Genomic DNA, 55,845 nt, shown 5'->3' with positions numbered 1-55,845 from the left:
CGGCGTCGACAACGCCGAGCGGCTGGCGGCCGTGCTCGGCCGGCCGGTGATTCCGGCGGCGGTCTACGTGGCGGTGGCGATGCCGGCGGTCGGCCATGTGCGCCACCACGGCCGGGGCGATCTGATGATCGGCCCGTCGCCGGCCAGCGACGCGATTGCCGCCGTGCTGGCCGCCGCCGGCGTGCCGACCACGGTGTCGGCCGACGTGCTGTCGGCGCAGTGGGGCAAGCTGATCGTCAACTGCGCGTTCAATGCGCTGTCGGCGATTTCCCAGCGCACCTATCGCGATCTGGCCGACCGGCCGCCGGTGCTGGCGATGATGCAGGCGGTGGCGGCCGAGTGCGTGGCGGTGGCCGACGCGGCCGGCGTGAAGATCCTGCGCGACCCCGATCTGGCGATCCGCGACATTGCCGACACCATGGCCGGGCAGCGCTCGTCGACGGCGCAGGACCTGGCGGCCGGCCGCGCCACCGAGATCGATCACCTGAACGGCTACATCGTCCGCACCGGTGAACGGCTGAACGTGCCAACGCCGTACAACCGCAGCCTGCACACGATCGTCAAGCTGATGGAGCGCGACGCCGTCAGCTGATCGACGCCGTCAACGCCACCGACAGCGGCGCGGCGATTCAGGCGGACGCGGCGCGCAGCCGGCTGGCGGCCGCCGGCAGCGTCGCCAGCCGGCGCATCTCGGCGCCATCGAGCAGCGCAGGATCGGCGAGGCAGGCCATCGCGAAGTCGAGGCCGTCGACGCCCCAGAACAGTCGGCCGTCGATCACCAAGGTCGGCACGCCGAACACGCCGGCGGCGATGGCCGCCTCGCCGTTGTCGCGCAGCTGCTGCTTGACCGCCGGGGCTTCGAGCGCCGCCAGCGGCACGTCGAGGCGGGCCGCCAGGGCTTCGACCTGCGCCGGGTCGGCCGGATCGGCGCCGGTGGTCCACAGCGCATCGAAGATCGTCCGCGTCGCCACTGGCGTCGCCCCGGCGGCCAGGCACAGCCGCAGGTAGGGAATCGGGTTGAACGGATGCGCAGCCGGGAAACGGAACGGAATGCCGGCCTGCGCGGCACTCCAGGTGCAGGACTGGTAGGTCCAGATCCGCTTGGCCGGAATCTCCGCCGGCCCCTTGTGGCCGTGATGGTTCAGCAGCCCGGCGAACAGCAGCGGCCGCAGCCGCAGCTCGACTCCTGTCGGCAGTGCGCGATCGAGCTTCAGCAGCGCGAAGTACGCGTACGGCGAGATGAAGTCGAAGTACCAGTCGAGGACTTTCGGCGCGGTCGGCATGTCGGCGAGGGCAGGGCAGGAAAGCCGCAGTGTCGCCGACCGGCCGCCGCTTCCGGCACCCATCGGTGCGTCTGCGGGCTCGCCCCCGATAGCCGCCCCGATCGCCGCGCGTGTGGCGGCTACCGGGCCGGCGCTACTCCGCCGTCCAGCGCTTCAGCCAGGCCAGCACGGTCTCGTGCCATTGCACCGAGTTCTGGGGCTTCAGCACCCAGTGGTTCTCGTCCGGGAAGTGCAGCAGCTGGCTGGGGATGCCGCGCCGCTGCAGCGCCGTGAAGGTGGCGATGCCCTGCTCGACCGGAATGCGGAAATCCATGCCGCCCTGGACGACCAGCATCGGCACCTTCCACTTGGCAACGTGGTTGACCGGGTTGAACTGCTCGTAGGCGGCCGGGCGCTCGAACGGGGTGCCGCCGTGCTCCCATTCGTCGAACCACAGTTCCTCGGTGGAATAAGCCATCGAGCGGTTGTCGAACACGCCGTCGTGGTTGACCAGCGCCTTCCACGGCTCGGCCCAGTTGCCGGCGATCCAGTTGACCATGTAGCCGCCGTAGCTGGCGCCGAGCGCCACGGCGCGCTTGTCGTCGAGGAAGCTGTACTTGGCCAGCGCGGCCGCGTAGCCCTTCTGCAGGTCCTCCAGCGGCCGGTCGCCCCAGTGGCCGGAGATCGCGTCGGTGAATGCCTGGCCGTAGCCGGTGGAGCCGTGGAAGTCGATGCAGATCACCGCGAAGCCGGCGCCGGCATAGGTCTGCGGATTCCAGCGATAGTGGAAATCGTTGGCCATGCTGCCCTGTGGCCCGCCGTGGATGATGAAGGCGATCGGGTACTTCCTGCCGGCCACGTAGCCGACCGGCTTCACCACATAGCCGTAGACCTTCTCGTCGTTCCAGCCCTTGAAGCTGAACTGCTCGTAGTCGCCGAAGCCGGTCGCCGCCAGCGTGGCGGCGTTGTGCTGGGTCAGCTGCAGCGGCGCACTGCCGCCGAGGCGGATGCGGAACAGCTGGCTCGGGCTGGCCAGCGTGTTGTGGGCGACGATCAGCGCGTCGCGGGCCAGCGCAAAGCCTTCGACGTGGCCGTCGCCGGTCAGGGCCTTGGTCTTGCCGGTGGCGACGTCGATCGCGAACACGCGGTGCTGGCCGAGGTCGTCGGCGGTGGCATAGAGCTTGCGGCCGTCCGGCGAGAACTGCAGTGCATCCGGCGAGCGATCCCATTTCGGCGCCACTTCGCGGGCCGGGCCGAGGCTGCCGTCGCGGTTCAGCTCGCGCACCATGATGCGGTTGCGGTCGGCTTCGAAGCCCGGCCGCGACATCGCCCGCCAGGCCAGCCAGCGACCATCGGCGGACACCACCGGGCCGCTGTCGCCGGCCGGGTTGTCAGCGGTCAGGTTCTCCGGCTTCGCCGAGCCATCGGCCGGCACCCGCCAGAGATCGAAGTTGGTGCTCCAGGATTCGCTGCTGCCGGCGATCCGGGCGGTGAAGATCACGAAGCGGCCATCGGCGGTGTAGGTGATTTCCTCGTCGCCGCCGAATGGCTTGGACGGCACGTCGCCATCGATGCCGTTCGACAGCCACTGGGCGTTGCCGGTGATCGCGCCCTGGTCGTCGAGCGCGAAGCCGAACAGCTGGGCGCGGGTGCCGTCCTTCCAGGTATCCCAGTGGCGGATGAACAGCCGCTCGTAGACGACGCCGGTGTTCTTCTGCGCGGCGCGCGCCTCGAGACGCTGCTTCGATGCGGCGAGGTCGGCGCCCAGGTCCGGGAAGCTGTCGACCGACACGGCGATCCGGTCGCCGGTCGGTGACAGCACGAAGCTGCCGACGTCCAGCGGCAGGTCGGTGACCGGCTGCGCTTCGCCGCCGTCATCGAGACTCAGGCGCCAGACCTGCTGCGAGCCGCTGCGCGTCGACAGGAAGTACAGGCTGCCGTCGGAAGCCCAGCGCGGGCTGTGCGAAGCGCCGCTGCCGGCGGTCAGCCGGCGCGTGGTGCCGGCTTCCAGATCGTGCAGCCAGATCGACTGCACGCCCTTGTTGGCCTCGTAGTCGGTGGTCCGCAGCGTGTAAGCCACGGTGCGGCCGTTCGGCGACACGCGGGGATCGGACACCCGTTCCAGGCGCACCAGGGTGTGGACATCGAAAGGCTTGACGGCGCTGGACAAGGAAGCGGCTCCGGCGGCATGGCTTAGGGGGGCGGCGGCAACGGCAGCGGTCGCGATGGCGAACGCGGCGGCGAGGCGGGCGAGGGTCATGGGATCTTCGGCAGCAAGACGGATCAGCGTCGAATGGTACTGGAGCCGCCCGCGCTGCGGCCTTGACAAGTTGTCCGGGCCAACGCCGCTGCCTATGCTCGCAGCCCTGCGTCCGCGCGTTTTCGAGATCGCCCGCCATGCCTCAGCTGACTGCTGCCGGTTCCTTCGATGTCAGCCTGACGCCGCTGACGCTCGATCAGCCCGGCGACGACAGCGCCCGTGGCCGCATGCGGCTGGACAAGCGCTTCCACGGCGGCCTCGATGCCATCGGCGCCGGCGAGATGCTGACCGGCATGGGCGCGGTCGCCGGCTCGGCGGCCTATGTCGCGATCGAGCGGATCAGCGGCACGCTCGACGGCCGCAGCGGCAGTTTCCTGGTCGTGCATCGCGGCGTGATGAACCGCGGCGCGCCGGAGCTTCGGGTCAGCATCGTGCCGGACTCCGGCACCGGCGAGCTGAGCGGCATCGCCGGCGAGATGACGCTGATCGTCGGCGGCGGCCGGCACGACTACCGCATCGACGCGACCGTGCCGGACGCGGCCTGACCGTGACCGAAGCGCTGCCGTATCTCGCCGGCTACCCGGCGGCCACGCTCGACCAGGTGCGCCGGCTGATCGCCGAGCAGCGCCTGCAGGCCTACATCGCCAAGAAGTACCCGGCGCGGCACCAGGTGCAGTCGGATTCCGCGCTGCTCAACTACGTTGCCGAGCTGAAGCGCGACTACCTGCGCAACGCGCCGCCGCTGCACCGGGTGCGCTACGAGAACGGCATGGACGCGGTGCGCAACGCGCTCGGCCTGCATATGCGCAGCTCGCGCGTGCAGGGCGCGAAGCTGAAATCGAAGCAGGAGATCCGCATCGCCTCGGTGTTCCGCGAAGGCGCGCCGGAGTTCCTGGAGATGATCGTCGTCCATGAACTGGCCCATATCCGCGAGGCCGATCACGACAAGCGCTTCTACGATCTGTGCGAGCACATGCTGCCGGACTATCACCAGCGCGAGTTCGACGCCCGCCTGTGGCTGCTGGCGCGCAAGCTCAACAGCGCGGCCGGCTAGCAGGGCGCGTCGGGCGAATCGCGGGACGCGGCCAGCAGCCGGTCGATCAGCGCGAAGTCCATGCGCTCGGGAGCCGGAAAACGCACGCAGGCCTTGCCGACGCTCAGTCCCTTCAGCGCCGCCTTGTGGTCGCGGATCACCGCCGGCTTCATCAGGTACAGCGCGATGTACTGCTTCTGGCTGGCGAAGGCGACTTCGACCCGGCCTTCGCGCTGGTAGCTCGGCATGCCGAAGGCGAGGCTTTCGACGGCGTCCGGATACGCGGCCCGACAGCGTGCGCGCAGCTGCTCCAGCGCCGCGCGGCGTTCGGCAGGCACCTGGTCGAGGTAGTCGCTGACGGTCTTGGCCTCGCGTTGCATTCGCCATCCTCCGGCTCGGGTTGCACGAAATTCTAGGCAGCCGGGCTGACCGGCGGTGCCGGCTGCGGGCCGCAGCGCAGGCCGCGCGGCAATGGGCAGGGCCGCAAGCGGGTAAAATCGCGCGGTCTTTCGAGTGCCGCGATGTTTCGGGCGTTCGTAACGCCCATCCATCCCGGTCGCTCGCATCGACGAGTGTCCTACCCAGGTATCGACATGTCCGAATCCGTCGCCGACGGCACCGTTACTTTCCGTGATCTCGCCTTGTCGGAGGCCGTGCTGGCCGCCCTCGATGCCGTCGGTTACGAATCTCCGTCGCCGATCCAGGCGGCCACCATTCCGCAGCTGCTCGATGGCCGCGACGTGCTGGGCCAGGCGCAGACCGGCACCGGCAAGACGGCAGCGTTCGCGCTGCCGATCCTGTCCAGGCTCGATCCCGAGCAGCGGCCGCCGCAGGCGCTGGTGCTGGCGCCGACGCGCGAGCTGGCGATCCAGGTCGCCGAAGCGTTCCAGAAGTACGCGGCGAAGATTCCCGGCTTCCACGTGCTGCCGATCTACGGCGGCCAGAGCTATGGCCCGCAGCTGTCGGCGCTGCGGCGCGGCGTGCACGTGGTGGTCGGCACGCCGGGTCGCGTGCTCGATCACATGAAGCGCGGCACGCTGGACCTGTCGCAGATCAAGTGCCTGGTGCTCGACGAAGCCGACGAGATGCTGCGCATGGGCTTCATCGAAGACGTCGAGTACGTGCTCAAGGAAACCCCGCCGCAGCGGCAGGTGGCGCTGTTCTCGGCGACCATGCCGGCGGTGATCCGGCGCATCGCCCAGACCTATCTGAAGGACCCGGCGGAAGTCACGATCAAGTCGAAGACCTCCACCGCCACCAACATCCGCCAGCGCTACTGGCTGGTGTCGGGCTACAACAAGCTCGATGCGCTGACCCGCATCCTCGAAGCCGAAAGCTTCGACGGCATGATCATCTTCGCGCGCACCAAGGCCGCGACCCAGGAGCTGGCCGACAAGCTCGAAGCGCGCGGCTACAACGTCGCGGCGCTGAACGGCGACATGGAGCAGCGCGCCCGCGAGCACACCGTGAACCGGCTGAAGGACGGTCGCCTCGACATCGTCGTTGCCACCGATGTCGCCGCACGCGGGCTGGACGTGGAGCGCATCAGCCACGTCTTCAACTACGACATCCCGACCGACACCGAGAGCTACGTGCACCGCATCGGCCGTACCGGCCGCGCCGGCCGCTCGGGCGAGGCGATCCTGTTCGTCGCACCGCGCGAGCGGCACATGCTGAAGCTGATCGAGCGCGCCACGCGCCAGCCGATCACGCCGATGGAGCTGCCGTCGATCGAAGCGGTCAACACCCAGCGCATCGCCCGCTTCACGCAGAAGATCGCCGAATCGCTGGAAAGCGGCGGGCTCGATGCGTTCAAGGCCATCCTCACCGACTTCTCGACCGAGCGCGGCGTGGAGATGCTCGACATCGCCGCTGCGCTCGCCAAGCTGGTGCAGGGCGATGCCGACCTGCTGCTCGACCCGGTGCCGGAACCGGTGGCAGCGCCGGCACGCGGCTACAGCGTTGAATCGGCCGGCTCGCCGTCGCGTCCGTCGCCGGCCCCACGCCGGGACTTCGAGCGCGTCGCGCCGCCGCCGTCGACCTATGCCGAACGCCGCGCTGCTGCGGCTGCGGCCGGCAATCCGTCGGCGCGCCCGCCGCGCGCCGCCCGGCCGACCCGCTCCGAGCCGCCGGTACGCGCCGAGCGGCCGCTGCGTCCCGACGATGCCAGCCCGGCGCCGCGCAGCTTCGACGAAGCACCGCGCCCGAGCCCGAAGCGCGCGCCGCGCGAGGAATCGGTGCCGATGGAAACCTTCCGCGTCGAGGTCGGCTACGCCCATGGCGTGAAGCCCGGCAACATCGTCGGCGCGATCGCCAACGAAGCTGGCGTCGAATCGAGCTTCATCGGCCGCATCGAGATCGAGAACGACTACAGCCTGGTCGATCTGCCGGCCGGTATGCCGAAGGAGATCTTCCGCGACCTGCAGAAGGTCTGGGTGGTCGGCCGCCAGCTGAAGCTGAGCCGGCTCAATGCGCCGCCGGCGAAGACGCCGTACGAAGCGCCGGCCGGCGGCAAGCCGAAGCCGAAGAAGCCCCGCCCGGGCTGATGCCGGCGGCCTGCCAATGGCAGGCCGCAGCGGTTCAGGCGCAATTCAGCGCCGCGCCTGCAAGCTCGGTCTCACGATGCAAACGGCATCGACACCTTTCTCGGGAGACCGTCATGTTCAAGTCCATTCTCGCGGTCGCGCTGCTGGCGACTGCGATCACCTCACCGGCGATGGCCGGCAGCCGGAGTGACCAGATCCTCGGGGCCGCCATCGGCGCGGCCGCCGGCGCTGCCGTCGGCAACTCGGTGGGCGGCCGCGATGGCGCGGTGGTCGGCGGCGCACTCGGTGGCCTGGTCGGCGCGTCGGTCGCCAGCCAGAACCGGGATCGTTACGACAATCGTCGCTACGACGATCGCGATCGCGGCTATGACCGCCGCTATGTCGACGACCGCCGCTACGATCGCCGTTACCCGCCCCGCTACGACGACCGTCGCTACTACGGCGGCTACAGCCGCACCAACGTCTATGTCTACGAGGACGACCGGCGCGGTCACGGCCATCACCACGGCCACCATGGCCATCGCCATGACCGCTACTGCCGCGATTGATCCGCACGCCGAATTCCACCTTTCTTCGTCGAGAATCCGCCCATGAACATCCGCAGGCTGACCACGGCCCTGTGCCTGACCACCGCCCTCTCCATGCCGGCCTTCGCCGGTGACACCACCGGCGCCGTGATCGGCGGTGCCATCGGCGGTGGCGCGGGCGCCGCCGTCGGCGATTCGGTCGGCGGCCGCGAGGGCGCGATCCTGGGCGGTGCCATCGGCGGCGCCACCGGGGCCGCGATCGGCGCCAATGCCGGCCGCGACGGCAGCCGCAGCGCGCCCCGCCGCGACGATCGCCACCGCCCGCGTCACCGTGACCACCGCCATGACCACGGCCGGCACAAGGGTCACGGCAAGCAGCACCGCCACCACGATCACTGATCGCGCCGATCGCGATGCCGCTGAACGCGCCGAAGACCGTGCTGGAAGCCGCGCTCGGCAACGGCATGGTGCGGAAGTTCCGCGACTTCGCGCTGGTGGTGCTCGACGGCGAGGGTGCGCTCTGCGTGCCGGCCGACATCTGGCTGCCGGCCGCGTCCTGGGCGCATGGCCGGGCGCCGTCCGGCAACCGCGTGCGCGATCGCCAGCAGCTGCTCGGTCGGCTTGAAGTGCTGGTCACCCGGCGTGGAACGGCGGTGGTGTCGACCAGCGGCGCGCCGCTGCGGCTGGCGCGGCTGCGCGAGCAGATGAAGCGCGAGGGGCTGGACATCGGCGAATGGAATTTCCCGGCCGCAGCGGTGCTCGACGCGGCGCTGCCGCCGCTACCGTCTTCGTCGGCCCGCCCGGCTGCAACTGCGGCTGCCGACGCGGCCGGGCCGGTCGATCCCGATCCGCCGCTCGCCTGAGCTGGCCGGCGACGCTCGGCGATCGCAGTAAAAAGCCCCGCTCGGCGCACTGGCCGGGCGGGGCTTTTCAAACCTTCCTGCGGCAGGCGTCGTGAGCGCCTGCCGGCTGATCTCTAGTTCTGCGGGTTGATCGCGAACAGCCGCGTCGTGCCGCTGACCTCGTTGCCGATCACCAGCAGCGGCTGGCCGGTCGGGCTGTTCGCCGCCGGGATGAAGGCCAGGCCCTCCGGACCGTTGTCGGTCGGTGCCGGGCCGGTCGGCGACAGCGAGAAGTCACGCGTGTTGACGTAGTCGACATAGCGCGACTGCGCCGGCACCGTCACGTCGTAGATCATCACGCCGCCGATCCGCTCCAGGCCGATGAAGGCGTAGGTGCGGCCGTCGATGGCGCCCAGCACCACGCCTTCCGGCTCCGGGCCCTTGTTGTCGCTGCGGTCGTCGAAGTTGTTGTTGTCATTGGAGGCGTTGAAGTTCATCGGGTAGCGGGCGGCGGTGATCCGCTCGAAATCCGAACCGGAGTCGAACACCTGCCGGCCCTGCGACGACCAGATCGAGAACGAGCGGCCGCCGAGCGCCTGCAACTCGGTGAACTGGCCGGCGGCATTGCGCGGCGCGGTGGCCGGCGAAACGGTCAGACGGCCGAGCCGGGTGTTGTCGCGCAGGCTTTCGATGTCGCCGAACACGGCCGGGTCGAGCGCCTCGGCGCCGAGCGCGCGGACGCGGACCGTTTCCTCGCCGGGGATGAAATCGTTGCGGTCGTCGCCCTCGTTGGCGGTGACGTAGAAGGTTTCGCCGCCGGCCTGGTAGCTGGCGATGGCATCCGGCAGGTACAGGCCCTTGACCGGCCAGTTGCGGATGTTGATGGCGTTGTCGCGGTCGCTGGCGTCCAGCTCGTTGCCGGCCACCGCGTGGTCCTTGCTGCCGAACGGAATCAGCGTCTTCAGGCGCGGCCGGCCGAGATCGCTGATGTCGATCACCGCCGCGGCGTTGGCTTCCTGCAGCGTCACCCAGGCGGTCTTGCCATCTGGCGACACGGCGACGTACTCGGGTTCCAGATCCTGGGCGACGGTCGCGCCTGGGCCGTAGATGCGGATGCCGGCCGCCCGCAGTTCGTCGACGCGGCCGTTCAGCGCCCGGAAGCCGACCGTGTTGCGCAGCGTGCGCGGTTCGACACCGGTATCGGCCACGCAGCGCAGCGCGGTGACGAAGCTGCGCGGGCTCGGCTGGGCGTTGTAGCAGTCGCGGACGGCGCGCAGGTCGACCACGGTGACCGAGCCTTCCGGATCGACCGAATCCGGCCGGCCGTAGCCGTTCGACTCGCCCTCGTTGGCGATCAGCAGGCCGCGGCCATCCGGCGTGAAGGTGACCATGTCGGGCAGCGCGCCGACCGGGAACTCGACGATCTTCTCCAGCGTCGCGGCGTCGTAGAACACCACCTTGCCGGGGTTGGTCTTGATGTCGGCCGCGAACACCGCTGCCACCAGGCCATCGCGCACGGCGATCGAATTGGCGTTGCCGCCGGCTTCTTGCAAGGTGCGCCGCAGCGCCGGCCGGGTCGGATCGCGGATGTCGAGCACGTCGATGCTCGCCGCCGCCGCGTTGACCACGAACAGGCTCTGCGTGCCCGGATCGTGGGCGACGATCTCGGCGGCGCTGGCGCCGCGAACGCCGGAGTCGTACTGACCCAGCGGCGTCAGCGTCACGCCGGCGGCGCTGGCATCCAGCACCGGCATCGCAGCGGCAAAGGCCAGCGCGGCGGCGGCCTTCCAGTTGAACTTCGTCATCGTGGCTCCCCGTTGGAATTGAAGAGCCGTGGAGCCTAGTCAGCGCATGTTGACGGCATGTGACAGCAGCCGGCTGCCCGCAGTACGGCGGGCCGCGCCTATCATCGCGGCGAACCTGCTCCTGCCCGGCCTGACCATGACCGCTCCGACCGCTTCCTCCTGCATCCTCGACCGCATCGCCGGCCGCAGCCGCGACCTCGGCGGCTTCGCCGTGCGGCGGGTGCTGCCGATTGCCCACCGCAAGCTGGTTGGCCCGTTCGTGTTCTTCGACGAGATGGGCCCGGCGGTCTTCACGCCCGGCGGCGGTATCGATGTGCGGCCGCATCCGCATATCGGGCTGGCCACGGTCACCTATCTGTTCGAGGGCCGCATCCGCCATCGCGACAGCCTCGGCAGCCTGCAGGACATCACCCCCGGCGACGTCAACTGGATGACCGCCGGGCGCGGCATCGTCCACTCCGAACGCACCCATCCGGATGACCTCGCCAACGGCTACGCGATCCACGGCATCCAGAGCTGGGTGGCGCTGCCGGCGGCCGACGAGGAGATCGAGCCGGCCTTCGTCCACCACCCGGCGGCCAGCCTGCCGCGCGTGCAGCGCGACGGCGCGCGGCTCAGCGTGATCGCCGGGCGGGCCTACGGCGTGCAGTCGCCGGTCGCGGTGCGCTCGCCGACGCTCTACGTGGCGGCCGAGCTCGATGCCGGCGCGGTGCTGCCGGTCTGCGGCGAGCACGAGGAGCGCGCCGTCTACGTGGTCAGCGGGGCGGTGGAGATCGGCGGCGAAGCGGTGCCGCCCGGCGAACTGGCGGTGCTGGTGCCCGGTGCCGAGGTGACGGTCACCGCCCGCAGCGCCAGCCGGCTGATGCTGCTTGGCGGCGCCCGGCTGCCGGAGGCGCGCACGGTCTGGTGGAACCTGGTGTCGACGCGCCCGGAGCGCATCGAACAGGCGAAGGCCGACTGGCTGCGTTACGGCGAGGCCGGCAGCCCGTTCCCGGCGGTGCCCGGCGAGCACGAGTTCATCCCGCTGCCCAGCGCCTGAGCCGGATGCGCGCGCCCGTCGACACCGACTTCGACCGCTACGTCGGCATCGACTGGTCCGGCGCCGCCCAGCCGGGCTATGCCGGCGTGGCGGTGGCCAGCTGCGCGGCCGGCCGTGCGGCACCGGCGCTGGTGCCGCCGCCCGGCAAGACCTGGACGCGCGCCGCCGTGCTCGACTGGCTGCAGCGCGAACTGGCGCGGCCGCAGCGGCTGCTGGTCGGCTTCGATTTCGCCTTCGCGCTGCCCGGCGACGGCCGGCCGGCGCCGGCGCTGTGGGCCGACATCGACGCTCGCTGCGCGGCCGATGGCGACCTGCTCGGCAGCCGCTACGCAGCGGGCGATCCGCGTTTCTGGACCGCCGGCCCGCAGCCGCCCGGCTGGAACGCGGCGCCGAGGGCCACCGAAAGCGCCTGCCGCGATGCCGGTCTCGGCAACCCGCAGACGCCGTTCCAGCTGATCGGCGCTAAGCAGGTTGGCAAGGGCGCGCTGGCCGGCATGCGGCTGCTGCACCGGCTGCAGGTCGACGACCCCGCCCGGGTCGCGATCTGGCCATTCGACGCAGCCGCCGGCCACGACCGGCGCTCGGTGGTCTGCGAGATCTATCCGCGGCTGTTCATCCGGCAGGCCGGCTTCGGCAACGCCAAGCTGCGCAGCCGCGAGGATCTCAACCACGCGCTCAACGCGCTGGCCTCGATCGGGCTGGCGCGCGGCAGCTTCGACGATCACCAGTGCGATGCGCTGGTCACCGCCGCCGGCCTGCGCCACGGCGCCGCCGATCCCGGCCTGTGGTCAGCCGGGGCAGGGCAACCGGAAGGCTGGATCTTCGGCGTGCCGCGCCGGGCCTGAGCCTCGCGGCCGCGTCGGCGCGCCATCCATCGGCCAACTGCTGCCTTTCGCGGCGACCGGGCCGGGCGCCGGGGCCGAAGCAGTGTCTCGTACCGGTTGAGCCGGGCCGGAACCCGATGCCGCAGACCCCGGGATCGCCCCGTGGCCGTCGCAGCGTTGCCGGCCGGCCCCGGAGACCCCGATGCTCGTCACGCAGCACGCGCGCCATACCGCCCTGTACCGGGTCATGCGGGGGCAAGGTGTGCGCGGCGTCTGCGATCGGATCGCGTTCCAGCAGCTGGAACGCGTCTGGGAATGCGAATGCGGCCTGCGCCGTGCCGATCTGACCACGTCGATCCGCGAACTGGTCGACAGCGGCGCGCTGCTGCAGCACCCCGGTCCGGACGGCCCGGTGCTGGAAGTCGGCGATCGCGGCTGCCTGCCGCTGCAGCCGCGCCTGCTGCTGCTGCGCGATTTCCGCTGGACCGCGCCGCTGGCCAGCCTGGCGCTGGCGCTGCAATCGGCGGTGACGCTGTTCCGCGCGCGGCTGCGCACCCGCCATCTGCTGCGCCGCTCGACGACCCTGGTGATCGACCGCCGCAGCCGCGACGAGGGCTGAGCGGGCAGCGTCAGTCGGCGATGCTGATCGCCGCTGCCGCCTGCCGCGCCTTGGCCCGCGCCGCGTCGACGTCATCGGCCAGCGCCAGGGTCACGCCCATGCGCCGGCGGCCGGACAGCGACGGCTTGCCGAACAGGCGCAGCTGGGTGTCCGGCGCCGCCAGCGCTTCGGCGATTCCGGTGTAGCGCGGCGCGACGTGCTCGCCTTCCATCAGCAGCGCGCAACTGGCGGCGGCGCCGCGTTGCCGGATGTTCGGCACCGGCAGGCCGAGGATGGCGCGGGCGTGCAGCGCGAACTGCGGCAGGTCCTGCGAGATCAGCGTGACCAGGCCGGTGTCGTGCGGGCGCGGCGACACCTCGCTGAAGATCACCTCGTCGCCCTTGACGAACAGCTCGACGCCGAACAGGCCGCGGCCGCCGAGGTTGGCGGTGATCTTTTCGGCAATCGCCTGCGCCCGCTGCAGTGCCAGCGCCGACATCGGATGCGGCTGCCAGGATTCGCGGTAGTCGCCGTCGATCTGCAGGTGGCCGATCGGCGCGCAGAACGACGTGCCGCCCGAATGGCGAACGGTCAACAGCGTGATCTCGTAGTCGAACGGGATGAAGCCTTCGACGATCACCCGGCCGGCGCCGGCGCGGCCGCCTTCCTGCGCGTAATCCCAGGCTTTCTGCACGTCGGCCGCCGACTTGATGGTGCTCTGGCCCTTGCCGGACGACGACATCAGCGGCTTGACCACGCAGGGAATGCCGATCGCCGCGACGGCGGCCTGGTAGTCGGCGAGGTTGTCGGCGAAGCGATACGGCGAGGTCGGCAGACCCAGCGTTTCCGCTGCCAGCCGGCGGATGCCTTCGCGATCCATGGTCAGCCGCGCGGCGCGGGCGGTTGGGATCACGGTGGCAGCGCCCTCGGCTTCCAGCGCCTGCAGGGTCGGCGTGTGGATCGCCTCGATCTCCGGAACGATGAAGTGCGGCCGCTCCAGCGCGACGATGCGGCGCAGCTCGTCGCCATCGAGCATCCTGATCACATGGCTGCGATGGGCCACCTGCATCGCCGGCGCATCGGCATAGCGATCGACGGCGATGGTCTCCACGCCCAGCCGCTGCAGCTCGATCACCACTTCCTTGCCCAGCTCGCCGCTGCCGAGCAGCATCACGCGGGTGGCGTTCGGGGACAGCGGGGTGCCGAGGACGGTCATGGGCGGGTTCGCGGAAGTCGGGAAGGAGCCGCCATTTTGCCCGCTGCCGTCGCCCGGGGCAGCGCCTTCCACGCGGCTGCCGGCGGCGGCCGCCCGGCGTCGCCGCGCCGCGAGCCGGCGGGTGATGTGGTGCAATGCCGGTGCAGCGCTTGCAGATGCTGGCGCTGCCCGCATCGCGCCGTGATCCTTCCGCCCGCCGACCTGCCGCCATGAACCGTCGCACCAAGATCCTCGCCACGCTCGGTCCTGCCACCGACGACCCCGCCGTGCTGAAGCGGCTGCTGATGGCCGGCGTCGACGTCGTCCGCCTGAACTACTCGCACGGCAAGGCCACCGACCACGCCCGTCGCGCCGCTGCGGTGCGGGCTGCGGCCCACGAGATGGGCTACGACATCGGCGTGCTCGCCGACCTGCAGGGCCCGAAGATCCGCATCGAAAGCTTTGCCGACGGCCCGGTCGAACTGATCGAGGGCGCGGCGTTCCGGCTCGATACCGCGCTGCCGGCCGAAGCCGGCGATGTCCATGCCGTCGGCTGCGCCTACAAGGCGCTGCCGGACGACACCCGGCCGGGCGACATCCTGCTGCTCAACGATGGCGCGATCACCCTGCGGGTCACCGCCGTCAAGGGCAGCTGCATCGACACCGTGGTGGTGCTCGGCGGCGTGCTGTCGAACCGCAAGGGCATCAACAAGCAGGGCGGTGGCCTGTCGGCGGCGGCGCTGACCGACAAGGACCGCGAGGACCTGGTCCACGCGATTTCGATCGGTGCCGATTTCATTGCCGTCAGCTTCCCGCGTTCGGCGGCCGACATGCACGAGGCGCGCGAGCTGATGAAGGCGGCCGGCGGCAGTGCCGCGCTGGTCGCCAAGATCGAGCGCGCCGAGGCGCTGCCGAATCTCGAGGCCATCATCAAGGCCAGCGACGTGGTGATGGTGGCGCGCGGCGATCTCGGCGTGGAGATCGGGGATGCCGAGCTGCCGGGCTGGCAGAAGAAGATCATCGCCGCCTCGCGCGAGGCCAACCGCATGGTGATCACGGCAACGCAGATGATGGAGTCGATGATCGTCAACCCGATTCCGACCCGTGCCGAAGTGCTCGATGTCGCCAACGCGGTGATGGACGGCACCGATGCCGTGATGCTCTCCGCAGAGACCGCCACCGGCAAATGGCCGGTCAAGACCATCGAGGCGATGGCGCGCGTATGCGTCGGCGCCGAGCGGGCGATGCCGAGCCGCGAGCGCTCGCGGCGGACGATGGGCAGCCACTTCGAGCGCATCGACGAAGCCGTGGCGATGGCCACCACCTGGACCGCGCAGCAGATGCACGCCAAGGCCATCGTCAGCCTGACCGAGTCCGGTTCGACGGCGCTGATGGTGTCGCGCACCGACAGCGGCATTCCGGTCTACGCGCTGACCCGCCACGAGCGGACCCGCCGCAAGATGGCGCTGTGTCGTGGCGTCTACCCGGTGAGCTTCGATCCCTCGACCTCGGACGCGATGCAGGCCGAACGCGAAGCGATCGCCTGCCTGAAGTACCGCCGGGTGATCGTCACCGGTGACCGCGTGCTGCTGACCCGTGGCGACCTGACCGGCGAGATGGGCGGCACCAACACGATGAAGATCGTCACCGTGGCCTGAGACCGGCGCTGCGGCCGGCTGCGTTCAGGGCGCGGCGGCGCAGCTGGCGATGATGCTGGCCGGCGTGTCGCCGGCCCGGACCCGAGCGCTGAACAGCGTGCGCGGACAGCTGACGGCGATCGGCGCGTAGTCACCGATCACGGCGCGGGCGTCCTGGCCGCTGCCGACCCGCTGGATCGCGCCGGCGAAATCGACGGCGGCGATCAGCTGCCGGTAGATCAGCAGGCCCCGGCCATCGCGAACCGCGCCGAACGGCAGCGCCGCGAAGCCCCGGGCGCGCAACGGCAGCGCCGGCAGCCCGTCGCCGAGCGCCAGGTGGTAGCGGCCGGCGGCATCGACCGGAATGCTGCGATCGGCTGCGCAGGCGACCACAGTCGTGCGCTGCTCGTCGTTCTGGCAGAACGACCAGTAGCGCACTTCCGGGCGCAGCGGCACGGCGATGAAGCGGTCGCGGAAGGTCGGTGCGCGGCCCTGCACCAGCAGCACGTCGTCGCTGCGGCGCACGGCCAGCGCCATGTAGGCGGCGTCCTGGTTGAGGCCGAACTGGCTGTTGGCCTCGCCGTCGTCGCCGATGTCGTGGAACACCTCGAAGCGGCGCACGCGCGGGCTGCTGCCGGCTGTCGCCACGACGTCGGCGGCGGTCGTCGGCGCGGGCACCGCGTCCGCCATTGCGGCGGAGGCATCGACATTGGCGTCGGCGGCAGCGGCGTCGCCCCCTGCCGGGCGCAGCGGCGGTCGGCAGGCATCAGGCGCGAACAGCGGCCGGTCGCCGTCCGGCGTTTCCAGCACCACGACCGGCAGCGGCACCCGCGTTTCCGGAAGGTAGGCGCGCAGCCATAGCCGGGCGCGCACCGGCGCGTCGATGCGGGTGCCGGTGTACAGCGTGTTGCGGGGCCGCTGCCGGGGCGGCGCGCCGTACTCGACATACGCGGTGTAGCGACCGCCGGGGCGGATCGCCGGATTGCTGGCGGTGGGACCGAGCAGGGTCGAACGGCTGCCGGGATCGGCCCGCAACCGGTAGTCGGCCAGGTGGTCGACCGGATCGAAGCGGGCGTCATAGGTCTGCAGCGAGAAGTAGCGGGTGCCGAGGAATTCGCCCTCCACCCGCACGCGCGCGCCGGCCGGCGGCCGGGCCGGCAGATCGATCTGGTAGTAGCGGGCATTCGCTTCCGGATAGGCCAGCGCCACTGGCGGCTCGTACCAGCCGCAGACCGGCGGCAGCAGCTGGGCCGCAGCGCTGCCGGGCAGACCGGCGGCCAGCGCCAGCACGGCGGCCGTGCAGCGGCCGATCAACAGCGGGACGGCGCGGCGGGCGGCGTCGACAGCGGGCAGACGGAGCATGGTTCGAGGGGTCCTGAGCCGATCGAGGGACGCCGGTCGCGGCGACCTGCGCAGCTGCCACGCAGCGGCGGGTCATCCGTCTGTCCGGCGCGGGGCGAGCGTAAAGTAAGGTTCCGCCTGCCGCAGACGAGCCCGTCATGTTCTCCAGCGCGTTCACTGTCATCGGCCATCGCGGCGCGCGTGGTCACGCGCCGGAAAACACCCTGCTGGCGATTGACACCGGCATCGCGCTGGGGGCGCCGTGGGTGGAGTTCGACGTGCAGCGGCATCCGTCCGGCGCGCTGCTGGTGTTCCACGACCTGACGCTCGATCGCACCACCAACGGCCACGGCTTTCTGGCCGATCAGCCGCTGGCGGCGCTGCGGGCGCTCGATGCCGGCGGCGGCCAGCTGATCCCGACGCTGCAGGAAGTGCTCGACCTGGTTGACCAGCGGGTCGGCGTCAACATCGAGCTGAAATCGGCCGGCGGCACGGCCGAGGCGGTGGCGGCGGTGATCCGCAGCTATGTGGAGGCCGGCTGGCCGGTCGAGAAGTTCCTGGTGTCGTCGTTCCACCTGCCCGAACTCTGGGAGTTCAAGCAGTTGGCGCCGGAGATTCCGGTCGGCGCGCTGCTCTGCGGCGTGCCGCTGGACTGGGCCGGCTGCGCGCTGGAACTGGGCGCGGCGACGCTGAACCTGTCCTCGGAATTCGTCGATCCCAGGCTGATCGCCGATGCCCATGCCCACGGCATCAAGGTGTACGTCTACACGGTCAACGATCCGGCCGAAATGCGCCTGCTGCGCCAGATGGGCGTCGACGGCGTGTTTACCGATTACCCGGATCGGGCGCTGGCGATCTAGCGGCGCGCGTCGAGCGCCGTCCGGCCTGTTTCAGGCCGTGCTCAGGCGTCGTCGGAATCGGCCTGGGCGGCGCCCTGCAGGCGGGCCCGCTCGAACTGCTCCAGCACGTGGCTCAGGCGGTCGCCGAGATGCTGGGTGGCGGCGCGCTGCATGGCCCGCGACACCTCGGCGTGCACGGCCATCTCGACCAGCGGCCGCAGGCGCCAGATCAGGTCGCCGATCTCGGCCGATTCCTCCGGTGGCGGCAGGCCGTCGCCGTACTTTTCCAGCAGGTGCTTGTCGATCAGCTGCACCATCGCTTCGGCAGCGCGTTCGACATTGGCGCGCAGCTGGCTGACCACGTCGAGCATGTCGGCCAGCGGGATGCCGGTCTTCACCAGCTCGGCGGCGGCGATGATCATCTTCGGGCTCGGCGCGACGAACTTCGCGCCCTGCTGCTGCAGGATGTCGAGGTCGACGACCGTGGCCAGCACGCGCGGGTCGAAATTGCCCTCGAACAGCTTGATCAGGTCCGGCAGCGAATAGGTCATCGGCTGCTCGTCGGTCCAGGGGCTGGCGACCGCCGATTCGATGCCGATCACCTGCGCCAGGTTCTGGCCCTGGTCGAGTGCCTCGATCAGTTCGCCGATCGACGACAGCGTGTACCCGCGCGCCAGCAGCTGGCCGATGATCCGGAGCCGCGACAGGTGCTCGGCGTTGTAGACACCGGCCCGGCCGCGCCGCTCGGGCGGCGGGATGATGCCGCGATCCTGGTAGGCGCGGACGTTGCGCACCGTGGTGCCGGCCTGGCGGGCCAGCTCGTCAATGGTGTACTCGCGGACGGCCGTGGTCGTCGTGCCGGCGCTGCCGGCACGGGCGGCGCCAGTCTGCGCAAACGGGGATAGCCGACCGAGAATGCCTTTCATGCCGTGAATCATACCTACGACACCGGCTCGCCGATCCGCGGCAGGATGCCTGTCTTTACTGTGACATCAATCAATGGCACAGTTATTTCAGATCATTTCCCTGCCGGAGTTGTCCCGATGATGCCGATCCGCCGTGACCTGAAGTTCGACCTCGCCGCCATCGACCTGAAGCGCTGGAACGCCCACGGTCCGCTGCTGAGCGCCTACATGAACACGCTGTCGCTGTTCTTCCCGGACGGCGAGCGCTTCTTCATCCATTCGCTGCGCCATTACCGCGACCAGATCAGCGATCCGGAGCTGAAGCAGCAGGTCACCGCGTTCATCGGCCAGGAAGCCATGCACGGCCGCGAGCACGAGGAATACAACGAACGCCTCGAAGCCCAGGGCCTGCCGGCGGCGCAGCTGGGCCGCGAGATCTTCGCGATCATCGAAGCGGCCAAGAAGCTGCCGCACGAGGTGCAGCTGTCGATCACCATCGCGCTGGAGCACTTCACCGCGATCTACGGCGACCTGCTGCTGCGCAAGCCGGAGATCATCGAGGGCTCGGACCCGACGATGACCGCGATGTGGCGCTGGCATGCGCTGGAGGAAACCGAGCACAAGGCGGTGGCCTACGACGTCTACAGCAAGGTCATGGGCAAGACGCTGCGGGCCTATCTGCTGCGCACGTCGGCGCTGGTGGTGATCACCGGCGTGTTCCTGTCGGCCATCGCCTGGACGATGGCGCGCATGGTCAAGGCCGACGCCGAACACCGCCACGGCCTGCGCGACTGGGCGAAGTTCGGCTGGCTGATGCTGGGCCCGGTCGGTGCGCTGCGCGGCATCGCGCTGCCGTGGCTGGACTACTTCAAGCCGGGCTTCCATCCCTGGGATCACGACAACCGCGCGGTGCTGGCGCAGATCGACGCGCTGGCCGCGCAGTACGCGGCGGCGCCGCGCAAGCTGGCGCCGGTGGCGGTCGCCGCCTAGGCGCATCGCGGCACCCAACGGGCCGGCGCTTCCGCAAGGACGCCGGCCTTTTTCGTGTCGGCTGGCGAGACGCTGGCGATCGCGCTAGCGTCGGCCACCTTTTCGAAGCCGAGTGTTCCGATGATCGACCTGTTCACTGCCCCGACCCCGAACGGCCACAAGGTGTCGATCATGCTGGAGGAACTCGGCGTGCCGTACACGGTGCAGCGCGTCGATCTCGGCAGCGGCGCGCAGAAGACGCCGGAGTTCCTCGCCATCAATCCGAACGGCCGGATTCCGGCGATCGTCGACCACGCGCCGCAGGACGGCGCGGGCCCGTTCGCGGTGTTCGAATCCGGCGCGATCCTGGTCTACCTCGCCGAGAAATACGGCCAGCTGCTGCCGACCGACACCCGCCTGCGTTCGGAAACGCTGCAATGGGTGATGTTCCAGATGGGCGGCGTCGGCCCGATGCAGGGCCAGGCCAACGTGTTCTTCCGCTACTGGCACGAGAAGTACCAGCCGGCGATCGACCGCTACCAGAACGAGACCCGGCGCCTGTACAAGGTGCTCGACAGCCGCCTCGAAGGCCGCGACTTCCTGGTCGGCCCGGGGCGCGGCAGCTATTCGATCGCCGACATCATCAATTTCACCTGGCCGAACATCCACGGCTGGGCCGGCGTGGCGATCGACGACCTGCCGAACCTGAGCCGCTGGCGCAGCGCCATCCGCGACCGCCCGGCCGTGCAGCGCGGGCTGGCGGTGCCGGGCGATGTGCCGGCGGCCGATGTCGTCAAGTTCGCGCAGGCGATCGTCGTTCGCTGAACCACGCTGCACGCCGGCCCGCGCGGGCGCTTCAGACTTTCGGCGGCCCGTGCTGGGTGCGCAGCTGCGTGGTCAGCGCACTGATCCCGGCCTTGAATGCCTTGCGGCGGCGGACGATCCACAGGATGCCGCCGATGCCGAGACCGGCGAACAGCAGGCCCGTGAAGAAGGTGCCCCCGAGCAGGGCGAAGACGCCGCCGACACCGGCAAACACGCCGACCACGATCAGCAGGTTGTAGAACATCGGCCCACAGCTGTCGTTGACCGCCTTGGCGACCCAGTCCATCGAGCCGGTGTTGTGGTTGAGGATCGCCACGTACGGGCCTTCGTGCTTGCCGGCCCGGATCGCCAGCACCAGGGTCAGCCACTGGCCCTTGCGTACCGCCAGATGCACGTCCGACAGCTCCAGCGCCCGTTCCTCGCCGCTGGCGGCGCGGACGAAGATCTGGTCGTGCGTGGTGGTGTGCGAGCGCACCGGCGCGCTGGATGAAAAGCCGGTGCCGTTGTGGCTGTAGCCGCCACCGCCGCCGCCGGAAATCTGCGTGGTGGTCCACTTCTGCGATTCCAGCACTTCGCCGCTGAAGGTATGGATTTCGATCGGCCGGCTGCCGACGTGAAGCGTGGTGATCAGGCTGGCGGACATGGGGGCTCCTGGGTGACGGGTGGGGGCGGGGACTGCGTCATGGCGAACCATCGGCCAGGCGAACCTGGGCGATCTCGCCGCCGTTGCTGCCGGCGATACCGAGCTGGAAGGCGGTGATCCGGGCATCGACCTGCGGGCCGTTGCCGCGCATCCGGGCACCGGTGATGGTCAGGTCGATGTCGACCTCCACGGTCCGGTACTGGGTCTTGCGCTTCAGCGCCTCGGCCTCGGCGGCGGGCATCGGCCAGCGATAGGCCTCACGGGCGTTCTGCATTGCCAGCGCGGCGCTGTCGCGCTGATGGCTGAAGGTGAAAAGGCTGCCCGGCTGGAAGGCGCTCAGGTACCAGACCCCGGCGGCGGTGTCGTAGTCGCCCAGCTGTGTGGTGGTGCGGATGCGCAGCCGGCCGCTATCGGCCACCGCTGCCAGCACGGCTTCCAGCCGCTGACGTTCGGCAGCCAGCGCCGCATCGCGCTGGAACTCGTTGGCCTGGCGCACGGCCGGGCTGGCCTCGGCCCAGCGGGCGATGGTGGCCACCGGGTCGCCGCCGGCCAGCCGCTGGGCCAGCAGGATCATCTGCAGATCATCCGGATAGGCCAGCAGGCCGCTGCCGAACGACGCAGCGGCAGCGCCGCCAGCACCGGCGGTGCCGGGGCGTGCGTCGCCCGCTGCAGCCCGTGCCGCCGGTGCCGCCCCGACCGCTGCCGGAGCGGGCCCAGCAGCGGTAGCGGTCGGAGCCTGATCGCCGCAGCCGGCCATCGCCAGCACCGACAGCGACAGGCCAGCTGCCTGCGCGCCGCGCGCCATCGCCGACGGCCTCACAGCTTCGGCGCCGAGCCGGACGCGGCGTCGACTTCCGACTGGCGGCGCGCGGCATCGAGCCGGTCCAGTTCGGCCTGCAGGGCATCGCCGTAGTCGATCAGCTGCTGCTGGTGCGCCATGCCGACGTACAGCGTCTGCACCAGCTGCGGGTTGTCGCGCGGCGGGATCAGATCGGCGCTGATCGACAGTCCGCAGCCTTCGCGCCAGGCCTGCGAGCCGTTGTGCCGGGCGCTGATGCCGTAGCACTGGGTGAACTGCGGGCTGGCCTTGCTCAGCGGCTCGCCGGCGGTGTCGTAGCGCCAGCTGGCGGTGCCGCTCGGCTGCTCGGTCAGCTCGCCTTCCCGGCCGTACTTGTCGCGTAGCGCCTGCAGCACCGAGGCGCGCGACGGCATCGCGCCCGGCTTCCAGTTCTGCGTGCGCCAGATGCCGACCACGGTCTGGTGGCCGTCGAGGCCCGGCGCGGCCACCGAGATCAGCTCGTCGACATGCTCCCAGACACGCCGGCCGAGGCCGCACTTCTGGGCATCGCCAAGGCTCTTGAACACGCACTCGGCGGTGTCGCCGCGCTGGATCGTGAAGCCCTGGTTCCGCAGCACCGTGCTGCCGGTGCGCAGCTGCTGGAACCAGCGCGGCGTGAAGCCGATGACGCCGTCGTCCATCGCGCAGCGCGCGTGGTTGAGCGCTTCGTCGAACGACATGCCGAGCTTGAGCCCGACGATGTCCGGGCCCGGCAGCGCGGTGCCGGCCTTCGACGGGCAGCGGGCGTCGGGCAGGTTGTCTTCCGGACGGGTCGAGGCCTTGTTGCCGGCAGCAGCCGGTGCCGGCGAGGCGGCGGCGATCTTCGGCGGCGCATCACTGCCACCGCAGCCGGCCGCGAGCAGCGCGGCGGTCAGCGCGAGGGACAGCAGGGTGGGGCGGTTCGGTGGCATCGGCGCAACTCCTTGGCGTGGGGATCGGGTCAGTAAGCGGGCGACCAGCCGCCCTTGGCCTTGTTGATCAGCAGCATCCGGACGGTGTCGTCGCCGGTGGCGATCAGCGCCGCCAGCGCTGGATCGCGGGCCCAGTCGGCGTCGATCCGGCGGCGCAGCCGCGCCTCGGCCTGCACGGTGGCGGCGCCGTTGATCTCGGACGGGCGGGTGTAGTCGATCACCTCGACGATCTCCGCCCGGCCGTAGCAGAAGCCCTGGGCCGGACGGATCTGCGCGCGGCCGGCGTCGGTCAGGCTGAATTCGAGGCGCGGCCCGGCGGCCGCCGGATCGTGATCGGCCGGCAGCTCGCGGCGGCTCAGCAGGCCGGCCCGTTCCAGCGCCGACAGCCACAGCAAGGTTTCGCGCTGCGCCGGCCCGGCCGTGATCACCGCCGGGTATGGCGCTTCCAGCCGGAAGCACAGCGCCCGGTCATGGCGTTCGGCGAAGCGCTGGCGGATGTCGTCCTCCAGGTGATCGCCGCAGGCGGCCAGCAGGCCGAGCACGGCAGCGGCAACGGTGATCAGGCGAAAGGCGCGCGGCATCGGCATCGGGCGTTCGCGGCGGGTCGGGAATGCGTTGCAGCCTCCGGCACCGGCGGCGCCTCGGCCATCACGCCAGCTAACGGATTCCTAACGCGCTGCAAGCTGCTGATTTGCCAAGGGCTCGTCAGCCGGTCGCCGGCGGCCTGCGGGTTCCCCCGGCCATGTCGGCGGCTTACAGTGAAGCCGCCGCGCGCCGGGTCGGCCTGCGGTCAGGCGAGTGTTCGGGGAGGTGATGCGCGTGGCTGTCGACGCTGGCTCGGAAATGCCGCTGTACCGCTATCGTTTCGGCAGCGTCGAGTTCGACGAGGTGCGCTTCGAGCTGGTGGTCGGCGGTCTGGTCGTCGAGCTGGAGCAGAAGCCGCTGCAGCTGCTCGCCGAGCTGCTGCGCCACGTCGGCGAAGTGGTCACCAAGGAGGAGCTGTTCGCGCGCGTCTGGAGCGGCCGGCCGACGGTCGACAACGTGCTGCCGAATGCCATCGCCAAGCTCCGCAAGGCGCTCGGGCCGGCCGAGGCCGAGCGGATCGTCACGCTGCCGAGGCTCGGCTACCGCTGCAACGGCCCGGTCGAACGCGTTGCCAGCGGCCGCCGGCTGGCCAGCCGCCTGCAGCTGGCCGGCGCCCAGACCGTGCCGCAGCGGCCCGAATGGCAGCTGGAGCGGCAGCTCAATCCGTCGCGCGCCAGCGAGGTCTGGCTGGCCCGGCACGGCCGCACGCGCGAACTGCGGGTGTTCAAGTTCAGCGGTGACGGCGAGCGGCTGGCGATGCTCAAGCGCGAGGCGACGCTGTACCGCGTGCTGGTCGACGGCCTCGGCGAGCGCGACGACTTCGCCCGCATCGTCGACTGGAACTTCGAGGCGCCGCCGTTCTTCCTCGAATGCGAGTACGGCGGCGACAACCTGCACGACTGGGCGGACGCCGGTCACCTGGCGGCGCTCGATCGTCCGGCGCGGCTGGCGCTGTTCCTGAAGATCGCCCACGCGGTGGCCGCCGCCCACGGCGTCGGTGTGCTGCACAAGGACCTGAAGCCGGCCAACGTGCTGATCACCGCGGCCGCCGACGGCCGCTGGCGGCCGCGGCTGACCGACTTCGGCAGCGGCCGGCTGCTGAACCCGGAACGGCTGGCCGCGCTCGGCATCACCCGGCTCGGCATGACCGTGACCGAGGCCTTCAACGGCGACAGCAGCGGCACGCCGCTGTACCTCGCGCCGGAGCTGATCGCCGGCCAGGCGCCGACCGTGCAGAGCGATGTCTACGCGCTCGGCCTGCTGCTCTGGCAGTTGCTGGTCGGCGACCTGAACCGGCCGATCGCGCCGGGCTGGGAGGCCGGCATCGGCGATCCGCTGCTGTGCCAGTCGATCGCGCTGGCCACCGACGGCGACCCGGCGCGCCGGCTGCCGACGGTGGCCGCGCTGATCGAGCACCTGGCGGGTCTTGAGGCGCGCCGCGCGGCCGCTGCCGACGCGCGGCTGCGCGAGCAGCGGCTGATCGAGGCCGAGGCGGCGCTGGCCCGCAACCGGGCGCGGCGGCCGTGGATCGCGGCGGCGACCGCAGCGCTGGTCGCCGGCCTGGCCGCCACCGCCTGGCAGTACCGCGCCGCCGACCGCGCCCGTGACGAGGCGATCGTGCAGGCGGCGCTGGCCACGGAGATGAACCGCTTCCTCAACGTCGACCTGCTCGGCGGCGGTCGCAGCCGCACCTCGACGATCGCCTACGACCGCAACCCGACCCTGCGCGAGCTGATCGACGCCGCCCGCCTGCGCCTTGACGGCCGCTTCGTCGAGGCGCCGCTGATCGAGGCCGGCATCCGCACCACGCTCGGCCGTGCCTACCGCATCCTCGGCGACTACGCGACCGCCGAAGGCGAGCTGCGCCGGGTCACCGAGCTGAACCGCCTGCAGCGGCTGCCGGACGATGAGCAGCGGCTGCTCGGCGAATACGATCTGGTGACGGTGCTGGTGCGATTGTCGAAGTTCGACGAGGCGAAGCAGCGCCTGGACGAAGCCGATGCGCTGGCCGGCGTGCGCCGCGCGGCGATCGGCGAACTGGGCCTGCGCGCTCAGCTGGCGCGCGGCAGCTACCACTTCCAGCGGCTGGAGCTGACGCCGGCGCTGGAGGCCTACAGCGCCGCCCAGGCCATCCAGCGCGCCGTGCAGCCGGACGACATCGCGCTGGCCGCCCATATCCGGCTGACCATCGGCGATGCCCGGTTGCGGCTCGGCGAACCGGCTGCCGCGCAGGCCATCGCCCAGGAAATCCTGGCCGGCGATCCCTACACCGAAGCCAATGTCGGGCTGTCGACGCTGGGCACCGCGCGGCGTCTGCTCGGCAATGCGCTGCGCAATCTCGGCCGGCCGGCGGAGGGCATTCCGTATCTGCAGCAGGCGGTCGCCGATCACGAGAAGGCGCGCGGCCCGGATGACCAGTCGACGATCGCCGCGCTGTCCTCGCTCGGCTACCTGTACAGCCTGGTCGGCGATGTCGCCCGGCGCGCCGAGATCCAGCGCGAGGTCTATGCCCGCAGCGTCCGCCGCTGGGGCGAGGCCAACCAGTACACGCTGGTCGAGCGGCTGAACCTGGGCGATGCCGAGCACGAGATCGGCCGGCTGGCGGTGGCCGAACGGCATCTGGCGGCGGCGGTGCAGGGTCTGGTCAAGACCTCGGGCGAAGGCTCCAGCCTGGTCGATGCGGCGCGTTTCTCGCACGCCAGCGTGCTGCTGGCGCTGGGCCGGCACGGCGACGCGCTGGCCGTGCTGACGCCGGTGTCGAGCGGCCGGCTGGCCGATGCCTCGGCCGATGCCAGCGGCGCCGGCAAGCTGGCGGCGCTGCGCGGCCAGGTGCTGATCGGCCTCGGCCGCCGCGACGAGGGCCGCGCCGAACTGCAGCAGGCGCTGGCCCTGCTCGGCGGAGAAGGTGCGGACGAGGCCGAGCTGGCGCCGCTGCGTGCCCTGCTGGCTGGCCGGTGAACCCGCGGTTCCGGCGCGCTGTCACAAAAGCTTCATAAAACAGGCTTCTAGTAGGATTCCCCATCCCTTCATCGCGTTCCCGCTCCGCATGACTGCCATGCCGCCGTCGCCGCTGCCCACGTTCATCAACCGCGAACTGTCGCTGCTCGAATTCAATCGCCGGGTGCTGGCGCAGGCGGAGGATGTCCGGGTGCCGCTGCTGGAGCGGCTGAAGTTCCTGTGCATTTCCTGCTCGAACCTCGACGAGTTTTTCGAGATCCGCGTTGCCGGTCTCAAGCAGATGGTCAAGGTCGGCGCTACGACGGTCGGCCCGGACGGCAACACGCCGACCGAGCTGCTGGCGGCGATCGCGGCTTCCGCGCATGCGCTGGTCGACGACCAGTACCGGGTGCTGAACGACGTGCTGATCCCGGCGCTGGAAGCCGAGTCGATCCGCTTCCTGCGCCGCGCCAGCTGGTCGGCAGAGCAGGAGATCTGGCTGAAGGCCTACTTCGAGAACGAGGTGATGCCGGTGCTGTCGCCGATCGGCCTCGATCCGGCGCATCCGTTCCCGCGGATCATGAACAAGTCGCTGAACTTCATCGTCGGCCTCGACGGTCGCGATGCCTTCGGCCGCAACATCGGCTACGCGGTGGTGCAGGCCCCGCGCGCGCTGCCGCGGTTGATCCAAATTCCGGCCAGCGTGCCGGGCACCGGACCGCACGATTTCGTGTTCCTGTCGAGCGTCATCCATGCCCAGGTCGGCCAGCTGTTTCCAGGCATGGAGCCGAGCGGCTGCTACCAGTTCCGCGTCACCCGCAATTCGGACCTGCTGGTCGACGAGGCGGAAGCCTCGGACCTGCTCGAAGCGCTCGAAGACGAGCTGGAGCAGCGCCAGTGGGGCGATACCGTGCGGCTGGAAGTGGCGCACAACTGCCCGGACGAGCTGATCCGCTACCTGGCCGACGAGCTGAACCTGTCGAACGCCGACATCTACCCCTGCAACGGCCCGGTCAACCTTATGCGGCTGCTGACCGTGCCGGATCTGATCGACCGCGCCGATCTCAAGGACCTGCCGTTCACGCCGCGCGTGCCGAAGCCGCTGGCCGGCGACCTGTTCGCGGCGATGCGCGAGAAGGACCGGCTGCTGCAGCATCCCTACGATTCCTTCGCGCCGGTGCTGGAGCTGCTGCGCCAGGCCGCGAAAGACCCCAACGTGCTGGCGATCAAGCAGACGCTGTACCGCACCGGCGCCAAGAGCGCGGTAGCCGAGGCGCTGATCCAGGCCGCCCGGGCCGGCAAGGAAGTGACCGTGGTCGTCGAGCTGCGGGCGCGCTTCGACGAGGCCGACAACATCTCGCTGGCGGAAGCGCTGCAGGACGTCGGCGCTCATGTCGTCTACGGCGTGGTCGGCTACAAGACCCACGCCAAGATGATGCTGATCGTCCGCCGCGAGGACAGCGGCCTGCGCCATTACGCGCACCTCGGCACCGGCAACTACCACCCGCGCACCGCGCGGATGTACACCGACTACGGCCTGCTGACCGCCGACGCCGAAATCTGCCGCGACGTCCACAACGTGTTCCTGCAGCTGACCAGTCTTGGCAAGGTGCCGGCGCTGACCCGGCTGCTGCAGGCGCCGTTCACCTTGGCCACCGGCATCCGCGAGCGCATCGACCACGAACGCCGGCAGGCGCTGGCCGGCAAGCCGGCGCGGATCGTCGCCAAGATGAACGGCCTGGTCGAGCCGGAAACCATCAAGACGCTGTACGAGGCCTCGCAGGCCGGCGTGCAGATCGACCTGATCGTGCGCGGCATGTGCTCGCTGCGGCCTGGCGTGCCGGGGCTGTCGGACAACATCCGGGTGCGCTCGGTGGTCGGCCGCTTCCTCGAGCACCAGCGGGCGTTCTGGTTCCACAACGGCGGCCACGACGAGGTCTGGCTGTCGAGCGCCGACTGGATGGAGCGCAACCTGCTGCGCCGGGTCGAGATCGCCTTCCCGCTGCGCGATCCGGAGATCAGCAGCCGCGTGCGCGAGCACCTGGAAACCTATCTCGCCGACACTGCGCAAAGCTGGCTGCTGCAGGAAGATGGCCGCTACCTGCGCGCCGAAGGGCCGAGCGACGCCATCAGCGCCCAGTTGCGGATGCTGGCCGAAGCCGGTGTGGTCGTCGTGCCCGGCCTGTCCGGCGGCGACGAGCCGGTGCTGAAGCTGACGCCGAAGGCGCGGCCGCGGCGCAAGTCGAACTGACGGCGGCGGGACCGGGCGCGTCCCCCTTGCTGGGCCGCGCCGGCCCGGCAACCATCGGCCAGACCCTTCCCGGAACCGCCCGCCGATGACCGCTTCCGCCCCGATCCTCGCCACCCTGCACTACAGCGCCGACAACGGCCGCCGGCTGAACACCTGGTTCTACGAGCCGGACGGCGACGTCGACCGCAATCCGCCGGGCAGCGAGGCGCGCACCGTGCCGATCCATGATGGCTGGCCGCAGGCAGACCGGTTCAGCGCCGACCGCGAAGGCTTCGAGATCCACGATTTTCCGGCCGGCTTCACCGCCTTCGACGATGACGCGGCGGTGACCGCTGCCTATTACGCGCAGGTCGTCGAGCATGTCCGGCAGCACAGCGGCGCGCGCCGCGTGGTGGTGTTCGATCACACGATCCGCCGCCGGATGCCGGCCGACGATCTGAGCGTGCAGACCACCGTGCAGCGTCCGGCGGTACTGCTGGTGCACAGCGACTACACCGAGCGCAGCGGCCCGCAGCGGCTGCGCGACCTGCTGCCCGACGAGGCGGACGCGCTGCTGGCGCGCCGGGTGGCGTTCTACAACGTCTGGAAGCCGCTGTATGCGCCAGTCGAGGAACTGCCCTTGGCGATGTGCGATGCCAGCACGCAGTCGCCGGACGATCTGCTGCTGATGGACCTGAAGTACCGCGAGCGCACCGGCGAGATCCACGTCATGCGCCCGAATCCGGCGCATCGCTGGTTCTACTTCCCCGGCATGGATGCCCGTCAGGCGCTGCTGCTGAAGACCTACGACTCGGCCACCGACGGCCGGGCCCGGTTCATGTTCCACAGCGCCTTCGAGCATCCGGACACGCGGCCCGATGCCCGGCCGCGCGAGAGCATCGAAGTGCGGACGATGGCGTTCTTCTGAGCGGGTCCGCTCAGCGGCCGAACAGGCCGCCGAGATCCGGCAGCACCGTTGGTTCGGCCGGCAGCGCGAAGCGCGGCGCCGCCGGGCTGGCCGGATCGAGCCGTTCAAGCAGGAAGCTGTTGCCGACCCGCAGCAGGCCGGTGCCGCGCTTGCGCAGTTCGGCGGCCAGCTGCTCGTTGGCCTCGGCATCGAGTTCCGGGAACGCCTTGGCGACGATGCGGCCGGTGGCCAGCAGCGCATCGGTCAGCTCGCGCACGCGCGGGTCGGCGGTCAGCACCAGTTCGTCCCGGCGCTCGTGGCCGGCCTTGTTGACCGTGGTCAGCAGCCAGACGCGGCCGCTGAGGCCGGCGATGGTCTCGCTGCGTCCCGGTCCGGTCAGGCTGACGAAGCGGCCGTCGGTGACCAGGCTGCGCGGCGCCAGGCTGCGCGCCAGGCCGCCGAACTTCGCCATCGTCTGGGCGTAGTCGAAGACCATCTGCTGGCCGTTGAGATCGGCCACCGCATAGGCGCGGCCGTCGCGCACCAGCAGGTAGCCGTCGACGCCGCGATCGGCCTGCACGCGCACGCGATTCGGCGTGTCGAACTCGATTCGCGAGCGCACCGAGGTGGCGGCGGGATCGTTCAGATTGTCGCCGGCTACCACCGTGGCGCTGCCGGCGGCGCGCGCAGCGCCGGCGAGCAGCAGCGCGACGAAGGCGGCGAGGAAGGACAGGTACAGGCGGGTCAGCATCGGGGCTTCCGGGAGTCGGGACCGGCCCGGACTGTTGCAGCCGCTGCCCGAACCGCAGCTGAACGCCGGCACTGTCAGTCGATCCGGCGCGACTCGCCTTCGTCCTTCAGCGAGAACGGCGAGAACGAGGTGTGGGTGTCATAGGTGTCGACGCCCTCGGCGCGTTTCAGCGCATGCACCACCCAGTAGGTGGCCGGCGTGAACAGCACTTCGACGCCGATCTTGAACAGCACGTTGAAGGCCATCAGCGAGGCGAGCGTGGCGTTGTCGAGAATGCCGAAGAACGCCACCGGGTAGAACAGCAGGCTGTCGATCGACTGGCCGCAGATCGTCGAGCCGATGGTGCGCATCCACAGGTGCCGGCCCTGGCTCCAGACCTTCATCCGCGCCATCACGAAGGAGTTGACGAAGTCGCCGACCCAGAACGCCAGCATGCTGGCGACCACGATCCGCCAGGTGTTGCCGAACACCGTTTCCAGCGCCGGCTGCAGCACCTTGTTGTAGTCGGACGTCGGGCTGGCCGGCATCGCCAGGATGATGCTGCTCATCGTGGTGGCGAAGATCATCGCCGCGAAGCCGGCCCAGATCGCGCGGCGGGCGCGGGCGTAGCCGTACACCTCGGTCATCACGTCGCCGAAGATGTAGCTGACCGGGAAGAACAGATTGCCAGCGCCGAAGGTGACGATGCCGATCACCGGCAGGCTCACCACGCAGGCCTTGGCCGGGCCGATCAGGTTGGAGCACAGCAGCACCGCGACGGTGCCGGCCATCAGGAAGTCGTAGTAGCGGAAGTTGCGCAAGACCTGCATCCCGGAGTCGCTGCCGCCGGTCGCGGCCGGGGCAGCATAGCCAAGTTGGCGCGGCTGCCGAACGGGCCGGCCGCTGTCTTCCGTTACGACTGCCCTGCTGCGGTCGCAGCGCGGTTCCAGGGCGGTGCCGGGCTCAGACGCGCGGCCCGCCCTTGGCGCCGATCGGCGGATCGAACACCAGCGGCGGCGCGGCGATGTCGCCATTGACGGTGAAGTGCAGCGCGAACTCTTCCGGCTCGAACACGGCGCTGCTGTCGCAGGCCAGCCGCACTTCGACGGCGCTGTCGCTGATCCGCTTGACCACCAGCTGGCCGGCGTACTTGCGGGCACGTTCGCTGACGCCGGTGACCGGATCGCGGGTGCGGAAGCTGTAGGCGCGGGCCGCTTCGGTGTCCAGCTCGTAAATCACGCTGTCACAGGCGCTGGGCGTGCTGCCGGACACCAGATACACCGCCGGCACGCGGTCGCAGCGGTTGCCGTCGATCGCCTTGCGGGTCAGCTCGATGTAGGTGCGGGTCTTCAGCGGGAACGAAGGCGTCTCAGGGGTCATGGCGGGATTCCGGTGCGGATGGGCGGGACGGCGCGGCACGGGCGGCTGCCGCCATCGGTCGCAGCTGCCGGCAGTCGAGCGTCGGTTCCGAGGCACCGATCTGCGGGCAATGGCGTTCGATGAAGCCGACCACACTGTACGTCCAGGCTGCGTAATTCTCCGGCCATGCGGCGTCAGGAACGTGACCGAGTCCGCTCATCAGGCCGAGCAAGGTCTGCAGCCGCGACACCCGGCGGCCCAGTTCCGGCGCGCGCTCGTCGGCGGCATCGAGCGCGGCGCTGGCCGCCTGCCGGTGGCGCGCTGCAGCCGCCGGATCGCGATCGACATACAGCGCCACTTCCAGCGCCAGCAGATGGGCGGCGGCGCGGATCGTCGGCGCCTCGGCGGCGTCGCCGGCCAGCGTATCGAGGCCGGCCAGCGCGTCGTGGGCCAGCGCGCGCAGGGCAGTCGGCTGGCCGGCACGCCAGTGCAGCGCGAAGGCCAGTTCGCGTGCCGACAGCAGCGACAGCCTCGGCAGCTGCTGCGACGGGTCCAGCGCCAGCAGCCGGTCGAGACTGCCGATCGCCGCGTCCAGCGCCTCGGTCGCCGCCGGCCACTGGCGCAGCTGGAAGCGCGCGGTGCCCTCGATCTGCTGGTGGTAGGCGAGGCTTGCCAGGTTGTCGAGGTTGGCGGGATCGGCCTGCACCAGCGCCGTCGCCACGGCGGCGCCCTCGCGGGCGATGTCGAGCGCCAGCAGCGGCTGGTCGATCTCCAGCGCCGAAAAGCCATAGGTGCTCAGCGAGCTGGTCAGCAGGTTCTGCGCCCGCCGGTCGTCCGGGCGGTCGGCCAGCAGCCGCCGCAGCCGATCGGCGTGGCGGGCGTAGATCGCCATCGCCGCCGCGCTGTCACCAAGCTTCATCAGCGCCTGGCCTTCCCAGGACATGGTCCCGATCAGCAGCATCTCCAGATCCGGCGGCACCGGGCCGCGCGCCTGCAGCGCCTGGCCGGCGGCCAGCGCCCGGCCAAACAGCGCATGGGCCTCGGCATAGCGGCGGCGTTCGAAAGCCAGCACGCCGAGGTTGTTCCAGGCATAGGCCACCTCGGCCTGCCAGGCGATGCGCTCGGGCGCGCGGGCGGCCAGTGTCTCGGCGATCTGCTGGTAGGCGCGGAAACGGGCCTCGGCGCGATCGAAATCGCCGGCCCGCCATGCCGCGTAGCCGACCCAGTACTCGGTCTGGCCCAGCTCGAAGCGCTGCTCGTCGTCGTCCGGCGTCGCCGCCACCCGTTCGCGCTGCAGCGCCAGCGCCGCCACCAGCGTCTGCAGCGCCTCCGCCGGCCGGCCCTGCGCCAGCCGCACCTCGCCGATCTGGCGCAGCGCCCGGGCGCGCGCCGCCAGCGCTTTCGGGCCGGGTGCACGGCCGCCGTCGAGCCCGGCGAAATAGGCCATCGCCCGGTCGCCGACGGCATCGAGCAGGCCCAGCTTGCCGAGCGGCTCCAGCTGCTCGCGCAGTTCGCCGAGCATGAAGCCGATCAGCTCCTCGCCCTGCTGGCGGCTGCGCTCGGCTTCATCGCGGGCCCGCAGCGCGACCAGCGCCAGCACCACGGTCAGCGTCGCCACCACCAGGCTCAGGCCGGCAATCGCGATCAGCCGCCGGTTGCGCGCCACCAGGTCGCGGCGCCGCAGTTCGTCGAAGCCGACGCCGAGCAGGCCGGCGATGATCTTCAGCCGGGCGTGATCGCGGCCGTCGGCGTCGTCGTGCAGCTCGGCGGCCAACGCTTCGATGCCGCGCTCGCGCAACACCGGCGGCAGGCATTCGCGGGCCGGATCGGCGGCGTGCGGCTCGCCATCGGCGATCAGGCACAGCAGGCGCGACGGCGGGCTGTGCTTCAGGAACTCGGCGACTTCGTCGTTGACCCAGCGCGATGCCGCCGACTCCGGCGAGCAGATCAGCACGAAGCAGCGCGACTGCCCGATCGCCTCCATCAGCGGGCCGGCCAGCGGGCCGGCGGCCAGTTCGTCGCGATCACGGAAGATCGGGTAGAGCCGCGCCGGCACCGGGCCGTGGGCGCCGGGGCTGCCGATCAGCCGGCGCGGCACGCGATAGCGTTCGATCGCGCGATGCAGCCATTCGGCCACCGCCCGATCGCGATGGCTGTAGCTGATGAAGCCCGGATACTTGCACGCCGCGTCGGTCACGCCGTTCCCTGAACCCCGGCACCTCGGCGAGCGTCGTGCAGCGCGAGGCTCGATCGGTGCACTCCGTGTGGACGCCGAGCCTAGTCAGCGCCTCCAGCGCGGGCAAGCCGGCGACCGCCCCCGGTGCCGGGACCGCAGTGCCAGCTCAGCCCGGATCGAGATCGAGGCCGAGCTGGCTGTCGGGCTTCCGGCGGCGCGGCGGTCGCGTGGTCGGCGGCAGCCCGGCCATGCGGCTGCCGTGGCGTTCCTGGATCGCATCGGCCGCGCGGTGGAAATCCTGCCCCTTGCGGACGGCCCAGATCCGGTCGCGGGCGATCCGCGCGGCCTCCACCGGATCGACGACCGGCAGCGGATAGTCGCGGCCGAGCCGGATGCCGGCGGCGCGCTGCGCGGCCTCGTCCATCTTCCACGGCGTATGCAGCAGCGCGGTCGGCAGCCGCGCCAGCTCCGGCAGCCAGCGGCGCATGAAGACGCCGTCCGGGTCCTGGTCCAGGCCCTGCTTGACCGGGTTGTAGATGCGGATCGTGTTGATGCCGGTGACGCCGCTCTGCATCTGCATCTGCGGGTAGTGGATGCCGGGCTCGTAGTCGGTGAACAGCCGCGCCAGATGCAGCGCCGGTTCGCGCCAGTGCAGCCACAGGTGGTAGCTCGACACCGCGCACAACATCGCCCGCATCCGGAAGTTGAGCCAGCCGGTGGCGATCAGGCTGCGCATGCAGGCATCGACGAACGGCAGGCCGGTGCGGCCTTCGGCCCAGGCGCGGAAGCGCGTGTCGTCGAACGCCGATTCGCGCAGGCCGTCGCAGGCCGGATGGGTGTTCTCGAACTCGAGCCGCGGCTCGGTCTCGAGCTTCTGGATGAAGTGGCAATGCCAGTGCAGCCGGCCGATGAAGGCGCGCAGCGCCCGCGTCCAGGTCTGCCGTTCTTCCGGCGGCAGATGGTCGATGCGGCGCAGCTGCCCGGCGGCCGCCTGTGCCGCTTCGCGCAGCGACAAGGTGCCGAAGGCCAGATGCGGCGACAGCCGCGAACAGGACTCCACCGCCGTCAGCGGGCTCGACAGCTCGCGGTGATAGCGGCCGCCGCGCTCGGTCAGGAAGCTGTGCAGCGCCGCTTCGGCCTGCGAACGGCCGCCGGGCTGGCGGCCGGGACAGGGATCGGCGGCCAGCCATGGCAGCGCTTCCGGTGGCATCGGACCCGGATCGACGTCGACCGCCTGCAGCGCCAACGGCGCGGCGATGACGGCTGCGGACATCCGCTGGTCCCAGCGCCGCGCCCAGCCGTCGCGGCTCCGCATCCGGCGGATCACGCCGTTCTGCGCCACTTCGGTCCAGGCGATGCCGTGCTGGCGCGCCCAGTCGGCCACCGCGAGGTCGCGGCCGTAGCTCCAGCCGTTGCCGGTTTCCTCGTGGCTCCACAGCGCGAACGCGCCGCGCTTCTGCCGCAGTGCCTCGAACACCGCCACCGCCTCGCCACGGCGGATCACCAGCGGCGCACCCAGTGCGGCCAGCGCTGCGCGCAGCTCGATCAGCGATTCGCGGATGAACGCCCAGTGGCGGCCCGAAGCGTCCGGCTGCTGCCACAGGCCCGGTTCGACGAGATACAGCGGCAGCACCGGCCCGGCCGCTGCCGCCTGCGCCAGCGGCGCGTGATCGTGGAGGCGCAGATCGCGCTTGAACCAGACGACTTGGAGCATGCCGCCATCGTACCGATCTGCCCGCCTGCCGCGTCATGCCGCCGCTGTCGGTCCGGCTTCAGAAGCGGCACTCCAGCGCCGCGCCGAAGCGCAGCGCGCGCTGGCCGCGTGTCGGCCAGTAGATGCCGGTGTCGCCGATCAGGGCCCAGCGCTGATCCAGCGCGCGACGCAGGCCGAAACCCGCGTGCAGCGCGCCGAGATCGTCGTTGCCGCGATAGGTGATGCCGTTGATGGTGATCCGCGATTCGGAGTGCACGTAGGCGCCGCCGATCCGCGCGAAGGCCTGCCAGTCGGCGCCGATCGCCTGGTTCAGCCGCAGGCGCAGGAAGTAGGCATCGCCGCCGGCCGGCATCGCCGCCAGCAGGTCGCGGGCGAACTGGGCCGGCGCCGTGCTGGTGCCGCTGAACGTCGCGCCGTAGCGGCCGAGCTTGTCGTAGCCGGCCTCCAGCGCCAGCCAGGGCAGCAGCGGGCGGCCGCCGTAGACGCCGAAGCTGCCATCGCGGGTGTCGATCCGGGCGCTGCCGCTGTGGCCGCCGTTGGCGAGCGCCCGGTTGCCGTTGCCGGCTTCGCCGCTGTGGACGCGCCCGGCGGTCAGGCCGAGATAGCCGCGCTGCGGTGCTTCGTCGGCCTGGGCGGCGATCGACAGCAGCAGGCCGGCCAGCGCCAGCAGGCGCCGGCGGCGAGCGCGCAGCAGGGCCAGCAGGCCGAAGCCGCCGAGCAGCACGCCACCGAAAGCGCCGCCGCCGCGCCGGGCATTACCGCTGACGCTGCCCGGATCGACCGGCGGCGGTACGGCGGTGACGGTGATGGTGACGGTCGCCGCGCGGCTGTCGCCATCGACCGCGCTGGACACCCTGCTGGCGACCGGTCCGCCGCGCAGCGTTTCGCGCGGGCCGTCGCGGCCATCGCTGATCCGGTAGACGAAGCGGTCGGTGCCGGTGAAACCGGCGGCCGGCGTGTAGCGGATGCGGCCGTCGCGCAGTTCGGCCGTGCCGTTGGCGGGCGTGTCGATTGAAACGATGGTCAGCGGATCGCCGTCGGGGTCGCGGTCGTTGCCGAGCACGTCGATCAGCACGGCGCGGCCGGCTTCGGTGCTCGCGCTGTCGTCGGCGGCGACCGGCAGGCCGTTCACCGGCGCGGCGCCGGCGGTCACCGTGGTGAAGTCCTCGCGGAATTCGTCCGGCCCGGCGCTGAGAATCAGCGTGGTGGTCACCGCCGTGCCCGGCGTCGCGGCGCTGGTGTGGCGCACGCAGATGCGCATGCCGTTGTAGACCTTCTCCATCGCGGTCTCGAACAGCGGCGCGCCTTCGCCGGCGCAGCCCGCCGAGTACTCGCCGTTCTCGACCCGGATCAGCGCCGGCACGGTGTCGGTGAGCCCGGAGACGGTATAGACGTTCGAGCGCTGCTCGGTGCTCAGCGGCACGTCGACGCGATCGTCGAAGGAGAACGGATCCGGCCGGGTGTCGACGCTCAAGCCGCCGCACAGCCGCGCCAGTTCGATGCTGGTGGCGCTGCTGGTGCGGTTGTCGAGATTGCCGACCACCACCGCGCCGAGCCGGTCGACGGCCAGGCCGCCGAAGATCAGCGAGCCGGCCAGCGGAATCTGGATGCGGTCGTCGCCGAAGCCGGTATCGGGCAGGCCGTCGGCGTGGAAGCGAGCGATCTCGGTGAGGCCGTCGCTGGTGCTGCCGCCGGTCAGGAACTTGCCGTCCGGCTGCAGGGCCAGCCATTTGGTGGCGGTGCGCGCCAGGCCGCTGGTCAGCTCGCGGGTGTTGTCGGCATCGCGGAACACGAAGCCGTCGCCGCCGAAGCTGGCATCCGGGCTGCCGTCCGGGTTCAGGCGGCCGATCACGCATTCGGCGGTGAACAGCAGCTTCTGGTCCGGCTGCACCAGCAGTTCCGGGCGGATGCAGAAGCCATCGCCACGGATGTCGCGCACCACGCCGCCGCTGCCGAAGCCGGTGTCGAGGCGGCCGTCGGCGGTGTGGCCGAACAGGCGCACTTCGTTGACCGCCTCCGTGGTGTCGATCACGACGATGCGGCTGCCCTGCACCCGCACGCGGTAGCCGGTGCTGCTGAGCGCGAACGCCGGCTCGCTGCGGTTCAGCACCACGCCGTCGACGCCGTCGGCATCGGCGGTGCCGAAGCTGTCACCGGGCGTGCTGTCGCCGGCCGAGCCGTCGTCGAGCGTGCCGTCGACATTGAAGCGGGCCAGGAAGTAGCCGATCGACTGGCCGCCGGTCCGGGTGATGCTGCCGATCCCGACGATCCGGCCGTCGGCCTGCAGGGCGAGCCCGACCAGGCTGCCGACCTCATCGTCCGGCAGCGGCTTCGGCAGGGTCACGCCGCCATCGCTGCCGAAGCTGCTGTCGCGGCTGCCGTCCGGGTTCAGGCGCAGCACGGCGCTGTCGACGTTGGCGAAGCCGCCCTGGATGCCGAGCCTTGCGGTCAGCACCCGCTTGCCGTCGGGCTGGCGCACCGCGTCGGAATAGCCGCCGACGAAGTCGCGACCGTCGAGGCTGTCGGCATCGGCCCTGCCGTTGCCGGTGCCGCCTGCCGGAAAGCTGCTGTCGTCGAGCCCGGCGACGGTGAACTGGAACAGCGCCGGATCGGATTCGTTGACCGGGAACGGGCTGCCGGGGCGGACGCGCACGAAGTTGCCGCCGGCGGCGATCTGCACGCGGTCGTCATCGTCCAGCAGCAGGGTCGGCCTGAAGCTGTTGTCGGCGCCGATCGCGCGGCTGCGCCGGCCGTCGACGCCGAATTCGCGGTCGAGTGTGCCGGGAAGGGTGTCGGCGGCGCAGCGGCCCCCGGCCGAGATGGCAGCGGCGGCCTGCGCGGGCAGGACGGACAGCGCGCCCAGCAGCGCGACGAGGGTGGCGGATTTCATGGCGGGTTCCGGATGGCGGGAAGCGAGGCGAGGTGGCGGCAGTAGGTCCCGCTGCGCAGCTGCGGGACCGGCCGGTCGAGAACGGCGCGATGCTGGTCGGCGCCGGCTGCGAAGTCCGGACGAACTTCCGACGAATTTCCGACTGTTCACAAGCGCCTGATCGCACGGGTGTTTTCGTGGCCGGCGAAGGAAGGGTGAGCGGCATGGAAGCCTGTGATACGGTCCCGGTCACCCCCGTTCCGTCTGCCATCGACTGCGTCGTTCCGCCCTTGTCCGCGCCTGAAACCCCGAATCCGGCACCGCGCCGCGACCTGATCTACCGGTTCGCCGACTGCCAGCTCGACAGCCGCACGCTCGAACTGAGCGTTCGCGGCGCGCTGTCGCGGCTGGAGCCGAAGCCGCTCGAACTGCTGCTGTTCCTGCTGCGTCATCCCGGCGAAGTGGTCACCAAGGACGAGCTGCAGGACGGCGTCTGGCCGGGCCGCATCCTGTCCGAATCGGTGCTGACCAAGGCGGTGGCGCGGCTGCGCCAGGCGCTGGGCGACGAGCAGCAGGCGATCATCCGCACCGTCCACGGTTACGGCTATCGGCTGCTGGCGCCGGTCACCGTCGAGGTGGCGTCGCCGATGACCGCCAGCGCGCCGCAGCTGAAGCTGTCGCCGGGCGACAGCCTGCCGCTGCGTCCGCACTGGAAGCTCGGCGAACAGCTCGGCAGCGGCGGTCTTGGCGAAGTCTGGCTGGCCCACCACAGCAAGACCGGCGAGCGGCGGGTGTTCAAGTTCGCGCTCGATGCCGCCGGGCTGACGGCGCTGAAACGCGAGATCACGCTGTTCCGGGTGCTCAAGGACACCTACGGCGAGCGGCCGGACCTGATCCGCCTGCTCGACTGGAACATCGACGAGCCGCCGTACTTCATCGAGGCCGAGTACGCCGCCGGCGGCGCGCTGCCGCAGTGGGCGGAGTCATGCGGCGGCCTGGCCCAGGTGCCGCTCGCCGAGCGGCTGGAACTGGTTGCCCAGGCGGCCGAGGCGCTGGCCGCCGCGCACGCGGCCGGCGTGCTGCACAAGGACCTGAAGCCGGCCAACCTGCTGGTCGGCCTCGATGCGGCGGGCCGGCCGCAGATCCGGCTCGGCGACTTCGGCAGCGGCCGGCTGATGGATCTGGCGCGCCTGGAACGGCTGGAGATCACCCGGCTCGGCTTCACCCGCGTGGCCGGCGCTGCCGACGACGCTGGCGGCGACAGCAGCGGCACGCCGTTCTACTACGCCCCCGAACTGCTGGCCGGCCAGCAGCCGACCGTGCAGACCGATCTCTACGCGCTCGGCGTGGTGCTGTACCAGATGATCGTCGGCGATCTGAAACGGCCGCTGACCGTCGGCTGGGAAGCCGAGATCGCCGATCCGCTGCTGCGCGAGGACGTGGCCGCCGCTGCCGCCGGGCGCGGCGAGGAGCGCCTGCGCGACGCCGCCGAACTGGCGCGCCGGCTGCGCAGCCTGCCGCAGCGCGCCGCCCGGCAGGCCGAACTGGCTGCGCAACAGGCCGAAGCGGAGCGCCTGAACGCCCGGCTGGCGCGGCTCGGCGCGCTGCGCCGGCGGCTGGTGCCGCTGGCGGCGACCCTGCTGGTCGGCATCGTGGCGACCTCGTACATGGCCTGGCAGGCGCGCCAGGCGCGCGACCGCGCCGAGCTGGAAGCGGCCAAGGCGGAAGCCATCAACCGCTTCGTCAACGAGGACCTGCTGAACGCCGCCAATCCGCTGCAGCGCCCGCCGGGCGCGCCGGAAGTGACGGTGCGGGCGGCGATCGAGGCGGCGGTGCGGACGGTCGACAGCCGCTTCGCCGACCAGCCGGCGGTGGCCGCATCGGTGCTGACCACGCTCGGCGTGCTGCGCCACGAGTTCGGCGACTACGACGCCGCGATCGCGCTGTTCGATCAGGCGATCCGCCACGCCGAGACGGCCGCCGCGCCGGCCGAACGCGACAAGGCGCGGCTGGAGCGCGCTGCCGTGCTGATCTCCGCCGGCCGCGATGGCGACGCGGTGGCGGCCCTCGAAAGCCTGCTGGCCGATCAGCGCACGCAGCCGGTGGCGGCGCTGGAAACGCGGCTGCGGCTACTCGAGGCGCAGTCCCGGCAGGGCAGCGATGCCGCCTATCTGGCGCCGCTGGCCGCGCTGCGCAGCGAAGCCAATCGCCGGCTCGGCGAGCCGAACGGGATCGCCGGCGAGGCCGGCGGCCTGATCGCCTCGATCCACCGGGTCGCTGGCCGGCCGGAGCGCGGCGTCGACGACGCCCGCCGGGCCTGGGCCGAGCTGAAGGCGGTCTACGGCGCCGATCATCCGACCACGCTGAAGGTGCAGGTCAATCTCGCCCACGGCCTCGATGCGCTGGGTCGTCGCGATGAAGCGGTCGCGGCGGTGCGCGAGGCGGCCCGGCGCATCGAGGCGCGCTTCGGCGCCATGGCCACCGACAGCCTGTATGCGCAGAACGAGCTGGGCTACATCCTCAACCTGCAGGGCCGCTACGCCGAGGCCGAAACGGTGTTCGCCGATCTGCTCGCCCGCCACGACCAGCGGGGCAGCGGCCAGACCTTCGAGGCCACTGCGCCGCTGTCGAACCTGGCCGGCGCCCGGCTGCAGCTCGGGCGAGCTGTGGAAGCGCTGCCGCTGGTCGAGCGCGGCCTCGGCATCCTGGCGGCACTGGCCGATGCGCCGCCGCTGCGCGCGGCGATCCTGCGTCGCCTGCAGGCCGAAAGCCTGTTGCAGCTCGGCCGTCTTGATGCCGCTGCGGCGGCGCTTGATGCCGGCGAAGCGATCGCCGAAACGCTGCCGGAAGACGACCCGCGCCGGCTGGCGCTGCAGGGCGCACGGGCCCGCTGGCGGCTGGCGACCGGCGACCGCAGCGGGGGCGAGCAGCAGCTCGATGCGGTGATTGCCGCGCTGCGCCTGCAGCTGCGCGACAGCCATCCGCTGCTGGCGCCGCTGATCGCAGCCCGCCCGGCGTCGAGCTGACCGCCGGGCGGGCGCGCCCCGGCGAACTCAGCGTTCCAGCACCGGACCGGGCCGGACCGTGGCGGCGGCGCCGGCTTCGGCCAGATAGTCGAGCAGCCGGGCGCGGATCTCGTCGCGGCGCATCGCATCGATATGCCGGCCGCCGGCGATCGGCCACAGCGCCTTCGGCTCGCCGGCCCGCGCGAACAGCTGCGCCGCGTGCTGTGGCGGCACCACGGCATCGCGCTCGCCGTGGATCAGCAGCAGCGGGATCGGGCTGATCCGGTCGACCACCGCCAGCGGCGACCAGGCGTCCGACACCAGCCACGACAGTGGTCCCTGCAGCGGCCAGGTCAGCCACCAGCTGTCGAGCTTTTCGCGGGCGATGCCGCGATAGCTGGCGAAGGCGCTGTCGGCGATCACGGCGGCGATCCGGCGGCGGCTGTCGGCGTCGCCGCGCGCCACCAGGTTCAGCGCCACGGTACCGCCCAGGCTCTGGCCATAGACGAACAGCGGCAGCGTGCCGCTGTGCGACTGCAGCCAGCGCAGCGCGAGCCTTGCATCCTCGTGGATGCCGTCGACGCTGGCATGGCCTTCGGAGCGCCCGTAGCCGCGGTAGTCGAGCGCCAGCACGTGATAGCCCTGCGCCGGCAGCCAGGTCACCGCGTGGACGTGCGAGCTGAGGTTCTCGGCATTGCCGTGCAGGAACAGCAGCGCGCCGCGCGGCGTGCCGGTGGCCGGCAGGTACAGCGCATGCAGGCGGGCGCCGCCGGGGGCGGTGATCCAGACATCCTCGGCCGGCGTCGGCAGCGCCTGGTCAGGCAGGTAGTGCTTGCGATCCGGCTGCAGGAACACCGAGGTGCAGCCGCCGAGCAGCGCCAGCAGCAGCGCGATGGCGTACAGCCACCGGCTGGAGCGGCCCGGCGTCTGGCAGCGGAGCGGGGGCGCGGCCATCGGCTCAGTAGTACTGCAGGAAGCGCAGGCCGATCGCGCCCTTGGCGTCCGGCTGCTGGTCGCGCCACAGCAGCTCCAGCTGCAGCGCCTGGTGGCGGGACAGCTGCAGGTTGTTGCGCAGCATCGCCCGCAGCCGGGTCTGGCCGTTGGCGAACTTCTCGGCGCCGGCCTCGCCGTTGACGGTGATCGGGCCGGCGCCGGCCAGCAGCCCGGCGCGCAGGCCGAGCGCCGGCTGCAGCGGTTCGCGGAAGCCGGTGTTGTATTCCAGCCGGGCGGTGGCCAGGCCATACAGCCGGGTGCCGCCGCCGAGCGCCTGGGTGGCGCCGACGCCGCCGTTGACATGCACCACGCGGCGCTCGCGGCCGTCGGTCCACTGCCGTTCGGCGCCGGTCATCACCGACCACGACAGCGGTTTGAAGAAGGCGTCGCGCGGGCTCAGCGACAGGATGTCGATGACGTCGATCCGGTTGAAATCCGGCCGGCCGCGATCGCTGAGCCGGAAGTCGAAGTTGCCGAGGTTGATCTGGGCGCCGGTCGGGAAACCGTTGCGGTTCTCCTCCAGGCTGTGCAGCGACAGCCGCAGGCCGAGGCTCAGGTAGTCGCAGCCGTTCTCGCGCCAGCCGCCGACCGCCAGCCGGCGGCTGCCGTGGCTTGCGTCGGGCGCGCTGGCCGGATCGGGCTGCGCATCGGCCACCGGCAGGTCGGCGGCCTGCGCCTGCAAGGCCTGCAGCAGCCGGAAGCTGCGCTCGGCGATCGCCGGGTCGCGCTGCGGGCCGTTCTGCCGGAAGCGGAGGTACTTGTAGGCGGCGTCGATCAGCTGCGCGCGGGTGGCGGCCGGCAGCGCCTGCAGCGTGGCCGGATCGAACGGCGTCGAAGGATCGCCCAGCGTGATCACCGTGTCCCGCCACTCTGCCGGCAGCGCGTCCAGGCGCTGGCGCAGCACGGTGCCCTGCGATGGCCGGAACTGCTTGCCGTCGATCAGCCCGGCGTCCTGCACGGCGCGCACGGTGTCGATCGGAATGGCGGTCAGCGGGAAATGGCGGGTCAGGTCCAGCGCCGGCCGGGCGACTTCCAGCAGCTCGAGAATCCTGTACGAGCAGTTCTCGTCGAAGAAGTAGTAGGCGAAGCGGATGTTGCGCAGCTCCCACAGGTGCTGGATCAGCCGTTCGGTTTCCTCGGCATCGAGGTTCAGCGGGTACTCCCAGATATCGCGGTTCTCGTCGCGGTTGTACTCGCGGATTTTCTTGTAGTACTGGTCGACCTCGAACTGCCCCGGATAGCCGCCGGTCAGGCCCTTGAACGCATAGAACAGGCCGTTGTCGCGGGCGTCGACGACGGCGCCGAAGTTGACCGCGAACGACAGGTACTCGGCGCCGTCGCCGGCCTCGCCAGCATCCAGCCGCAGCAGCGTGTGGCCGAACATCGACGACGGACTGTTGAGGTAGTACGACGGAAACACCAGCACCGCCCGGGTCGCCTGCACCTGGCTGCGAAACTGCCGGTAGGCGCTGCAGTCCGGCTGCGGCAGCTCGCCGAGATCGAGCACGCTGCGCAGCCAGGTCAGCCGGGCGACGAACCGGCACTGGGCGTGCGTATCGCCGGCATCGGCCGGCGCCCGCAGCGCGGCCAGCGTGGCGTCCAGTTCGGCGCGCGGATCGTCGGCGCCGCCGGCGGCCAGGAAGAACGCATCGTCATCGGCCTGGCTGCGCCAGTGGCCGGGCCGCAGGCCGGGCTTGTAGTGCAGCAGCCGCAGCCATTCGGGGCGCTGCCACAGCGCCGTGGCGTCGGCGGGCGGCGCGGCCGGCGGCGAATCGGCGCGGATCGCGGCCGGCAGCAGCAGCCACAGCGCGGCGGCAAGGAAGGCGAGCGTGCGCGGGACGGGCATCGAAAGGGGAGGGAGGCAGCGGAAACAACGAGGCCCGGCATCGCGGGATGCCGGGCCTGCTCGCGCCGTGGCGCGCGGGCCTGCGGGCAGGCTGCCCGCAGCGGCCGATCAGATCGCGTACTTGGCGAACTGGGCGTCCGACTTCATCAGCGTCTCGAGCGTCGCAGCCACCTGGTCGGCGGTGACGTTCTCGCTCGGGTACAGCACCGAGAAGTTGCGGTGGGCCAGCGACGCGAACGCGGCGCGTTCGGCCTTCGGCACGCCGTAGGCAACGGCCACCGCGTTCAGCGCTTCGCCATCGCCGGCGGCGACATCGGCGGAGAACTCGTCAAACAGCGCCGACACCATCTTCTTGCCGCCGTAGGTCAGCTTGCCGTCGGTCGAGCAGCCGTTGGTGCCCGAGGTCATGCCGAACGTGGCATTGCCGGAGGTGCCGTTGGTGGTGGTCGCCAGGAAATGCGGGCCGATGCCGGACTGGCCTTCGAACAGCATGTTGCCCCAGCCGCAGTTCGGGCCGCCGGGGGCGTCGGCGAGGACGGCGGTCGACGACACCAGCAGGGCTGCGCCAATGAGCAGATTCTTCATAACCATTCTCCTAGTAGTCATTCTTCTCGGGTGATGCGGACCGCGTGCGCGGGCCGCTGGCGATGGTATGCCGGCCTTTGCGACCGGCTCAAGACGAGGCGGGCCACTGGCCGCCGCCGCTTTGTGCGCAACGGCAAGCTTGGCCTGCGACGTTGACCTGGTGATGACACGGCCGGCCTTGCCGCGCCGGCAGCCCTCGCGAGGTGGCGGGCGCGCGGCCTATGCTCGCGCCACCCCCTGACCGCCTGCGGAACGCCCATGCTGCTGCCCCTCATCGATGTGCTGATCGGCCTGACCGTCGTCTACCTGGTGCTGGCGACTGCGGCGTCGACCGCCGTCGACTTCGCCGAAGTCTGGCTGCGCCGGCGCGGCCGGCTGCTGGAACAGGGCATCACCGAGATCTTCTCGAAGACGCTGGCGGTATCGCGGGAAGGCGATGCAGCGGCGACCGCCGCGCTGGTCGAGGCCTTCTACAGCAGCCCCTATATCAGCTCGCTGTACGAGGGCCACTACCAGCCCGGCGGGCCGCTGCTGCCGTCGGCGATTCCGCCGCACCGCTTCGCCGGCGCGGTGCTGGCGCTGGCGCGCGAGAACGAAACGTTCAAGACCTCGGTCAATCGCATGCTCAAGGTCGCCGGGCTGTCGCTGGACAGCCCGCGCGCCGAGGTCGAGGCGGTGATCGCGACTTACTTCACCGAATCGATGGACCGCGTCACCGGCTGGTACCGCCGCCACGTCCAGAAAGTGCTGTTCGCGCTGGGGCTGGCATCCGCGGTGCTGCTCAACGCCGATACGCTGCAGCTGCTGAAGGTGCTGTCGCAGTCGCCGGAGGTGCGCGAAAAGGTGGTGCTGGCGGCGGTCGAGGTCGCCCGCGAGCAGCCGGCCGAAGTGGCCGCCTGCGCCGGCAGTGGCCGGACGTCCGAAGCCTGCGAGCAGGCGCTGGCCGATCGGCTCGGCCAGCAGTTGTCGGTGGTCGGCGCGCTGGGGCTGCCGCTGGGCTGGGACGGCCCGAACGGCCAGCTCTGCGCCAGTTGCCGGCCGCAGGACCGCTGGACCGCCTGGGTGCTGCCGGTCACCGGCAAGCTCGCCGGCCTGCTGCTGACGGCGCTGGCGACCACGCTCGGCGCGCCGTTCTGGTTCGACCTGCTGAACAAGCTGTTCGCTGCCCGCGACCTGCTGCGTCGCAAGGGGCAGCCGGCTGCCCCGGCTGTCCCGGCACCGCCGTCCGGCGGTACTGCTCCCGGCACCTGACGGCCGGCAGTCGCGCCAACGAAAAAGGCCACCCGAAGGTGGCCTTTTTCATGTGGCAGGACGCTCAGTGACCGCCGCCATCCAGCGACTTCACTGCCTGGATCATCGACACCAGCACCTTCTGGGCATCGCCGTAGACCATGTTGGCGTTGTCGGCGAAGAACAGCTCGTTCTCGACACCCGAGTAGCCCTTGCCCTGGCCGCGCTTGACGACGTAGACCTGCTTGGCCTGGTCGACGTTGAGGATCGGCATGCCATAGATCGGGCTCGACTTGTTGGTGCGGGCGGCCGGGTTCACGGTGTCGTTGGCGCCGATGACGATCGCGACATCGGCTTCCTTGAACTCGCCATTGATGTCTTCCATGTCGTAGATGATGTCGTACGGCACGCCGGCTTCGGCGAGCAGCACGTTCATGTGGCCGGGCATGCGGCCGGCCACCGGATGGATCGCGAACTTCACTTCGACACCGGCGTCCTGGCACAGCTTCACGAACTCGTAGAGCTTGTGCTGGGCCTGCGCCACTGCCAGGCCGTAGCCCGGGGCGATGATGACCTTCGAGGCGTAGCGCATGTTGATGCCGGCGTCGCCGGCCTCGATCGGCTTCATGCTGCCCTTGATCTCGCCCTGCTCCTCGCCGGCAGCCGCGCCGAAGTTCGAGAAGATCACGTTGGAGACCGAGCGGTTCATGGCCTTGGCCATCAGCAGCGTCAGCAGGGTGCCGGCGGAGCCGACCACCATGCCGGCGATCATCAGCGCCGGGTTCTGCAGCACGAAGCCTTCGAAGCCGACCGCCAAGCCGGTGAAGGCGTTGTACAGCGAGATCACCACCGGCATGTCGGCGCCGCCGATCGGCATGGTCATCAGCACGCCGAAGATCAGCGCCAGCACGAAGAACGCCGCCGTCATCCACAGCGGCGCATGGCCGTGGGCAGCGAAGGCGATGTACAGGCCCAGGCCAAGCGTGGCGACGAAGAACGTGCCGTTCATCGCCTGCAGGCCGCTGAAGCGCCAGGTGCCGTTGACCCGGCCGTCGAGCTTGGCCCAGGCGATCACCGAGCCGGACAGCGAGATCGCACCAATCAGCGAACCGATGATGGTGACCACCAGCGGCACCAGCGCGTGCTCGGCGTTCGGCCGGAACAGCTCGACCGCACCGATCGCGGCCGCGGCACCGCCGCCCATGCCGTTGTAGAGCGCGACCATCTGCGGCATCGCGGTCATTTCGACCTTCTTGCCGCTGACCCAGGCCCAGCCGAGGCCGATCGCCAGCGCCACCGCGCCGAGCGCGGCATTGACCACCAGATGTGGCTTGGCGGCTTCGTTGACGTTGAACACGTACAGGAAGCTGGCCACCACGGCGATCACCATGCCGAGGCCGGCGACCCGGATGCCCGAGGCCGCCGTGACCGGCGAGGACATCCGCTTCAAGCCGTAGATGAAGAGAAAGGCTGCGCCCAGGAACGCGGCGTCGATGATGAGTGCGGGATTCATGGAGGCTGCCTTACTTCGAGGACTTGAACATCTGCAGCATGCGTTCGGTCACCACGTAACCGCCGGCCGCGTTGCCGGCGCCGAGCAGCACCCCGACGAAGCCGATGACCTGCTCGGTCACCGTGGTCGCGTTGAGCAGCGCGAACAGCGCGCCGACGACGACGATGCCGTGCACGAAGTTGGAGCCCGACATCAGCGGCGTGTGCAGGATCGACGGCACCCGGCCGATGATCTCGTAGCCGGTGAAGGCGGCGAGCATGAAGATGTACAGCGCGATGAATCCGGTCAGCATGGCGTTGCTCCCTTAAGCTTCAACGGCTTTCTTGGCCGCTTCGTTCTTGATCTCGCCGGCGTGCGTCAGGCAGCTCTTGGCGATGATCTCGTCGTTCCAGTCCAGCTGAATCGCCTTGTCCTTGAGGAACAGCTCGATCAGGTTGTACTGGTTCTTCGCATACAGCTCGCTGGCGTGCTCGCCGAGCAGGCTCGGCACATTGAGCGGCGCGACGATCGACACCTGGCCGACCTGAGTGGTCTCGCCCGGCACGGTGTACTCGGTGTTGCCGCCGCCTTCGGCCGCGAGATCGATGATCACCGCGCCGGCCTTCATGCCGTCGACCTGCGCCTTGGAGATCAGCTTCGGGCTCGGGCGGCCCGGGATCGCGGCGGTGGTGATGATGATGTCGGCGCTCTGGATGTGCTTGGTGACGACGGCGGCGATCTTGGCCTTCTCCTCGTCGGTCAGCTCGCGGGCGTAGCCGCCGGTGCCGCGCGCATCGACACCGGTGTCGATGAACTTGGCACCGAGCGATTCGACCTGCTCCTTCACTTCCGGACGCACGTCATAGCCTTCGACGCGGGCGCCGATGCGGCGCGCGGTGGCGATCGCCGACAGACCGGCCACACCGACGCCCATCACCAGCACCGTGCCCGGCTTGATCGAGCCGGTGGCGAAGGTGGTCATCGGCATCATGCGGGCGATCGAGGTGGCGCCGAGCAGCGCGCCGTAATAGCCGGCGAGCGCGGCCTGCGACGACAGCGCGTCCATCGACTGGGCGCGGGTGATGCGCGGCACCAGTTCCATCGCCAGGCAGGTGATCTTCTTGTCGCGCAGGACCTTGACCAGCTCCGGTTCCTTGTGGGCGTAGACGAAGGACAGCAGGATCGCGCCTTCCTTCATCGCGCCGACCGTCTCGACGCTCGGCGGCTGCACCGACAGCACGATGTCGGCGTCGGAGACCAGACCCTGCGGATTGGCGGCGAAGGACACCGACTTGAACGCCGAATCCGGCAGTTTGACGGCATCGCCGGCGGCGGTCTGCATGTGCAGTTCGGCGCCCAGCTTGGTCAGCTTGTCGGCGACGACGGGCACCAGCGCGACCCTGCGCTCGTTGGCGCGGGTTTCCTTCAGCACGGCAATTTTCACCGGCATCGACACTTCCTCAAGGCTTGGGGTCACTGGGGCCGGAACAGGGCGTGGCCAGCGGGCGAACGGCGACCATTCCGGCTTGGTTGTGCCTGCGACGGGGCCACTCGGCCCCCATCATCCCCGTCGTCAAGCGACGCGGAGTCTAGCCCAAGGGGGGGCTGTTCACAGCAAATTAATGTTCCACCCTCGATTCATTGCCGGGCCTCGCCGCGTAGCGGCGGGGGCGAGGCTGCGGATGCGGGGCCAGCGGGGCCGCGCGGCGGCCGTGTCAGTGGGTGACCGGCTTGCGGCCCTGCTCGACGGCCGGCGGCAGCGCCGCGGCGGCGGCCAGCGGCTTGAACGACCAGCTGAAGCTGACCTTGGCGCTGCCATCGGACAGGCCCTGCACGGTGAAGTCGCCATCGAGCGGGGCCTTCAGCGGCAGGGTCACGGCGGCCTTGAAGCTGTCGGTCGGCGTGCTGCGCAGCTTTTCGCTGGTCCAGTTCAGCACTTCGAACGGCGGCGGCAGCGGCACCGTTTCGGTCGGCATCGCCAGCCCGCTGCGGCTCATCGTCGAGGTGCCGGGCGGCGAGGGCAGGAACAGGTTTTCGACATCGACGCCGCCCTTCAGCGTGTCGACGGTGACGATGTACTTCTCGCACAGCGTCTTGCGGTCGTCGTCGCTGCCGGTGGTGTCGGCGCTGCGGCTCAGCGCATACGGCTCCAGCTTTTCCTTCTTGCGGTCGAAGGCGCGGATGCCCTTGACCTGCACGTCGTACTTCACGCGGATCGAGATCGGGCAGTTGGCGTAGCCGAAGAAGTACAGGTAGCGCGGCACGTCGGCGATGCCCGGCGCGGCGAGGAACTCCTCCAGCTCCTGGCGGGTGTTGCTCTTCAGCGCGTTCAGCGCCGCCAGCCGCTCGACCGCGCGGTTGTTGCACTCGAAGCTGTCGAAGCAGGTGACGCCGGCCTTCTGGTAGCGCTCGGCCAGTGCCTCGGCCGCTTCGGAGGACTCCGGCAGCTGGCCGCCGTTCAGCGCCTTCAGCGCGTTCAGGCCCTTGCGCGCGTAGTACTGCGGCTTGATCTCCAGCCGCAGGTCCTGGTCGGCATCGAGCAGGTTGTCGCTGTACAGCACGCCGTCGGAGCGCAGCTGGGTGCGCACCACGTATTCCTGGCGGGTGGTCGCCTCGGTGGCCTGCGGGCCGTTCTTCCAGTGCTGCTGGCCGTCGACCGTCAGGCGGAATTCGAATACCCGCTCGATCGGCTTCGGCGCGGCTGGCGGTGCGGCGGCCAGCAGCGGCGTGGCGAGGCAGGACAGCGCGGCGGTGGCGATCAGGCGATGGCGCATGGCGGCAGCGACTCCGGTGGCGGGCGAGCGAGGCTCGGAGTACGACTTGGGACTTAGGCTCAGGGCGTGGCGGCAGCTGGTGTTTCCGGTGCTGCCGCCGGCGCGGCAGGCGACTTTGGCCGCGCCAGGCTCAGCGCCACCCGGAAGCCGAGCCCGTCGCTGTAGTTCGACGCCGGATCGGCGTCGCGGTTCGACAGCCGCAGCGACGAGGAGCCATTGCCCCAGCCGCCGCCCCGGTTGACGCGCTTGGCGCAGGTGCCGTCGGTGCCCGGCTCCAGCCAGGCGCGACCATCGGTCGGCGCGCCGGTGAAGTCCGGGTGCCAGCAGTCCTCGACCCATTCCCAGACGTTGCCCTGCATGTCGTGCACGCCCCAGGCGTTGGCTGGAAAGCTGCCGACCGGCGCGGTGGTCGGAAAGTGGTCGTTGCAGTTGATCGCCCAGTACAGCTCCGGGAAGCGCTCGCGGGCGCTCTGGTCGAGCGCGTTGGCGTATTCGCAGGTCACGGTGTCGACCTGGCCCCAGCTCCAGGTGTAGTTGGCGGTGGCGCTGGCCCGCGCGGCGTATTCCCACTCCGCTTCGGTCGGCAGCCGGTACGGGCGGCCGGTCCGGATGCGCAGCCAGGCAACGTAGGCCTTAGCCTGGTGCCAGGACACGCCGACCACCGGATGCCGGCCGGCGCTGTCGCCTGCTTCCGGCTTGATCTGCGCCTCGCTGCAGCCGCCGGCGTCGACGCAGGCCTGGTACTCGGCGCGGGTGACTTCATAGCGGCCGATCGCGAACGGCCCGATGCTGACCTCATGCACCGGCCGCTCGTACGGCTGGCCGCTGCCGATGGCGTCGCCCATCGCGTAGCGGCCGCCTCGGAACGAGGCCATTTCCGGCGTCTCCGGGCAATGCCGGAAGTAGCTGATGCGGCGGTCGGCGGAGCGCGTGCGGCTGGTCGTGCAGCCGGCCGGGGCGGAGGCCTCGGCGGCCGGGGGCGCCGTCGGGGCTGCGGCCGGCGCCGGTGCCGCAAGCGATTCGACGGACAGCACCAGCAGGACGGTTGAAAGCAGGGCGGGACGCAGGCGGGTCACGGGGTGAACTCGATCTCGATGGAGCCATCGGCGGTCTTCGCCTCGATCAGCGGCAGCGGCTGGCTTTTCCAGATCGCCCTGCGTACCGATTCCTCGAGGTCGTACTCGCCGCACTTGTTCAGGAATTCCACGCCGGTGATGCGGCCGCCGGCCCGGTAGTCGATCCGGATCGAGCAGCTGAAGTTCCGCGGCCGGCGCGCCGGTGGCAGCCAGTTGTCGCGGAAGCGGCCGAGCAGCGATTCCTCCGGCGTTTCCACCGGCGGCACCGGCGGTGCCGGCGATGGCGTCTGGGTCGAGGCGCCGGCCGGCTTCGCGGGCGACGGCTGTGGCTTGGCCACCGGCTTCGGCTCGGTCTTCGGCTTCGCCGGCACCGGGGTCGGCAACGGCGTCGGCAGCGGCGCCAGCTTGGCCATCTCCTTCGGCGGCGTCGGCGGCTTCGGGGTCGGCAGACTCGGCGGCACCATCACCTTCGGCGCAGGCGGGGCCGGCGGCGCCATGACGATCTGGATCGACTTCGGCAGGTTCGAGGCCGGTGCGCCGCGCTGCGGCGCGCGGAAGCTGGTCACCAGGATGGCGATCAGCAGCGCGTGGAACACCAGCGACGACGTGGCGCTCCACCAGCGCGGCACCTCGCCGGGATCGTTGCGGGTTGAAGGGTTCACGCGCGGCTGCCGTTGCAGGATCGGGAGGCGATGGTGTTGGGCCCCGTTCAGCGCGGACGCGGCCGGCCGGACACGGTCACGCCAGCCGTCACGACGGCGGCGCGCAGCGCCTTGCGGCTGCAGCAGGCGCCCGCCGCCGAAGCACGGCGCGGGCAAAGGGGGTGAGCGATCATCGGACGCCTCAAGTCGTGTGCTCGATCTTGTGCCGCGAGCCTACAACAGATGCGGGCCGGCTTTCGGCGTCGCCGCCCGGCCTAAAGTCTGGCCGTCGCCGGCCGGGACCGGCGTCAGCCGCGCAGCGCTTCCAGCGTCTCCCAGCGGGCGTAGGCGGCCGCCAGTTCCTCGTCGACCTGGGCCAGCCGCTTCTGGGTGGCCACCACCTTGTCGCGCGGGCCGGAATAGAACGCCGGATCGCTGACTTCCAGGCTCAGCTTCTGCTGCTCGGCTTCCAGCTTGTCGATCTTCTTCGGCAGCTGGTCCAGCTCCTGCTTGTCCTTGCCGGACAGGCCGGAAGCCGGCTTGGTCACCACCTTGGCGGCGGCGCTCTCGGCCCGCTTCGGGTCCGGCCGCACGGCGGTGAAGGTCGGCTCCTTGCGCTGGCGCAGCCAGTCGTCGTAGCCGCCGATGTACTCGCCGATCCGGCCGCCGCCCTCGTAGACATAGGTCTTGGTGACGACGTTGTTCAGGAACGCGCGGTCATGGCTGACCATCAGCACCGTGCCCTGGTAGTCGACCAGCAGTTCTTCGAGCAGGTCTAGCGTCTCGACGTCGAGATCGTTGGTCGGCTCGTCGAGCACCAGCAGGTTCGACGGCTCGGCGAACAGCCGAGCCAGCAGCAGGCGCGAGCGCTCGCCGCCGCTCAGCGCCTTGACCGGCGAACGGGCGCGGTCCGGCGTGAACAGGAAGTTCTGCAGATAGCTCATGACGTGCAGCTGCTTGCCGTCGATGATCACGTAATCCTTGCCGCCGCCGATGTTCTCGAACACCGGCTTGGATTCGTCGAGCGCGGCCCGGAGCTGGTCGAAGTAGGCGACTTCCAGCTTGGTGCCGATCCGCACCGTGCCCGCATCCGGTTCCAGCTTGCCGAGCAGCAGATTCAGCAGCGTGGTCTTGCCGGCGCCGTTGGGGCCGATGATGCCGATCTTGTCGCCGCGCAGGATGGTGGTCGAGAAGTTCTTGACGATGGTCCGCTCGCCGCGCGCAAAGGCGATGTTCTTCGCTTCGGCCACCAGCTTGCCGCTCTTCTCCGCCTCCTGCAGCACCAGCTTGGCTTCGCCCGGCAGATTGCGCCGCGCCTCGCTGTCGCGGCGCAGCTGCTTGAGCCGTTCGACGCGGCCCTGGTCGCGCGTGCGCCGGGCCTGGATGCCCTTGCGGATCCAGACCTCTTCCTGGGCCAGCTTCTTGTCGAACAGCGCGTTGGCCTGTTCCTCGATGCGCAGCGCCTCTTCCTTGCGCACCAGGTATTCGTCGTAGGTGCCCGGCCAGCTGCGCAGGATGCCGCGATCCAGCTCGATGATGCGGGTCGCCAGCCGGCGCAGGAAGGCGCGGTCATGGGTGACGAACAGCAGGGTGCCGGGCCACGAGGCGAGGAAGTCTTCCAGCCAGGTGATCGAGTCGATGTCGAGATGGTTGGTCGGCTCATCCAGCAGCAGCACGTCCGGCTCGGCGACCAGCGCCCGGGCCAGCAGCGCGCGCCGCTTCAGGCCGCCGGACAGCGCCGCGAACGCGGTATCCGGCGGCAGCTGCAGGCGCTCGCACATCGCCTGCACCTTGGAATCGATGGTCCAGCCATCCAGCGCTTCGAGCGCGCTCTGCACCTTGCCGAGCTTGTCGAGATTGTCCGGCTCGTGGACCAGCAGGTGGTGGTACTCGGCGACCAGCCGGCCGGCGCGGCCAAGGCCGTCGGCCACCACCTCGAATACCGAGCCTTCGACACCCTTCGGCACGTCCTGCGGCAGCTCGGTGATGCGCAGGCCCTGGCTGCGCACCAGTTCGCCGGAGTCGATCGTGACCTCGCCGCTGAGTACCTTCATCAGCGTCGACTTGCCGGTGCCGTTGCGGCCGACCAGACACAGCCTTTCGCCCGGTTCCAGCGTGAAGTTCACCTGGTCGAGCAACACGGTGTTGCCGAGGTTCAGGTTCACGTTCTTGAAGCTGATCAGCATGGAAGCACGGCTCGCAGCGGGGACGGGGCCGGATTGTACGGGGCCGCAGGCAGGGCGACCGGATCGCGGGGCCGCGCGCCTGGCATGTCGCGGCCGCGCCATCGCGACTACCCTGACGGACCTTCCGTTGCCCTGCGGCCGTGCGCCGCCCGCCACCCGCCGAGATGACGCTCTACAAGCGCTACGCAGACGAACTGGCCCAGCTGGTCGCCGACGGCACCCTGCAGGTCGGCGAACGCCTGCCGTCGGTGCGCGAGGCCAGCCGGCGGCGCGACCTGAGCGAGATGACCGTGCTGCGCGCCTACCACCTGCTGGAAGCGCGCGGCCTGATCGTGGCGCGACCGCGCTCCGGCTACTTCGTGCAGGCGCGGCCGCCGCGCCCGCTGGGCCGGCCGCCGCGCTCGGCACCGCCGCCGCTGGCCACGGCGGTCGACAAGGGCGCGCAGATCCACGCGCTGCTGACGGCAATCCGCCAGCCGCACATCGTGCCGCTGGGTTCGGCGTTCCCCAGTCCGCGACTGCTGCCGCTGAAGGCGCTGCACGGCGCACTGAACCGCAGCCTGCGCCGGCTCGATCCGCTGCGGACGGTGGCCGACCTGTCGCCCGGCAATCCCGAGCTGCGGCGGCTGATCGCGCTGCGCTATCGCGGCGACGGCATCGCCGTCGACGCCGACGATCTGGTGATCACCGATGGCGCGCTGGAAGCGCTGAACCTGTGCCTGCAGGCGGTGACCCGGCCGGGCGACACGGTGATCCTCGAATCGCCGACCTTCTACGCCGCGCTGCAGGCGCTGGAACGCCTGCACCTGAAGGCCGTCGAAGTGCCGACCGATCCGGATACCGGCATCGATCTCGACGCCCTCGATGCCGCCGTGCGTCAGCACCGGCCGGCAGCGGTCTGGCTGATGACCAGCTTCCAGAATCCGCTCGGCGCGACGATGCCGGAGGCGCGCCGGCAGGCGCTGGTCCGGCTGCTGGCCGGCCACGACGTGCCGCTGATCGAGGACGACGTCTACGGCGAGCTGTACTACGGCGCGACCCGGCCGAAACCGGCCAAGGCCTTCGATACCGACGGCAGGGTGCTGCACTGCGCCTCGTTTTCCAAGTGCCTGGCGCCGGGCTACCGGATCGGCTGGGCAGCGGCCGGACGCTGGACGGCCACCGTCGAACGGCTGAAGCTCGGCAGCAGCCTGTCAGCGGCCGTGCCCTCGCAGCTGGCGCTGGTCGACTACCTGTCCGGCGGCGGCTATGGCCGTCATCTGCGCAAGCTGCGCGACACGCTCAGCCAGGCGCGCGACCGCGTGATCGACGCGGTCCAGCAGCACTTCCCGGCCGGGACCCGGATTACCCGGCCGGAGGGCGGCTACTTCCTGTGGCTGGAACTGCCGGCCGGCATCGACACCCGGGCGCTGCAGCAGGCGGCGCTGGCCCGCGACATCAGCCTGGCGCCGGGCACGCTGTTCTCGGCGCGCGAGGACTTCCGCCACGGCCTGCGCCTCAACTACGGCCACCCGGACGATCCACGGGTGCTGCCGGCGATCGCCACGCTCGGCGCGCTGATCGACGACCTGGCGCGCCGCTAGGGCCTGTCATCAATTGCTTTGGTCGCTGCGTTGCAGGTCAAAAGGCCGCCGGGCGAGGCGCGAACCGCAGGCCATAGCGATTCTATGG

47 protein-coding genes (1 of these 47 only partly in view) are annotated in these 55,845 nt (G+C 70.7%); 20 read left to right on the top strand and 27 right to left on the bottom strand.

The genetic code is table 11. The annotated features are described in order from the left end of the window. Positions 1 to 592, top strand: partial view of a ketopantoate reductase family protein gene (locus ACTIGJ_RS16710; RefSeq protein WP_439641452.1) — the 3' portion only. 338 nt of this gene lie to the left of the window's left edge; the window shows 592 of its 930 coding nt (coding positions 339-930); its start codon lies beyond the left edge, outside the window; it ends in the stop codon at positions 590 to 592. 37 nt (positions 593 to 629) lie between these two features. Here the strand turns inward: ACTIGJ_RS16710 and ACTIGJ_RS16705 are convergent, their stop codons facing one another. Further along, complete coding sequence (locus tag ACTIGJ_RS16705; RefSeq protein WP_439641451.1) at positions 630 to 1,283, bottom strand: 2-hydroxychromene-2-carboxylate isomerase; 654 nt, start codon at positions 1,281 to 1,283, stop codon at positions 630 to 632. Positions 1,284 to 1,416: 133 nt separating this feature from the next. Next, positions 1,417 to 3,522 carry a prolyl oligopeptidase family serine peptidase gene (locus tag ACTIGJ_RS16700; RefSeq protein WP_439641450.1) on the bottom strand — a complete coding sequence of 702 codons (2,106 nt, stop codon included), beginning with the start codon at positions 3,520 to 3,522 and terminating at the stop codon, positions 1,417 to 1,419. Positions 3,523 to 3,659: 137 nt separating this feature from the next. Here ACTIGJ_RS16700 and ACTIGJ_RS16695 point away from each other — a divergent pair, with 137 nt between their 5' ends. Beyond that, the gene (locus ACTIGJ_RS16695) at positions 3,660 to 4,067 is read left to right on the top strand and encodes a DUF3224 domain-containing protein (protein ID WP_439641463.1); all 408 of its coding nucleotides are present in this window, start codon (positions 3,660 to 3,662) and stop codon (positions 4,065 to 4,067) included. Beyond that, on the top strand, positions 4,064 to 4,576 hold the full coding sequence (locus ACTIGJ_RS16690) for a M48 metallopeptidase family protein (RefSeq protein ID WP_439641462.1): 513 nt from the start codon (positions 4,064 to 4,066) through the stop codon (positions 4,574 to 4,576). The genes ACTIGJ_RS16695 and ACTIGJ_RS16690 overlap by 4 nt, the downstream gene beginning before the upstream one ends. Here the strand turns inward: ACTIGJ_RS16690 and ACTIGJ_RS16685 are convergent. Further along, a complete protein-coding gene (locus tag ACTIGJ_RS16685; protein WP_439641449.1) occupies positions 4,573 to 4,935 on the bottom strand; it encodes an iron chaperone in 363 nt (120 codons plus the stop codon). The genes ACTIGJ_RS16690 and ACTIGJ_RS16685 overlap by 4 nt on opposite strands. Positions 4,936 to 5,148: 213 nt before the next feature. Here ACTIGJ_RS16685 and ACTIGJ_RS16680 point away from each other — a divergent pair, with 213 nt between their 5' ends. From ACTIGJ_RS16680 to ACTIGJ_RS16665, 4 genes are all read left to right on the top strand, one after another. Further along, positions 5,149 to 7,101, top strand: a complete 1,953-nt coding sequence (locus ACTIGJ_RS16680) for a DEAD/DEAH box helicase (protein WP_439641448.1) — start codon at positions 5,149 to 5,151, stop codon at positions 7,099 to 7,101. 113 nt (positions 7,102 to 7,214) lie between these two features. Beyond that, on the top strand, positions 7,215 to 7,649 hold the full coding sequence (locus ACTIGJ_RS16675) for a glycine zipper domain-containing protein (protein WP_439641447.1): 435 nt from the start codon (positions 7,215 to 7,217) through the stop codon (positions 7,647 to 7,649). Positions 7,650 to 7,691: 42 nt separating this feature from the next. Next, a complete protein-coding gene (locus ACTIGJ_RS16670; RefSeq protein ID WP_439641446.1) occupies positions 7,692 to 8,027 on the top strand; it encodes a glycine zipper domain-containing protein in 336 nt (111 codons plus the stop codon). A gap of 339 nt (positions 8,028 to 8,366) precedes the next feature. Then, positions 8,367 to 8,522: a hypothetical protein gene (locus tag ACTIGJ_RS16665; RefSeq protein ID WP_439641461.1), complete on the top strand. Its 156-nt coding sequence runs from the start codon at positions 8,367 to 8,369 to the stop codon at positions 8,520 to 8,522. Positions 8,523 to 8,604: 82 nt separating this feature from the next. Here the strand turns inward: ACTIGJ_RS16665 and ACTIGJ_RS16660 are convergent, their stop codons facing one another. After that, positions 8,605 to 10,275: a choice-of-anchor I family protein gene (locus ACTIGJ_RS16660; RefSeq protein ID WP_439641445.1), complete on the bottom strand. Its 1,671-nt coding sequence runs from the start codon at positions 10,273 to 10,275 to the stop codon at positions 8,605 to 8,607. A 136-nt stretch (positions 10,276 to 10,411) separates the two neighbouring features. Here ACTIGJ_RS16660 and ACTIGJ_RS16655 point away from each other — a divergent pair, with 136 nt between their 5' ends. From ACTIGJ_RS16655 to ACTIGJ_RS16645, 3 genes are all read left to right on the top strand, one after another. Further along, entirely contained in the window at positions 10,412 to 11,314 is a 903-nt protein-coding gene (locus tag ACTIGJ_RS16655) for a pirin family protein (protein ID WP_439641444.1), read from the top strand. A gap of 5 nt (positions 11,315 to 11,319) precedes the next feature. Further along, on the top strand, positions 11,320 to 12,159 hold the full coding sequence (locus tag ACTIGJ_RS16650) for a hypothetical protein (protein WP_439641443.1): 840 nt from the start codon (positions 11,320 to 11,322) through the stop codon (positions 12,157 to 12,159). Between the two features lie 181 nt (positions 12,160 to 12,340). After that, the gene (locus ACTIGJ_RS16645; protein WP_439641442.1) at positions 12,341 to 12,757 is read left to right on the top strand and encodes a hypothetical protein; all 417 of its coding nucleotides are present in this window, start codon (positions 12,341 to 12,343) and stop codon (positions 12,755 to 12,757) included. Between the two features lie 10 nt (positions 12,758 to 12,767). Here the strand turns inward: ACTIGJ_RS16645 and purT are convergent, their stop codons facing one another. Beyond that, positions 12,768 to 13,952, bottom strand: coding sequence for a formate-dependent phosphoribosylglycinamide formyltransferase (gene purT, locus ACTIGJ_RS16640; protein ID WP_439641441.1), 1,185 nt, complete (start codon positions 13,950 to 13,952; stop codon positions 12,768 to 12,770). A gap of 209 nt (positions 13,953 to 14,161) precedes the next feature. On the opposite strand from purT, the gene pyk reads away from it, so the two are divergent. Beyond that, entirely contained in the window at positions 14,162 to 15,589 is a 1,428-nt protein-coding gene (gene pyk / locus ACTIGJ_RS16635) for a pyruvate kinase (protein WP_439641440.1), read from the top strand. 24 nt (positions 15,590 to 15,613) lie between these two features. Here the strand turns inward: pyk and ACTIGJ_RS16630 are convergent, their stop codons facing one another. Then, complete coding sequence (locus tag ACTIGJ_RS16630) at positions 15,614 to 16,930, bottom strand: hypothetical protein (RefSeq protein ID WP_439641439.1); 1,317 nt, start codon at positions 16,928 to 16,930, stop codon at positions 15,614 to 15,616. A 137-nt stretch (positions 16,931 to 17,067) separates the two neighbouring features. Between ACTIGJ_RS16630 and ACTIGJ_RS16625 the strand changes: the two genes are divergently transcribed. Then, positions 17,068 to 17,769 (top strand): glycerophosphodiester phosphodiesterase, encoded by a 702-nt coding sequence (locus ACTIGJ_RS16625; protein ID WP_439641438.1) that lies wholly within the window; start codon positions 17,068 to 17,070, stop codon positions 17,767 to 17,769. A 41-nt stretch (positions 17,770 to 17,810) separates the two neighbouring features. Here ACTIGJ_RS16625 and ACTIGJ_RS16620 read toward each other — a convergent pair whose 3' ends face one another. Continuing rightward, a complete protein-coding gene (locus ACTIGJ_RS16620) occupies positions 17,811 to 18,674 on the bottom strand; it encodes a MerR family transcriptional regulator (RefSeq protein ID WP_439641437.1) in 864 nt (287 codons plus the stop codon). Positions 18,675 to 18,791: 117 nt separating this feature from the next. Between ACTIGJ_RS16620 and ACTIGJ_RS16615 the strand changes: the two genes are divergently transcribed. Both ACTIGJ_RS16615 and ACTIGJ_RS16610 read left to right on the top strand, forming a co-directional pair. After that, positions 18,792 to 19,643: a metal-dependent hydrolase gene (locus ACTIGJ_RS16615; protein WP_439641436.1), complete on the top strand. Its 852-nt coding sequence runs from the start codon at positions 18,792 to 18,794 to the stop codon at positions 19,641 to 19,643. Positions 19,644 to 19,763: 120 nt separating this feature from the next. Beyond that, positions 19,764 to 20,447 carry a glutathione S-transferase family protein gene (locus ACTIGJ_RS16610; protein WP_439641435.1) on the top strand — a complete coding sequence of 228 codons (684 nt, stop codon included), beginning with the start codon at positions 19,764 to 19,766 and terminating at the stop codon, positions 20,445 to 20,447. A 31-nt stretch (positions 20,448 to 20,478) separates the two neighbouring features. Here the strand turns inward: ACTIGJ_RS16610 and ACTIGJ_RS16605 are convergent, their stop codons facing one another. The 4 genes from ACTIGJ_RS16605 to ACTIGJ_RS16590 are packed head-to-tail and all read right to left on the bottom strand — an operon-like array spanning position 20,479 to position 23,420. Next, on the bottom strand, positions 20,479 to 21,090 hold the full coding sequence (locus ACTIGJ_RS16605) for a hypothetical protein (protein ID WP_439641434.1): 612 nt from the start codon (positions 21,088 to 21,090) through the stop codon (positions 20,479 to 20,481). A 37-nt stretch (positions 21,091 to 21,127) separates the two neighbouring features. After that, on the bottom strand, positions 21,128 to 21,895 hold the full coding sequence (locus ACTIGJ_RS16600; protein WP_439641433.1) for a hypothetical protein: 768 nt from the start codon (positions 21,893 to 21,895) through the stop codon (positions 21,128 to 21,130). A gap of 11 nt (positions 21,896 to 21,906) precedes the next feature. Next, positions 21,907 to 22,839 (bottom strand): hypothetical protein, encoded by a 933-nt coding sequence (locus ACTIGJ_RS16595; protein ID WP_439641432.1) that lies wholly within the window; start codon positions 22,837 to 22,839, stop codon positions 21,907 to 21,909. A gap of 29 nt (positions 22,840 to 22,868) precedes the next feature. Further along, positions 22,869 to 23,420: a hypothetical protein gene (locus ACTIGJ_RS16590; RefSeq protein WP_439641431.1), complete on the bottom strand. Its 552-nt coding sequence runs from the start codon at positions 23,418 to 23,420 to the stop codon at positions 22,869 to 22,871. 232 nt (positions 23,421 to 23,652) lie between these two features. On the opposite strand from ACTIGJ_RS16590, the gene ACTIGJ_RS16585 reads away from it, so the two are divergent. From ACTIGJ_RS16585 to ACTIGJ_RS16575, 3 genes are all read left to right on the top strand, one after another. Further along, positions 23,653 to 26,382, top strand: a complete 2,730-nt coding sequence (locus ACTIGJ_RS16585) for a protein kinase domain-containing protein (RefSeq protein ID WP_439641430.1) — start codon at positions 23,653 to 23,655, stop codon at positions 26,380 to 26,382. 88 nt (positions 26,383 to 26,470) lie between these two features. Continuing rightward, a complete protein-coding gene (ppk1, locus tag ACTIGJ_RS16580) occupies positions 26,471 to 28,612 on the top strand; it encodes a polyphosphate kinase 1 (RefSeq protein WP_439641429.1) in 2,142 nt (713 codons plus the stop codon). Between the two features lie 85 nt (positions 28,613 to 28,697). Next, the gene (locus ACTIGJ_RS16575) at positions 28,698 to 29,519 is read left to right on the top strand and encodes a CmcJ/NvfI family oxidoreductase (protein WP_439641428.1); all 822 of its coding nucleotides are present in this window, start codon (positions 28,698 to 28,700) and stop codon (positions 29,517 to 29,519) included. 10 nt (positions 29,520 to 29,529) lie between these two features. Here ACTIGJ_RS16575 and ACTIGJ_RS16570 read toward each other — a convergent pair whose 3' ends face one another. From ACTIGJ_RS16570 to ACTIGJ_RS16545, 6 genes are all read right to left on the bottom strand, one after another. Beyond that, on the bottom strand, positions 29,530 to 30,249 hold the full coding sequence (locus ACTIGJ_RS16570) for a hypothetical protein (protein WP_439641427.1): 720 nt from the start codon (positions 30,247 to 30,249) through the stop codon (positions 29,530 to 29,532). Positions 30,250 to 30,323: 74 nt separating this feature from the next. Continuing rightward, entirely contained in the window at positions 30,324 to 31,058 is a 735-nt protein-coding gene (locus ACTIGJ_RS16565) for a queuosine precursor transporter (protein ID WP_439641426.1), read from the bottom strand. A gap of 133 nt (positions 31,059 to 31,191) precedes the next feature. After that, complete coding sequence (locus ACTIGJ_RS16560) at positions 31,192 to 31,608, bottom strand: hypothetical protein (RefSeq protein WP_439641425.1); 417 nt, start codon at positions 31,606 to 31,608, stop codon at positions 31,192 to 31,194. After that, complete coding sequence (locus ACTIGJ_RS16555; RefSeq protein ID WP_439641424.1) at positions 31,598 to 33,784, bottom strand: TIR domain-containing protein; 2,187 nt, start codon at positions 33,782 to 33,784, stop codon at positions 31,598 to 31,600. The genes ACTIGJ_RS16560 and ACTIGJ_RS16555 overlap by 11 nt, the downstream gene beginning before the upstream one ends. 145 nt (positions 33,785 to 33,929) lie before the next feature. Next, the gene (locus ACTIGJ_RS16550; RefSeq protein WP_439641423.1) at positions 33,930 to 35,477 is read right to left on the bottom strand and encodes a deoxyribodipyrimidine photo-lyase/cryptochrome family protein; all 1,548 of its coding nucleotides are present in this window, start codon (positions 35,475 to 35,477) and stop codon (positions 33,930 to 33,932) included. A gap of 58 nt (positions 35,478 to 35,535) precedes the next feature. Then, the gene (locus ACTIGJ_RS16545) at positions 35,536 to 38,367 is read right to left on the bottom strand and encodes an Ig-like domain-containing protein (protein ID WP_439641422.1); all 2,832 of its coding nucleotides are present in this window, start codon (positions 38,365 to 38,367) and stop codon (positions 35,536 to 35,538) included. A gap of 269 nt (positions 38,368 to 38,636) precedes the next feature. On the opposite strand from ACTIGJ_RS16545, the gene ACTIGJ_RS16540 reads away from it, so the two are divergent. After that, a complete protein-coding gene (locus ACTIGJ_RS16540) occupies positions 38,637 to 41,372 on the top strand; it encodes a protein kinase domain-containing protein (protein WP_439641421.1) in 2,736 nt (911 codons plus the stop codon). 27 nt (positions 41,373 to 41,399) lie between these two features. Here the strand turns inward: ACTIGJ_RS16540 and ACTIGJ_RS16535 are convergent, their stop codons facing one another. The 3 genes from ACTIGJ_RS16535 to ACTIGJ_RS16525 all read right to left on the bottom strand — a co-directional run bounded on the left by ACTIGJ_RS16535 (position 41,400) and on the right by ACTIGJ_RS16525 (position 44,775). Next, positions 41,400 to 42,305 (bottom strand): alpha/beta hydrolase, encoded by a 906-nt coding sequence (locus ACTIGJ_RS16535; RefSeq protein ID WP_439641420.1) that lies wholly within the window; start codon positions 42,303 to 42,305, stop codon positions 41,400 to 41,402. 4 nt (positions 42,306 to 42,309) lie between these two features. Further along, entirely contained in the window at positions 42,310 to 44,190 is a 1,881-nt protein-coding gene (locus ACTIGJ_RS16530) for an Lnb N-terminal periplasmic domain-containing protein (RefSeq protein WP_439641419.1), read from the bottom strand. Positions 44,191 to 44,298: 108 nt separating this feature from the next. Continuing rightward, on the bottom strand, positions 44,299 to 44,775 hold the full coding sequence (locus ACTIGJ_RS16525; RefSeq protein WP_439641418.1) for a DUF3015 domain-containing protein: 477 nt from the start codon (positions 44,773 to 44,775) through the stop codon (positions 44,299 to 44,301). A gap of 258 nt (positions 44,776 to 45,033) precedes the next feature. On the opposite strand from ACTIGJ_RS16525, the gene ACTIGJ_RS16520 reads away from it, so the two are divergent. Further along, the gene (locus ACTIGJ_RS16520) at positions 45,034 to 46,026 is read left to right on the top strand and encodes a hypothetical protein (RefSeq protein ID WP_439641417.1); all 993 of its coding nucleotides are present in this window, start codon (positions 45,034 to 45,036) and stop codon (positions 46,024 to 46,026) included. Between the two features lie 64 nt (positions 46,027 to 46,090). Here ACTIGJ_RS16520 and ACTIGJ_RS16515 read toward each other — a convergent pair whose 3' ends face one another. From ACTIGJ_RS16515 to ACTIGJ_RS16485, 7 genes are all read right to left on the bottom strand, one after another. Continuing rightward, positions 46,091 to 47,518 carry an NAD(P)(+) transhydrogenase (Re/Si-specific) subunit beta gene (locus ACTIGJ_RS16515; RefSeq protein WP_439641416.1) on the bottom strand — a complete coding sequence of 476 codons (1,428 nt, stop codon included), beginning with the start codon at positions 47,516 to 47,518 and terminating at the stop codon, positions 46,091 to 46,093. Between the two features lie 10 nt (positions 47,519 to 47,528). Continuing rightward, positions 47,529 to 47,810, bottom strand: coding sequence for an NAD(P) transhydrogenase subunit alpha (locus ACTIGJ_RS16510; protein WP_293003138.1), 282 nt, complete (start codon positions 47,808 to 47,810; stop codon positions 47,529 to 47,531). A 12-nt stretch (positions 47,811 to 47,822) separates the two neighbouring features. Beyond that, a complete protein-coding gene (locus ACTIGJ_RS16505; RefSeq protein WP_439641460.1) occupies positions 47,823 to 48,947 on the bottom strand; it encodes an NAD(P) transhydrogenase subunit alpha in 1,125 nt (374 codons plus the stop codon). A gap of 265 nt (positions 48,948 to 49,212) precedes the next feature. After that, positions 49,213 to 50,271 carry a hypothetical protein gene (locus ACTIGJ_RS16500; protein WP_439641415.1) on the bottom strand — a complete coding sequence of 353 codons (1,059 nt, stop codon included), beginning with the start codon at positions 50,269 to 50,271 and terminating at the stop codon, positions 49,213 to 49,215. Positions 50,272 to 50,330: 59 nt separating this feature from the next. After that, on the bottom strand, positions 50,331 to 51,347 hold the full coding sequence (locus ACTIGJ_RS16495; RefSeq protein ID WP_439641414.1) for a formylglycine-generating enzyme family protein: 1,017 nt from the start codon (positions 51,345 to 51,347) through the stop codon (positions 50,331 to 50,333). After that, positions 51,344 to 52,009 (bottom strand): TonB C-terminal domain-containing protein, encoded by a 666-nt coding sequence (locus ACTIGJ_RS16490; RefSeq protein ID WP_439641413.1) that lies wholly within the window; start codon positions 52,007 to 52,009, stop codon positions 51,344 to 51,346. Before ACTIGJ_RS16490 ends, ACTIGJ_RS16495 begins: the two co-directional genes overlap by 4 nt. Before the next feature lie 287 nt (positions 52,010 to 52,296). Further along, complete coding sequence (locus ACTIGJ_RS16485) at positions 52,297 to 54,174, bottom strand: ATP-binding cassette domain-containing protein (protein ID WP_439641412.1); 1,878 nt, start codon at positions 54,172 to 54,174, stop codon at positions 52,297 to 52,299. A 164-nt stretch (positions 54,175 to 54,338) separates the two neighbouring features. On the opposite strand from ACTIGJ_RS16485, the gene ACTIGJ_RS16480 reads away from it, so the two are divergent. Further along, complete coding sequence (locus ACTIGJ_RS16480) at positions 54,339 to 55,757, top strand: PLP-dependent aminotransferase family protein (protein ID WP_439641411.1); 1,419 nt, start codon at positions 54,339 to 54,341, stop codon at positions 55,755 to 55,757. Positions 55,758 to 55,845 lie beyond the last annotated feature (88 nt).

It is taken from the genome of Nevskia sp. (assembly GCF_051860985.1).
GTDB lineage: Bacteria > Pseudomonadota > Gammaproteobacteria > Nevskiales > Nevskiaceae > Nevskia.
This window is presented reverse-complemented; position numbering and strand designations above follow the sequence as displayed.

Coding starts and splice junctions, on each gene's coding strand:
- ACTIGJ_RS16480 (WP_439641411.1), top strand. CDS start 54,339: ATGACGCTCTACAAGCGCTACGCAGACGAACTGGCCCAGCTGGTCGCC.
- ACTIGJ_RS16655 (WP_439641444.1), top strand. CDS start 10,412: ATGACCGCTCCGACCGCTTCCTCCTGCATCCTCGACCGCATCGCCGGC.
- ACTIGJ_RS16650 (WP_439641443.1), top strand. CDS start 11,320: ATGCGCGCGCCCGTCGACACCGACTTCGACCGCTACGTCGGCATCGAC.
- ACTIGJ_RS16550 (WP_439641423.1), bottom strand. CDS start 35,477: ATGCTCCAAGTCGTCTGGTTCAAGCGCGATCTGCGCCTCCACGATCAC.
- ACTIGJ_RS16630 (WP_439641439.1), bottom strand. CDS start 16,930: ATGCTCCGTCTGCCCGCTGTCGACGCCGCCCGCCGCGCCGTCCCGCTG.
- ACTIGJ_RS16520 (WP_439641417.1), top strand. CDS start 45,034: ATGCTGCTGCCCCTCATCGATGTGCTGATCGGCCTGACCGTCGTCTAC.
- ACTIGJ_RS16645 (WP_439641442.1), top strand. CDS start 12,341: ATGCTCGTCACGCAGCACGCGCGCCATACCGCCCTGTACCGGGTCATG.
- ACTIGJ_RS16675 (WP_439641447.1), top strand. CDS start 7,215: ATGTTCAAGTCCATTCTCGCGGTCGCGCTGCTGGCGACTGCGATCACC.
- ACTIGJ_RS16545 (WP_439641422.1), bottom strand. CDS start 38,367: ATGAAATCCGCCACCCTCGTCGCGCTGCTGGGCGCGCTGTCCGTCCTG.
- ACTIGJ_RS16625 (WP_439641438.1), top strand. CDS start 17,068: ATGTTCTCCAGCGCGTTCACTGTCATCGGCCATCGCGGCGCGCGTGGT.
- ACTIGJ_RS16695 (WP_439641463.1), top strand. CDS start 3,660: ATGCCTCAGCTGACTGCTGCCGGTTCCTTCGATGTCAGCCTGACGCCG.
- ACTIGJ_RS16615 (WP_439641436.1), top strand. CDS start 18,792: ATGATGCCGATCCGCCGTGACCTGAAGTTCGACCTCGCCGCCATCGAC.
- ACTIGJ_RS16510 (WP_293003138.1), bottom strand. CDS start 47,810: ATGCTGACCGGATTCATCGCGCTGTACATCTTCATGCTCGCCGCCTTC.
- ACTIGJ_RS16560 (WP_439641425.1), bottom strand. CDS start 31,608: ATGACCCCTGAGACGCCTTCGTTCCCGCTGAAGACCCGCACCTACATC.
- ACTIGJ_RS16605 (WP_439641434.1), bottom strand. CDS start 21,090: ATGTCCGCCAGCCTGATCACCACGCTTCACGTCGGCAGCCGGCCGATC.
- ACTIGJ_RS16705 (WP_439641451.1), bottom strand. CDS start 1,283: ATGCCGACCGCGCCGAAAGTCCTCGACTGGTACTTCGACTTCATCTCG.
- purT (WP_439641441.1), bottom strand. CDS start 13,952: ATGACCGTCCTCGGCACCCCGCTGTCCCCGAACGCCACCCGCGTGATG.
- ACTIGJ_RS16565 (WP_439641426.1), bottom strand. CDS start 31,058: ATGCAGGTCTTGCGCAACTTCCGCTACTACGACTTCCTGATGGCCGGC.
- ACTIGJ_RS16610 (WP_439641435.1), top strand. CDS start 19,764: ATGATCGACCTGTTCACTGCCCCGACCCCGAACGGCCACAAGGTGTCG.
- ACTIGJ_RS16570 (WP_439641427.1), bottom strand. CDS start 30,249: ATGCTGACCCGCCTGTACCTGTCCTTCCTCGCCGCCTTCGTCGCGCTG.
- ACTIGJ_RS16680 (WP_439641448.1), top strand. CDS start 5,149: ATGTCCGAATCCGTCGCCGACGGCACCGTTACTTTCCGTGATCTCGCC.
- ppk1 (WP_439641429.1), top strand. CDS start 26,471: ATGACTGCCATGCCGCCGTCGCCGCTGCCCACGTTCATCAACCGCGAA.
- ACTIGJ_RS16585 (WP_439641430.1), top strand. CDS start 23,653: ATGCGCGTGGCTGTCGACGCTGGCTCGGAAATGCCGCTGTACCGCTAT.
- ACTIGJ_RS16700 (WP_439641450.1), bottom strand. CDS start 3,522: ATGACCCTCGCCCGCCTCGCCGCCGCGTTCGCCATCGCGACCGCTGCC.
- ACTIGJ_RS16660 (WP_439641445.1), bottom strand. CDS start 10,275: ATGACGAAGTTCAACTGGAAGGCCGCCGCCGCGCTGGCCTTTGCCGCT.
- ACTIGJ_RS16600 (WP_439641433.1), bottom strand. CDS start 21,895: ATGGCGCGCGGCGCGCAGGCAGCTGGCCTGTCGCTGTCGGTGCTGGCG.
- ACTIGJ_RS16505 (WP_439641460.1), bottom strand. CDS start 48,947: ATGCCGGTGAAAATTGCCGTGCTGAAGGAAACCCGCGCCAACGAGCGC.
- ACTIGJ_RS16515 (WP_439641416.1), bottom strand. CDS start 47,518: ATGAATCCCGCACTCATCATCGACGCCGCGTTCCTGGGCGCAGCCTTT.
- ACTIGJ_RS16575 (WP_439641428.1), top strand. CDS start 28,698: ATGACCGCTTCCGCCCCGATCCTCGCCACCCTGCACTACAGCGCCGAC.
- ACTIGJ_RS16485 (WP_439641412.1), bottom strand. CDS start 54,174: ATGCTGATCAGCTTCAAGAACGTGAACCTGAACCTCGGCAACACCGTG.
- ACTIGJ_RS16525 (WP_439641418.1), bottom strand. CDS start 44,775: ATGAAGAATCTGCTCATTGGCGCAGCCCTGCTGGTGTCGTCGACCGCC.
- ACTIGJ_RS16530 (WP_439641419.1), bottom strand. CDS start 44,190: ATGCCCGTCCCGCGCACGCTCGCCTTCCTTGCCGCCGCGCTGTGGCTG.
- pyk (WP_439641440.1), top strand. CDS start 14,162: ATGAACCGTCGCACCAAGATCCTCGCCACGCTCGGTCCTGCCACCGAC.
- ACTIGJ_RS16670 (WP_439641446.1), top strand. CDS start 7,692: ATGAACATCCGCAGGCTGACCACGGCCCTGTGCCTGACCACCGCCCTC.
- ACTIGJ_RS16590 (WP_439641431.1), bottom strand. CDS start 23,420: ATGCCGCGCGCCTTTCGCCTGATCACCGTTGCCGCTGCCGTGCTCGGC.
- ACTIGJ_RS16620 (WP_439641437.1), bottom strand. CDS start 18,674: ATGAAAGGCATTCTCGGTCGGCTATCCCCGTTTGCGCAGACTGGCGCC.
- ACTIGJ_RS16500 (WP_439641415.1), bottom strand. CDS start 50,271: ATGCGCCATCGCCTGATCGCCACCGCCGCGCTGTCCTGCCTCGCCACG.
- ACTIGJ_RS16535 (WP_439641420.1), bottom strand. CDS start 42,305: ATGGCCGCGCCCCCGCTCCGCTGCCAGACGCCGGGCCGCTCCAGCCGG.
- ACTIGJ_RS16595 (WP_439641432.1), bottom strand. CDS start 22,839: ATGCCACCGAACCGCCCCACCCTGCTGTCCCTCGCGCTGACCGCCGCG.
- ACTIGJ_RS16685 (WP_439641449.1), bottom strand. CDS start 4,935: ATGCAACGCGAGGCCAAGACCGTCAGCGACTACCTCGACCAGGTGCCT.